We start from the raw sequence: 57,671 nt of genomic DNA on the forward strand, positions 1-57,671 counted from the left end.
AGGAACACCAGCAGAAAATAATGAATCCGCCGCAGAAACAGCGAAAGATAAAACTTAACGTCTGGGATCATTCCGATACGCCTTCACTCCGGACAGGCGCAACATCGCACCAATACTCAACAACATCCAATACAGAACAAAGAACATAAACACATATTCCAAAAAATAAATCACTCAAAAATTCAAGAAAACGGGTAAATACAGTCCCTCACCTTGCCTCGCCCCTGCGTGTAAAAATCGCAGCGCCCCCGTGGATGCCAAAGGCACGGGGGCGCGACACAGTACGATCAGCCGGACTGTCAGAAATGCACGGAAAGCGTATCGAGAGGCTTTTGCGCCGGCGGGGCGAACTTGGTCAGGTCGATACCTTGCACGGCGGTCTTGTATTCGTCGAGCGTGGGCGTGCGGCCCAGGATCGCGGACAGGACAACCACCGGGGTCGAGGCCAGCAGCGATTCGCCGGTCTTGTCCTCGGCGTCCTCGACAACCCGGCCCTTGAACAGGCGTGTGGATGTTGCCAGTACCGTATCGCCCCTTGCCGCCTTTTCCTGGTTCCCCATGCACAGGTTGCAGCCCGGGCGTTCGAGATACAGGATATTCTCGTATTCGGTGCGCGCCGTGACCTTGGGGGCGCTGTCGTCAAACTCGAATCCCGAGTATTTCTGCAACACTTCCCAGTCGCCCTCTTCCTTGAGCTCGTCGATGATGTTGTAGGTCGGCGCCGCAACGACCAGCGGGGCCTTGAACTCGACCTTTTCGCCCGCCTTCTCGAGATTGCGCAGCATCTGTGCGACGATCTTGACGTCGCCCTTGTGCACCATGCACGAGCCGACAAACCCCAGGTCCACCTTCTTTTCCGCCTTGTAATACGAAATCGGGCGGATGGTATCATGGGTATACCGCTTGGAAACATCGGCGTTCTTGACGTCGGGATCGGCGATCATGGGTTCGTTGATCGCATCGAGATCCACCACCACTTCGGCAAAATACTTCGCATTGTCATCCGGGGTCAGCGCAGGTTTTTCGCCGGATTTGATCTCGGCGATGCGCGCGTCGGCGATGGCGATCAGTTTGGCGAGCATGCCGTTTTCATGCTCCATGCCTTTGTCGATCATGATCTGGATACGGTGCTTGGCCAGTTCCAGCGACTCGATCAGCGTTTCGTCGTTTGAAATACAGATCGAGGCCTTGGCCTTCATCTCGGCTGTCCAGTCGGTGAAGGTAAACGCCTGGTCGGCCAGCAGCGTCCCGATATGGACCTCGATGATCCGGCCCTGAAAGACGTTGTCGCCATGCTGTTGCAGCATCTGTTGCTGCGTTGCATGAACAACGTCCCGGAAGTCCATGTGATCGGCCATTTTTCCCTTGAACGTCACCTTGACGGATTCAGGGATGGGCATCGAGGCCTCGCCGGTGGCCAGCGCCAGCGCGACGGTGCCCGAGTCCGCACCGAACGCCACGCCCTTGGACATTCGCGTGTGGCTGTCGCCGCCGATGATGATGGCGTGGTCATCCACCGTGATGTCGTTCAGGACCTTGTGAATCACGTCGGTCATCGCGTGGTACCTGCCCTTGGGGTCGCGCCCGGTGACGAGGCCGAACTTGTTCATGAAGGCCATCAGCTTCGGCGTGTTTGCCTGCGCCTTGGCATCCCAGACGGATGCGGTGTGGCAACCCGACTGGTAAGCGCCGTCTACGGCGGGCGACAGAACGGTGGCGGCCATCGCTTCGAGCTCCTGCGCGGTCATCGGACCGGTGGTGTCCTGCGAGCCGACGATGTTCACCTTGACGCGCACATCCGAACCCGCATGCAGCACCTTGCCCGGGGTCGCGCCCAGGGCATTGGCGTTGAAGATCTTTTCGACCGCGGTCAGGCCCTGACCGTCATGCGATACCTCTTTGGAGGGCGCGAATACCGGTGCAGGCTCGACACCCAGGATCCCGGCGGCGACGGTTTGCAGTTTCTTGCCAAAGACGACGGCATAAGAGCCGCCCGCCTTCATGAACTCCATCTTTTGCGGCGTGAAAGAGGCAGACATATCTGCCAGCTCTTCGCCGCTTTCGCTGTAGAGCTTCTTTTTCCTGGAATTGATCCTGAGAACCGTACCGGTTTCCACCGAGTATTTCTGTTCGAGGATCGGGTTGCCGTCATTGTTGAGGATCGGCTTGCCCTCTTCGTCGAGCTTCTTGACCCAGTTCTTGAGGTCGATGCCGATCCCGCCTGTGACGCCGACCGTGGTCAGGAAAATCGGCGAAATCCCGTTGGTGCCTGCCACGACCGGGGCGATGTTGACGAAGGGCACATAGGGTGACGCCTGCTTGCCGGTCCAGAGCGCCACGTTGTTGACGCCCGACATGCGGCTTGAGCCAACGCCCATCGTGCCCTTTTCCGCGATCAGCATGACCCGCTTGCCGGGATGTTGCAGCTTGAGCTCTTCGATATGTTTCTGTGCGGCTTCGTCAATCATGCACTTCCCGTGCAACTCCCGGTCGGACCGGGAATGGGCCTGGTTGCCGGGCGACAGCAGGTCGGTCGAGATATCGCCCTCGGCAGCAATGAAGGTGACGACCTCGATTTCCTCGTCGACCTCGGGCAGCTTGGTAAAGAACTCTGCCTGCGCATAGCTTTGCAGGATGTCCTTGGCGACGGGATTCCCGCTCTCATATGCAACCTTCAGCCGATCAGTGTCGGCCTCGTAGAGGAACACCTGTGTTTTAAGCACCTCTGCGGCCTGCCCCGCGATGTCGGCATCCTCGCCCAATGCGAGATCCAACAGCACCGCAACAGACGGCCCACCCTTCATGTGCGAGAGGAGCTCCAGAGCAAATTCGCCCGAGATCTCGTTAACCTCTGCTTCGCCCAGCACGATTTCCTTGAGAAACCCGGCCTTTACACCTGCGGCGCTGGTCGTGCCGGGCAGCGTGTTGTAAATGAAGAAATTCAATGCCTCGTCGCGATGCGGATGATCGGCGGTCCTGATGATCGAAATGATCTCGGCGGTCAGGGCTGCGTCGTCAATCGGCTTGGGGTTCAGGCCCTGTGCCTTGCGCGAGTCGATCTCGTTGCGGTATTCGGTGTAGAGGTCCATGGGGTTTCTCCTAGGCGCAGATGGGTGCTGAAATGCGAAAAACCGGCTTGTCCGATGCAGTCGGAGACCCGGATCGCCCTTCGTTGTATACCGCAGTATACAAACTCTCAGAGGGCCACAAGCCCAATCAGAGCGACCAGATGTCTCAGGTGTTTAGGGGCTTTCCCAGTGCAGAAATGGGGGGTAAGCCGATCCGGCACATCCGGGGCACCAAATGCCGTTACAGGACTGTTACACATCCTGAAGTCAGAGCCTGTCAGAGGCGTTCGAGAATGGTACGGCTTTTCGGCATAAGCGCAAGGCTGGCCGACATGCGTTTGCGCCAGGCGGGTCCTTTCTCGCGCGCTTCGGCATAGGCGTCGCTCAGTTCGACCGGCCGTTCATTGGCCAGCACCTCGATCAGAAAGGCCGCTTGTGCGCGATCCTTGCCGGATTTCGCCGAGTCCGGCCCGTCGCGCCGACGGTCTGCCACGATCAGCTTGTGAATGGCGAAACGTTCCGGGCGCGGAACCTGCACGAGCGATCCATAGCGATAGAGGAACGGAACCTGCAGCGGTTCGGCAATGAGATAATTCAGATGATGCAGGCTCTGCGCGCTGACGCCCAGTGACGGCAGCTCTCGCAGGCCTTCCTCGTCGTCAAACGAGGGCGTCAGGAATTCGACCATCGTCTGCCGGTCGGTTTGCCGCCAACGCCAGACATGTTGTCGGTCGAGCGCGGGTACGGGGTCAAACCTGAGGTCGCCGAATACCTCATCCAGCGGAGTCTCGACGCGGTCATTGATGACGATCGAGAGGCGCTCGAAGCTCGCGATGTCGATGTCGTCGGTCTGTGCCGCCGCATCAAATCCGATCCTGACGCCCAGTTCGCCCTCATAGCACAGAAAGGCGTTTGTCCCCACCAGCGTACCGCCCAGCCGAAACACACCGGTGCGGGCCATGGCGGATACGATTTGCCCGGTGTTGATATCCGCCATGCGCAGACCCTCGGCCCGCAGGATGCGCATCAACCGGGCGCGTTCCTTTTCCCGTACCCGGTCCTGCCCGGCAAGCTCCTTGTGGCGGTGCAGCCTGCTCCGCAAATCTGCGCTGTCCTCTCCGATGTAACGGTCGATGGTCTGACGTCCCAGGCGGTAATGGTCGTACCAGTAGATCCTGTTGCCGACCTCTTTACGTTTCGGTGTGCCGATCAGTCCGGACACGGCACCATCCTTGAGATTTCGCAGCAGGTCGATCCAGGCACTGCGCGCGACCGAACTCAGGTATTGCATGGATTTACCCCACAAAGAATTTTACGTGGGGTAAATTATCAGATTTGCGGCTACCCCACAACAATTTTAACGTGGTGTAAAAGTACGGTGGCCCCTTCCGGGATCGGGTGATAGGGCTTGCTCGTTTGACTTGGCGCGGACCCGGCGTCAGAGTCCTGACATGCCGAGGCGCACAGATATCGAAATCCTGCTTCCTGAATTCCGGGCATATGCGCTGGCCATATGCGCGTCGGCCAGTGATGCGGAAGACCTGATACAGGATGCAATCGAACGGGCGTTGCGGACGGATAACAGGCCAGCGCGCATTGACGAGCTTCGGCCCTGGATGTTTCGCGTTATCCGCAACCTGCATTACGACGAACTCCGTAAAAAGCGAGTGCGCAGGGAATATTTGGCCGCCGAGAGACGTCTCTCTGATGAAGCGGGGTCATCGGACGCGGCGCGCGATATTCTGGTCCGTCTTGCCTTTGGCAAGCTACCGCCGGATATGCGCGAGGTTCTGTGCCTTGTGGACATAATGGGGCTGAAATATGCGGAAGCGGCAGAGGTCATGAACGTCGCCAACGGCACAGTGATGAGCCGGGTCAGCCGGGCGCGAAGGGCGCTTCTGAAATTGGTGGATGGCGCCGAGACGCGCGATGTTGCAGAGAAACGCGGAAAATGAACGAATTGAACGACAAGGACTGGGAACTGGTCAATGCATATCATGATGATGAGCTGACCGAGCGCGAGCGCAGCAGGATGGACCTGCGGCTTGCCTCCGAACCGGCCCTTGCCGATGCGCTTCGCGATGTGACGGGTGTGTCCGTCAGCCTCGCGTCGCTGCGCCCTGAAATACCGCAACGGGCTGTATTCCCGACGGAACGGACGGCAAACAGCAACTGGAAGCCGCGCAGGTGGATCGCGGGTGGCGCACTTGCCCTGGCGATCGCGGCCGCCGTCGTTTTCGGCAACGGTAACGGCAACGCCACACCCACGATACAGGGCATTCATGCCGATTTTGCCGCACAAGCGTTCTCGACGGAAGAAGATGATCTTCGGCTGGTCGCCACATTTGCACAAGCCGACACGCCGGATCTGACCGGTGCCAACCTCATGCCTGTGTCCCATCGCACTCTGGATACTGGTGATGTTACCCACTACACCGGTCGGAACGGGTGCCGTCTGACCTATTTCCGGGGCAACTTTGCATTGGATCAGGCGGACGAGACCGGCGGATACCAGATCGCGGAATGGACGACCCCGAACAATCTGCGGCATCTGATCGTTGCGACGGGCATGGACCAATCGCGGTTCGATGCGATCGCGCTTTATCTCAAGCGCATCACGCAGTCAGAGCCGGCCGATCAGGTTATGGCGACGGCGATCCAGGCAACAAACACCCGCCCCTGCATCGGCTGACGCCTGCGCATCTGCACCGGTGGCCACACCAGCCTGAAAAACCGGCGACAGACCCTCTGGCTGCGCCAAAGGGTCTGCGCCGGTTTCCAAGGGCATGGGTTTTCATACCCTCTTGGACTTTACCAAAATCACTCTTTAACAACGAACGCCAGGACGTCGGCAGAGCCGGGCCGCTTTTCCGAACCGGAGTCGCATCACATCTTCCAGAGTGTCGCGCGATTAGCTTGACACCCCGAGCATGACCTGCGCGTTTAAATCATTGATTTCATGAAATTTCAGGTGAGTCAGTTCCATCGCGAGACGCGCTAGTTCAACTTGCGCGGAAAGTTCGGCCGGTCGGTGTTGTAATGCGCCGTCAGATAATCGAGGATCTCGGTGCGGTCGGGCTCTTCAAGCTCGTCCATGCCCTGTTCGTCGACCATCCATTCGAACATCTCTTCCCATTCGTCGCGGGTCAGGCCCTGCTGTGCCACGATCATTTCCGAATGACAGGCGGTGCAGGCGTAATAGGTCGTCTCGACGCCCGGCGCATCGAACAGCACGCCAAATTCGTAGTCTTCTTCTTCGGTGGCCTCGTCTGGCGCGTCCGCCTCTGTGGCGCCAAATGTCAGCGGGGCGTCAGAAAACCCGTTCAGATAGGCGATCAGACTTGCCCGCTCCGAGTCTTTCCTGAGGCCCGCAAAGCTCATCTTTGTCCCTTTGATTGCGTCTTTCGGTTTGGCCAGAAAGGCGTCCAGCCGTTCGACGCTCCAGTCACCGCCAGCCTCGCTCAGGGCCGATGAATAGGCAAATCCGTCAACAGCCGCGACAGGTCCGCCGACGACACCAAAGAGGTTTGGGCCAACCTTGGATTTGCCGCCCTGCTCCACGGTATGGCAGGCGGCACATTTCTTGAACACGCGCGCGCCCTTTTCCGGGTCGGCGGCGGCCAGCGCAGCGTCAAGATCGGCAAGTGCCGGCGATGCTGCGGCCACGGCAATGGCCACAACGGTAAGGGTTCGCAGATTTGCGAATGCCATGGGGTTCTCCATTTCTCGAATCTCTGGCTGGGGTGACGGCATGCGTCACCCCGAACAGTCAGCTGGCGCGCACGCCAACCCTGTGCATGCTGTTGTTGAGATACCCTTTCGGGTTCCAGTCGATGGCAAAGGGCTGCATCACACCTTCGCTGTCCGTCGCGCGGGCCCAGATTTCGTAATACCCCGCCTGCGGAAACGAAACGTCCGCGCGCCAGTTCTGCCAGGCACCGTCATTTACCGGGTCGTCAAGCTCGGCGGTTGACCATGTCGCGCCGAAATCGGTCGAGAGTTCAACCGTGGTGATCGAACGGTCTCCGGACCAGGCATGGCCCCGCACCTGCGTGCTCATCCCGGTTTCCGCACCATTGGCCGGGAACGTCACCAGCGATTTGACCGGCATGCGTTCGATGATGACAAAATCCTCTTCCGGCACATCCTGACCGGGGGCCACCGGATAGCCGGGTACGCGATAAGAGGTGCCGGTCATCTTGGGGCCGTCATGCACCTGGTCGCGCAGCTCGATCCGGGTCAGCCATTTCTGTGCCGTCGACGCCGGCCAGCCGGGCACCACGAGGCGCAGCGGCGCGCCATTCATCGGGTGCAGCGCATCGCCATTCATTTCAAAGGCGATCAGGATGTTGTCGGTCAGGGCCTTGTCAATGGGCAGCCCGCGCGAGATCGGCAGCTTGTCGGCCTTGCCCGAAAGATGCGTGTCCGCGCCATAATGCGCCGTATAGACCACATTGGACTGGACCCCGGCCTTTTCCAGAACGTCCTTGAGCCGCACACCTGTCCATTCGGAACACCCGATTGCGCCATAGGTCCACTGGTTGCCCTTGGCCGGCGGATTGAAGAAACCCCGCCCGTTGCCGCCGCATTCCAGCGTCAGCGCCATCGTCACGACCTCGAACTGCTCGCGCAGGTCGGCGATGCTCAGTTCCATCGGGGTATCCACGAATCCGTCAATGGTCAGCGTCCAGGTCGCGGGGTCGACATCCTGGGGCGGAATACCGTTGTTCCGGATGAAATGCCGGTTTGTCGGCGTGATCGGGTCGTCCAGCAATTCGGGCGGCGTTTCGGCATTGACGGGGCGATCATTTAGGAGCGTCAGGCCGTCCTTGCCCACCAGAACGTCATCCTGCGCCATCGCCGCCGGGACGAACCCGACCGGCATGTTGCGATGAAAGGGGATCGACGTGCCGACCATTGCCGCCATCGTGGCAAGACCGGTTCGTTTCAGGAACCCGCGCCGGTCAGGATTGGCAACACGGCCGAAAAACGCCTTGTCCGCCTTTTCCGGATCTGTCGCGAAAAACTCCTGAACGGTGTGTTTCTTGTCGTCATCAAGCGCCATCTTGTCCTCCCTTGGGTACCGGCTTGGGTGCCTTTGAATGCCTTGGTTCGGAAAAGAGACGTTTCACATGCAAATTTTATTCCGCATGTGATCGATGTTTTTTTGAAGACGGGTCACTACCGCCGGACGCGCGCTTTCAGTTGGCGGATAATTTGGCAAGCGGCGATGTCTCGCCTTCGACCAGATGACAGGCGACGCGATGAGTTGACGTTACCGCGTCCAGGGACGGTGCGCTTTCACGGCATTCTGGCGCGGCGACAGGGCAGCGTGACGCGAACCTGCAGCCCTTGGGCAGGTTCAGCGGATCCGGGGGGTCGCCGGGGATCAGAATGCGCTTCGCGTTCTCTCGCAGCTGGGGGTCAACCGAGGGAACGGCGGACAACAGCGCCTCGGTATAGGGATGCAGGGGGGTGTTGAACAATGACATGCGATCGGCATGTTCGACGATCTTGCCCATATACATGACCGCGACGCTGTCGCACATGTGCTGTACGACACCCAGATCATGGCTGATGAACAGATAGGTCAGCCCGTATTCGGCCTGAAGGCGCCGTAACAGGTTCAGGATTTGCGCCTGCACCGCCACGTCCAGCGCCGATACCGGTTCATCGCAGATGATCACCTCGGGTTGGGTGGAAAGCGCGCGGGCTATGCCGATCCGCTGACGCTGACCGCCGGAGAACTGATGCGGGAACAGTCGTTTCTGTTCCGGGCGCAGACCGACCGCCTTGAACAACTGGTCAACGATCTCTCGCTTTTCGGAGTCGGATTTGTCGGTCAGGCTGTCCAGGGGTTCACGTACGATGTCTTCCGCGCGCTTGCGCGGGTTCAATGAGGAATATGGGTCCTGAAAGATCACCTGAACCTTTTGGCGCATGTCCTTGAGATCATCGCGGTCAAGGGGCAGGATATCGCGGCCTTCCAGCTCTACCTTGCCGCTCGTCACACCGCTCACAAGGCGGGCAATCGCGAGCGCGGCGGTCGTCTTGCCAGAGCCGGACTCGCCAACGATGGCCAGCGTCTCGCCCTTGCGGACGGTGAACGAGATGTCATCCACCGCCGTCAGGTAGGTCTGCCTGGCAAACATTCCGCCCTTGCGGCGAACGCCAAAGCGGACCGTCAGGTTATGAACGTCGAGAAGGTCGGTCATCACAAATCCTCCGCATGCCAGCAGGCAGAGCTGCGCGCGCTGCCGAATGGCACGTCCGGGGGTCTTGCGCTCAGGCATTTGTCGCTGGCGCGCGGGCAGCGCGGCGCGAACAGGCACAGATCCTGGCCGAATTCGGACAGTCCGGGCACGATTCCGGGAACTTCTGTCAGATCATGCCGTTCTTCCGTCAGGTTTGCCATGATGTGCGGCACGCAGCTGATCAGCCCGCTGGTATAGGGGTGACGTGCATGGGTGATGACCTGATCGACCGGGCCTTCTTCGGCCTTGCGCCCCGCATACATCACGATCATCCGTTCGGACATCTCGGCCACCGCCCCCATGTCATGCGTGATCATGATGATCGACGTGCCGGTTTGTGCCCGCAGATCGCGCAACAGATCGAAAATCTGGGCCTGAACCGTGACGTCCAGCGCGGTGGTCGGCTCGTCGGCGATCAGGATCTTGGGCGTGCAGGCCAGGGCGATGGCGATCATCACGCGTTGTCTCTGGCCGCCTGACATCTGGAACGGATAGGCGTCGACCCGGCTTTTGGGGTTTGGGATCTGCACCGCATCCAGGAGTTCGATGGCCTGAGCCCAGGCGGCTTTCTGGCCCAGGCCCTGATGCGCGCGCAAGACCTCGGCGATCTGTTCACCGACGGTGTAGACCGGGTTCAGCGACGTCATCGGTTCCTGGAAGATCATGCTGATTTCGTTGCCACGGATTTGGCGCAGCCGCCGTGGTGACGCGGTGGTCAGCTCTTCGCCATCGAACTGGATGCTGCCCGAGGCGACGCGGCCGATCCCTTCGGGCAAGAGCCCCATGATCGCAAGCGCGGTCATGGATTTGCCGCAGCCGGATTCACCCACGAAGCTGATGCTCTCACCATGCGCCAGTTCGAGATTGAGATTGTCGATGACCGGCGCGACCCCGGCCCGTGTCGCCAGTTCGATGCGCAGGTTTTCAACCTTGAGTAGCGGCGCCATCAGCGTTTCCTCAGCTTTGGGTTCAGCGCATCGTTCAGACCGTCGCCAACCAGGCTGATTGCAAGGACGGTGATGAAGATCGCAAGCCCGGGTATGGTGACGGTAAAACCGGCCTCGAGGATGTATTGCCGGTTCGAGCCGATGATCTGGCCCCAGCTCACCACGTTGGGATCGGTCAGCCCGAGAAAGCTCAGCCCCGCTTCGAACAGGATCGCGGACCCCACCATCAGCGCCGATTGCACGATGATCGGGGGCAGCGCGTTCGGCAGGATCACCTGGAACATGAGCTTGGCATTGGTGGCCCCGGATGCGCGGCTGGCCATGACATATTCAAGCTCGCGGACACGCTGGAACTCGGAACGCGTGATGCGCGCAACGGCGGTCCAGCTGACGATGCCGATGGCAAAGGTGATCATCGGAAGGCTCGCTCCGAAGAGTGCGACAATGACCATCGAAAACAGCAAGGTGGGCAATACCTGGAAAAACTCGGTAAAGCGCATCAGCATCTCTTCGATGATGCCGCCGTAAAACCCGGCCAGCGCCCCGACCGTGACGCCGATCACCACGGTGACGATCGCCGCCGAAAGCCCGATGATCAGCGTCACGCGCGCCCCGTGCAGGATTTGCGACAGCAGATCCCGCCCAAGGTAATCGGTTCCCAGCAGAAAGCCCTCTTCGCCCGGCGGCGAGAACGGTGCCCAGACCATATCGAACGGATCGGTCTGATACAGCATGGGGCCAAAGATCGCGGCAAGCACGATCAGCGACAACAGGGCCAGACCGAGCATGGCGGAATGGTTATGGCGGAACATTTCCCACGCTTCAGAAAGCGGCGAGCGGGCCTTGGCAACCGGGGCGTCAACGGTTTGTTCGCTCATCATGCACGTCCTTTCAGGCGCGGATCCACGAGCCGCAGAACAAAGTCGGTCAACAGGTTGCCCACAATGACCATCAAGGCGGAAAAGAACAGGATGCCCAGAATGGTCGGGGTATCACGCGCGAGAATCGACTGGAATGCGAGTGTCCCGAGACCCGGCCAGGCGAACACTGTCTCCACCAGCACCGCCCCGGAGATCACCGCGCTGAACTGAAGGCCTGCAAGGGTGATGACCGGTGACAGCGCGTTCTTGAGCGCGTGCTTGTATACCACTTCGCGTTCGGTAAGGCCCTTGGCCTTGGCGGTGCGAACATAGTCGGAACCAAGGGTTTCCATCATCGACGCCCGGGACAGTCGTGAATAGAGCGCGAGAAAGATCGAGCCGAGGGTAATGGTCGGCAGCACCATGTGGCGGATAATGTCCAGCGTCTGGACCCAAAAGCCGCCTTCCAGCGTAACGTCGCGCATGCCGGCCACCGGGAACCACTGGATTTTCAGGGAAAACGCGATCAAAAGCAGGATCCCGGTCCAGAAAACCGGTGCGGAATAGCCGAACAGTGAGATGAAGGTGACAAAATGCGAGAGTATGCCATTGGGGCGGCGCGCGGAAATCACCCCCAGCACCACGCCCACAATCATCGCGAAAAGCTGTGCGGTGAAAACCAGCAACAGCGTTGCGGGCAGCCGCTGCAGAATAAGTGTTGTCACCGGCTGATTGTAGTAGAACGAATACCCGAGATCGAACCGGATGACGCGGCCCAGATAACTTCCGAGTTGCACGATGAAAGGCTTGTCCAGGCCGTAATCGGCGCGGATTTGTGCCATGGTCTCCTCGTCCGCCCCGCCCATTGACTGTGCAATGGTGTCGGCGACGTCGCCGGGGGCAAGGTGCATCATCGTGAAATTGAGCACGAGGACCGCCAGCAGCAACAGAACCGCGTAGAAAATCCGTGTCGTCGTAACACGCAATGCGTTCATGGGGATCGCCTTTCAGCCGCTAAACAGGGTCGGATCGCCTGCGACCAGGACAGTCGCAGGCAACCGTATCAGTCTTTCAGATAGATCCGATCCATCGGCGAACTGGAGGCCCAGATACCTTTTGGCGGGTTGCCGACCTTGTTGGAATAGATCGTATGCTGAGGCACGGCATTGACGTAATAGATCGGCACCTCTTCAGCGACGATTTGCTGAAACTCCGCATAGAGCGCCTTGCGTTTTTCGGCGTCCATCTCGGTTGCGGCCTGAGCGAGGATTTCGTCAACGCGTTCGTTCGCATAGCCCTGGGTGTTCGACCAGACGCCCTTGCCGATATTCGAGCTCAGATAGGTCCGGTTCACACCGATCACCGGGTCGCCCCAGTTATAGACGCTGTCAAACGAGAGGTCGAAATCCATGTTGCCCATGACCTGCGCCCAGCTCGGGAAATCGGGATGCGCGCGAACGGTCACGTTGATGCCAACCTTGGATAGCGCGGCCTTGACGTATTCGGTCTGAGCCTTGTAGCCGGGGAAACCGGGCACCTCGATATTCAGGTCGAAGCGTTTGCCGTTCTCCAGCGGATACCCGGCCTCGTCGAGCAGCGCATTCGCCTTGTCCAGGTCGAGTTCATAGGCCTCGACATCGGGCGTATAGAGCGGGCTGTCCGGGTGAATGCCGGTTCGGGCTTCGACGGCGGTGCCGCGCATGAGCGCCTTGAGAATGAAATTCTTGTCGATGGCATAGGCTATGGCCTGACGCACCTTGACCTCCTGCAGGGGGCCACGGGTGGTGTTCATCGCCAGCCAGTCAATTGCGCCGATGCCGCCATATCCTTCCTTGGTCACGATCAGTTCGTCGTCGGATTTCAGCCGATTGATGATGGTGGGCTCGGATTCGAAAGTCGACATGTGAATTTCACCATTCTGCAAGGCGATCGCGCGCGCAGAACTGTCGTTGATGATCCGGGCCACGATCCGGTCGAGATAGGGCAGGCCTTCTTCCCAATAGCCCTCGTAACGTTCGAGGATGACATGCTCGCCGGGTTTGAACTCGACCAGCTTGAACGGACCCGACCCCACGACATCCTCGTTGTTGCGCGGATGGTTATTGGGATCCTGCCCGTCGCCATAGATGTGTTTCGGGATGATCGCCATGAGTTGCCCGGACATGGCCAGCATCAGGGCCGGATGCGGAGTCGTCAGGTTTAGAACGGCCGTGTGTTCATCCGGGGTATCGACGCTTTCGACCGGGGCGAACATGGATTTGAACGGATGATATTGCTTGATCACATCCACCGAAAACGCGACGTCTTCGGACGTGATCGGCGTGCCGTCGTGGAAGGTGGCGTTTTCCTGCAAATATAGCGTTACCTTCAGCCCGTCGTCGCTGACCTCCCAGCTCTTGGCGAGATAGGGTTGCGGCGTCCAGTCGTCGTCATAACGCAACGGCGAGGCAAAGAGCTGGGTGCCCGGCATCCCCGTGGCCGTTCCCGATTGCACTGCGGGGTTCAGCACCCGCGGGGTGCCGCCCGGGAGGGAAACCACCAGCGTGCCGCCTGCCTTTGGCGTGTCTTGCGCCACAGCCGCCCCGGCAGAAAACGCCGCGATCAAGCTGGCCGCCAAGAGATTTTTGGTTCGTAGTTTCATGAATGTTCGGTCTCCCTGATTATGACCCGTCGCATGTGCCGCTGTTTTTCACAGTCGATCAATTCGCATCAGCCTAGCGCAGGCTTCTTCCATCAAAAAACTGATAAATTAGACAGCTATCCCCCAAAAAACCGGTGAAAGCACTTCATGACACAACCAGATGATCGAACGCACCATCCCTGCTCAGTTCAAGGCAGTTCTCGATAAACGCCCTGATCATTTTCGGGACTCCGGTGGTGTTGCCGATTGCGATGCCGAAAGGGGTGGCCGGAGCGCCGTCCAGAATCGGCACGATCCGATAGCCGGACTCGGCCTCGCGATAGTCGAGCGGACGTATGTTGAGCATCGCGACCCCGAACCCGCCGGCGACGAGCGCGCGCAGGATCTCGGATGATCGCGTGGTATGGGCGATTTCCGGGTCCAGTCCGGCCCGTTGGAACATGTCGTTGTAATAATCGCGTGCACCCGGCAGATCGAGCATGACAAGCGGTCTTTCGGAAAGCTCGGCGAGCGACGTCTTGCCCGCATTGGCAATCGGATCGTCATTCGACACAATCGCAAATGGCGGTGGGGAAAACAGGGGGTAAAAGCGGTGCTTGGCATCTTTGAAAATATCATATGTGAATGCCAGGTCCGCCTCGCCCTCGTTGACGAAATCCACAATCGCCGAAAGCGATCCTTCCAGAACGGTGATAGACAGGCCGGGAAAGCGCTCGGTGACGCTGCGCAGGATGATCGGCAGAAAGGACGGTGCAGCGGTCACGTAGCATGCAATTCGCAGCGTCCCGCGCGCCGTGCCGGCGACAGACTGGATCTCGGTCTGAAAATTTCTTGCCTGCTGCAGGAACCGGCGGATCAGGACCAGGGATTGGGTGCCCTGCGGGGTAGGTCGAATGCCCTTGGACGGGGTGCGGATAAAAAGATCGTATCCCAAGCCTACCTCCAGCGCCTCGATTGCAGCGGTAATCGAGCTCTGAGAAATCGAAAGCTCGCAGGCTGCGCTCGCTATTGATCCGAGCCGACCGGCGGCCTCGACATATCGGAGTTGTTTCAGGGTAAAGTTCTGCAATTCGCCATTCCACCAGAAATTAGTCTTTTTCCCCTGATTATATCCATTTTTCTGACGAATTAAATCTTTCTAGGCTCGCGTCAGCATATGCGTGATGAACAGGATGAAAAAATGAAAACCACGATCTATTCCGCCCGAAAAATCATCACCATGAACCCGAACCGGCCCGAAACAAGCCATGTCGCGGTGCGCGACGGCCGGATACTGGGCACCGGAACGCTTGATGAACTCGCCGGATGGGGGCCTTACGACCTGGATGACCGTTTTGCTGACAAGGTGCTGATGCCGGGGCTGATTGAAGGTCACGCCCACAGCATGGAAGGCGCCCTCTGGAGCTTTACCTATGTCGGATGGTTCGACCGGATGGATCCCGACGGCAAGGTCTGGGGCGGGGTGAAATCCGTTGACGATGTGGTCGCGCGGCTCAAGGAGGCCGAAGCCGCCCTGGGTGGCGGGGATGAACCCCTGTTGGGATGGGGACTCGATCCGATCTATATGGACAATGTGCGCATGACCCGCGCGGATCTCGACCGGGTATCGGAAACGCGGCCTGTGGGTGTGATGCACGCGTCGGGGCATATTCTGAACGTCAATACCAAGGGGCTTGAACTGGCGGGTCTGCTGAAGCAAGGCCAGAACCATCCGGGAATTCCGGTGGGCGATGACGGTTTGCCCACGGGCGAGCTCAAGAGTCCGGAAGTCATGATGCCCGCGGGAAAACACGTGGGCCTGGACCGCTCGTTCCTGGCATCGGATCCCGGCGCCCTGCGCAATTATGCTCGCCTGTGCGTGCGGGCGGGAGTCACGACGTCGTCCGATCTGGGTCAGCAACTGGACGATGATCTGCTCAAGATGTTTCAGGATGTGACCAGTGCCAACGATTACCCTGTCTGCATGGTCGCCTTTCGGATCAACTTCGGCATGTCGCCCAAGGACCTGGTGGATTACACCGCATCTTTGCGCGAGCACAGCACCGAGCGGCTTGAACTCGGTCGCATCAAGGTGGTTGCCGACGGATCGATTCAGGGGTTCTCCGCCCGGATCCGCTGGCCGGGTTATTACAATGGCGCGGAAAACGGTCTCTGGTACATCGCGCCGGATCAATTGGCCGAGATCTACGAACGCGCACTTGCGGCGGGCGTGCAGGTTCACACGCACACCAATGGTGACGAGGCGACGCAACTGGCTATCGAAACGCTGGAAACGGCATTGCGCAAGGCGCCGGACGCCGACCATCGTTTCACCCTGCAACATTGCCAACTCGCTTCGGCGGCGCAATTCCGCAAGATGGCAAGGCTCGGGATGTGCGTGAACCTGTTTGCCAATCACCACTTCTTTTGGGGGGATGAGCACTATAACCTGACCGTAGGACCCGAGCGTGCGCTGCGGATGAATGCGTGCAATACCGCATTGTCGGAAGGGGTGCCAATGACAATCCATTCTGACGCGCCGGTCACGCCGCTGGGGCCGCTGTTCACCGCCTGGGCCGCTGTCAACCGGCGGACGGCTTCTGGGCGGATACAAGGCGCGCATGAATGCATATCGGTCGAACAGGCATTGCATGCCATCACGATCGGTGCGGCGGTGACGATGAAAATGGACGATGTGATCGGTTCGATCGAAGTCGGGAAACGCGCGGATTTTGCGGTGCTGGAGGAGGACCCGATGGAGGTCGCACCCGAAGCGCTCAAGGATATTCCCGTGTGGGGCACGGTTCAGGGTGGCCGCATCTTCGAGGCGGCAACCATATGATGGATTTGCCGGTGTCGGTCATTGCCGGCTACCTCGGTGCGGGCAAGACAACGCTGGTCAATCATCTGCTCCGACATAACGAAGGCCAGCGTCTCGCGGTTCTCGTCAACGAATTCGGCGAATTGCCGATTGACGCCGATCTGATCGAATCCTCGGATGACGGGCTGATTTCCATCGCGGGCGGGTGCGTGTGCTGCGCATTCGGCAGTGACCTGATCGGCGCGCTGACGGATATCCAGAACATGTCGCCAAGACCGGATCACGTGTTGATCGAGGCCTCAGGCGTCGCCCTGCCGGCATCGATCGCAGCCAGCGTCCGACTGATCGACGGTCTGCGGTCCGATGCGGTGCTGGTCCTGGCCGATGCCGAACAGATCCGTCGGAACGCCAGGAACACCTATCTGGCCGATACCATCGAGCGCCAATTGTCCCAGGCGGACATTCTATTACTGACCAAGGCCGATCTCGTGTCGGAACAACAACTCGATGAGGTACGCGACTGGCTGAGGAGCACTCATCCGGGCAAGCGCATCCTTCCCGTGGTGTCCGGGCAAATCCCGATTTCCGCGGCATTGGGTGCCCTGCCCTTCCCCGCGCGCCACACATCCGCAGCGGACACCGTGCATAGCCAATTTGAAAGTATCGTGTTGCGGCCTGACGGTATCGTGGATGCCGACGCGCTCGGGGCCGCGCTCGCCAATGATCCGGGCGTGGATCGGGCCAAGGGTTTTGTTGCGGGTGATGACGGTAAGGTGCTGCTCCATGTTGTCGGCAACCGCCACAATATAGAGGCTGCGAGCGGGGATCACGACATCGGCGTGATTTGCATCGGCCTCAAAGGCCAGCTTGATCCGGCCCGGATCCGGAGCCTCCCCGACACAGTTCGCGCCGGTCGCGCGGTGGAGTGAACCCTGCCTCTGACCACGTGATCAGACCGGCGGCGGAAACCTGTCACGGATTTGTCAAACCGCGAGGCTAGACCTGTGTCAACACGGGCAATCTCGGGCAGGCACGTTGAAGTACCGGACCATATTTCTCTCTGACATCCATCTTGGCACGCCGGGATGCCAGGCCGATCTGTTGCTGGATTTTCTCAACGGTCATGACGCGGACAGCTATTATCTTGTGGGCGACATCGTTGATGCCTGGCGCATTCGCCGCAAGGGATTCCTTTGGCCGCAGGCGCATAACGACGTCGTCCAGGCGATCCTTGCAAAGGCGCAGAACGGTGCGCAGATTTTCCTGATTCCCGGCAATCACGACGAATTCCTGCGATCGTATCCGGGGACGCATTTCGGAGGTATCGAGGTCCTGCGCACCGCCGATTTCACGTCGCATGACGGCAAACGTTATCTCGTGACCCACGGCGATCAATTCGACGCGGTCGTGACCAACGCCAGATGGCTTGCCCATCTTGGGGACCGGGCCTATGAATTCATGCTCTGGCTGAACACATGGGTCAACCGGGTGCGGCATGTCTGGGGGGGCCAGTACTGGTCACTGTCGAAATGGGCCAAGCACCAGGTGAAACAGGCGGTCAACTTCATCAGCGAATACGAGAATGTCCTGTCGGCGGAAGCCCGGCGCGGCGGTTATGACGGTGTGATCTGCGGCCATATCCACAGCGCAGCGATCCGCGAGATCAACGGGATCAGCTATGTGAATACCGGCGACTGGGTGGAAAGCTGTACGGCGGTTGCCGAACGCGATGACGGCCGCCTCGTGTTGCTCGACTGGGAGCGTTCGACCCGCGAAAGGCGCCACAGGTTGCGACGGATCCGGCGTGCCAGATCCAAGACGCTCGAAAACGTATAAGAGGCCCAAACCATGAGTCAGTCCGCACAGATCCAACTGGATGCCGCCATCCTACAGAATGGCGATGCTGCAACGGGATGGCTGGAACGCCTCTTTTCGCGGCTGTTTCTCGGCCTGGTCTATCCGCAAATCTGGGAAGACCCGGTCGTCGACATGGATGCACTCGAAATTGCGCCGGAGGACAACCTCGTTTGCATCGCATCCGGAAGCTGCAATCTTCTGTCCTACCTGACCGCTGGCCCGGCCTCGGTCACCGCGGTCGATCTGTCGCCGGCTCATGTCGCGCTTGGCCGTCTGAAGCTCGCCGCGGCCCGCAGCCTGCCTGACCATGCCGCGTTCTACCAGTTCTTTGGACGTGCGGACATGGCCAGCAACATGACCCTTTATGACAGCTATATCCGTCCTTCTCTCGATCCCGAAACACGGGCGTTCTGGGATGGGCGGTGCATGTTCAGCCGCCGGATTTCGGTGTTCCGGTCGGGGTTCTACCGGCACGGCGCGCTTGGCCGCTTTCTGGGGGCGGTGCATCTGGTCGCGCGGCTGGGGCGGGTCGAATTATCGCCCCTCCTGACCGCCCGATCCCTCTCAGAACAGCAGGCCTTTTTCGAATCGAGGGTCGCACCGCTGTTCGATATGTGGCTGGTCAGAAGGCTGGCGGGATTTCGCGCCGCCCTGTTCGGCCTTGGAATACCGCCGGCGCAATATGACAAACTGGCAGCCGATGGGGGCGGTGACGTGTTGCCGGTGCTGCGCGAGAGGGTGCGCAAGCTGATGTGCGCCTTCCCGATCCGCGAAAACTATTTCGCGTGGCAGGCCTTTGCACGCAGTTACGACCCCGCACCCGACGCGGCTTTGCCGCCCTATTTGCAGGAACGCAACTATCGGGCTCTGCGCGACCATGCCAGCCGGGGGCGTATCGTGAACCGGTCGCTGACAGATCAACTCGCGCTGGAACCCGACCGTTCGAAACAGGGTTATGTGTTGCTGGATGCGCAGGACTGGATGAACGATGCACAGCTCAATGCGCTGTGGCGGGAAATCACGCGTACGGCGACACCGGGCGCGCGTGTCATCTTTCGCACCGGCAGCTGCGACGACATTCTGCCGGGCCGGGTCGCGCCAGACATTCTTGAGCGCTGGCGCTATGACCCGGAGCGGTCGGCGCGCGGCACCGCGCGCGACCGTTCGGCGATCTATGGCGCCTTTCACCTCTATCGGTTTGCGGGGTAACTGCCGTGCTCGATTTCACCACGACATCCCATGCGGAACTGATGGACCGCACCTATCGTCACCAGCGACTGTTCTATGACCTGACCCGGAAATACTACCTGTTCGGGCGTGACAGGTTGATCGCCGGGCTTGATCCGAAACCCGGTGCGCACGTGCTGGAAATTGCCTGCGGCACCGGGCGAAACCTGCAGGTTGCGATCCGCAGGTATCCGGATACTGCTTTCTATGGTCTCGATATTTCGTCAGAAATGCTCACCACGGCGCGGGCCACTCTCAGGCAGAGCGCCAATCTGGCTCAGGGGGATGCCTGCACCTTTGAGGGGGCGCATCTGTTCCGGCGGGCAAAGTTCGACCGCATTTTCATCTCTTATGGCATTTCGATGATCCCCGACTGGCACATCGCTCTGACCAACGCCAGCGCGCATCTTGCGCCCGGCGGTGAGTTGCATGTGGTGGATTTTCACGACCAGAACGGCCTGCCAAAATGGTTCAGGTCCGCGCTCTACCGATGGCTCGAAAGGTTCCACGTGACCCCGAGGCGCGATCTGAAATCCACGCTTGACAGGCTCGCTTCGGGCATCGGGGGCACGACGCGGTTTCAAGATCTCTACCGGGGTTACGCGCAATACGCTGTGCTGCGCAGGCCACGTTAAGACTGTCGCTCCTGACGGACGGCGGCATCCGACACCGTCGGTGTCAGAACCCGACGTCTGCGCCGCCTTTCAGCGCCAGGGTTTCGCGGGCTTCGTCGGGGGTGGCCACGTCGAGACTCAGCCCCTCGAGAATATGGCGCAGCTTGCGGACCTGATCGGCATTGCTTTCGGCGCGCTGGCCGGGCGAGATCCAGAGCGAGTCTTCCAGCCCGACCCGAACATTGCCCCCCTGCGCCGCTGCCTGTGCGGCCACGTTCATCTGGTTGCGGCCCGCGCCGAGAACGGACCACACATAGGCATCGCCGAACAGGCGATCGGCGGTGCGCTTCATATGCATCACGTCCTCAGGATGCGCGCCGATACCCCCCAGCAATCCGAACACGGTCTGAACGAGAAACGGTCCCTCGACGAGCCCGCGATCAACGAAATGGGCAAGGTTGTAGAGGTGGCTGGTGTCATAACACTCGAATTCGAACCGCGTGCCAGTGTCATGTCCGGTCCGCAGGATGTGTTCGATGTCACTGAACGTGTTCTTGAACACCAGATCGCGGCTGTTTTCCAGATGCTCGCGTTCCCAGTCGTGCTGGAATTCCTTGAACCGATCAAGCATCGGATAGAGCCCGAAGTTCATCGACCCCATGTTGAGCGATGCAAGCTCGGGCCTGAGTTCGGCTGCCGGGCGCATGCGTTCGGCCACGCTCATATGCGGACTGCCGCCGGTGGTCAGGTTGAGGACCGCCGAGGTCGCCTGCTTGATCTGTGGCAGAAAGGCACGAAAGGCGTCGGGATCCTGCGTTGGACGCCCATTGCCGGGATCGCGGGCATGCAGATGCAGGATCGTTGCCCCCGCCTCGGCGGCCGCGACAGAGTCGGCGATGATTTCTTCGGGTGTTACCGGCAGGTGGGGTGACATTGACGGTGTGTGGATTGCGCCGGTTACGGCGCAGCTGATGATGACTTTCCGACTTGATTTGGCCATTGCCTGTCCTCTGATTGTCTGGTGTCGTTTCGGTGCGCGTTGTCGCACCGACATTTCACAAGGGTGGCGCACCGGTGCCTTCGCTCTGCGGCTTGTGTGCACGCCCGATCAATCGCTCGCCGATGATCACAATGCCTCGACATTTCCACAAACGCTCAGGGCCTGACCCGAGATGTTGCCACCGCCGGGGGCGCAGAGAAACAGACAGGTTGCCGCGATATCTTCCGGCTCGACCATCCGGCGCAGCGATACCTTGGCCAGATTCTGTTCCTTCATCTCGTCAAACGAAATGCCAAGCTCTTTTGCCCGGGCCGAGATCACCCGATCGATCCGCGGCCCCCTGACGATGCCGGGCAGGATCGCGTTCGCGCGCACGCCCTGCGGCCCCAACTCGGACGCCAGACTCTTGACGAGGCCAATGATTCCCCATTTCGCCGCAGAATACGGGGTGCGATATGCAAATCCGTGTCGTCCGGCGACCGAGGACATGGCAATGAACGCACCCTTGTTCTCGATCAGGTAGGGCGCGCCGAACCGCGCCGCCAGATAGGCGCTGCGCAGGTTGACATCCAGTGTCCCGTCCCACTCGCGGGCCGAGATGTCCGCCACCGTGGCCGTCGGCCCCGCCACCCCGGCATTGGCAACCACCACGTCAATCCCGCCCATCGCCTCGCGCGCGTCATCGAACAGACGCCGCGTATCCTCTTCGTCACCGGCATCCGCGACGCTGCCAGTGACGGCGCCGCCGACAGCGGCGTTCACCGCCTCCGGATTCACGTCGGAAATGTGAACCCTGGCTTGGGCCTCGACGAACCCGGCCGTGATTTTCTCGCCGATGCCGCCGGCCCCTGCCGTCACCAGCACCCGCAAGCCCTTTGGCGGAATGAGCGATTGAAGAATGGACATGCCATGTGTCTCCTGTCGGATTTGTACGGGGCAGAGCGCCCCGGATCATCCAGTCTGATCTGATCGTCTTACGCTTTCGTCATTTGCATGCAATTCACGCAACAGCGCGACCGATTGGCGAAATTTACGGCAATTTTTCAGTAACATACACCCTCGATGGAAAACTGTTGACAGAAAAAGCGAACCATTTTCTAATTGGTTCACGCTTCAGGAGGTTCGAATCGGATGCCGCAGAACCGATTGCACGATAACGATCCATTGTTGGAGATCCGGGACTTCGAGCTGCGATTTCGCGGGCACGAAAAGCCCGTCGTTTCCGGTGTGAACCTCCGTGTCAGCGCCGGAGAAACCCTTTGCATCGTCGGAGAATCCGGGTGCGGCAAGAGCGTGACCTCGATGGCGATCATGGGATTGCTGCCCAAGGGGGCGGCCCGGATCGACAGCGGTCACATGCGGTTTGACGGGCGTGACTATGATCTGCGCCGCGAGGTTCTTGCACCATCCGCGCGTGGCAATCGCATGGCCATGATCTTTCAGGAACCGATGACATCCCTGAACCCGGCGTTCCGTATTGGCGACCAGATCGCCGAAGCGGTGCAATGCCACGAGGACGTGACCCGGGCGGAAGCGCTCGATCGTGCCGCCGCGATGCTGGCGCGCGTCGGCATTCCCTCTCCGCGCGCGCGGCTGCGCGATTATCCGCACCAGTTGTCCGGCGGGATGCGTCAGCGGGTGATGATCGCGATGGCGCTGGTCAACAACCCTGCCCTGCTGATCGCGGACGAACCGACCACGGCGCTGGACGTCACGATCCAGGCGCAGATTCTCGACCTGATCCGCGAGCTTCAGGACCAGTCGCAGATGGGAACCATCATGATTACCCACGATCTGGGCGTGGTTGCCGAAATCGCCACATCGGTCGCGGTCATGTATGGCGGCCAGATCGTCGAACGTGGCCCCGTGGGACAGATTTTCGACGATCCGCAGCATCCCTATACAATCGGCCTGATGGCCTCGATGCCCGCCCTTACCGGAGCGCGCGGGCGGTTGGCGACGGTGCCGGGCACGGTGCCCGGTATCAACGCGATGCCATCGGGCTGCCGGTTCCGCACACGCTGTCCCTTTGCCGCCGGCATCTGCGCCGAAACGCCCGAGATGCACGACATGAGCGAAGGTCACGGTGCGGCCTGTCACTTCGTTCCGCTGGACCAGCACCTGATGGTAAGCGCATGACCGATACGATCCTGCAAGCGCGCAATCTGGTCAAACATTTCAAGGCCAACGCCGGCTTCCTGCGTCCGGGCGACACGGTGCATGCGGTCGATGGGGTATCGCTCGACATTCGCCGGGGCGAGACCTTTGCCATTGTCGGTGAATCCGGATGCGGCAAATCTACGTTGGCCCGATTGCTGATGCGCCTGCTGACCCCCACCGCGGGCGAGGTGGAATTTGACGGCAGCCCGATCAGCGGTATCAAGGGCGCCGACCTGCGCCAGCTGCGGCGCGATCTGCAATTCATCTTTCAGGATCCGTTTTCATCGCTGAACCCGCGCCTCACCGTGGGCAAGCTGATCGGGGAGCCGCTGGAGTTGCATGTGCCCGATCTGACAGCGGCACAGCGGCAAGAGCGCGTGGCGGATATCCTGTCCAAGGTCGGGCTGATGCCGGAACACGCGGACCGGTATCCGCACGAGTTTTCCGGCGGCCAGCGCCAGCGCATCGGCATTGCCCGCGCGCTGGCCTCGGGACCCAAGGTGATCATCGGTGACGAACCCGTTTCGGCGCTTGACGTGTCGGTGCAGGCGCAGGTGATCAACCTGCTGGGGGACCTGGGGCGAGATCTGGATCTGACACTGGTTATTATTGCCCATGATCTTGCCGTGATCCGCCATATGAGTGACCGGGTTGCCGTGATGTATCTGGGCCAGATCGTCGAGACCGGACCGACCGATGCCGTGTACGAGACCGCCCGGCACCCGTATACCCGGCTATTGCTGGATTCGATCCCGGTGGCGGAACATGGGGCGACACGCACGGCAAAACCCATTGCCGGCGAAACACCCAGCCCGCTGAACCCGCCGACGGGCTGCCGGTTCCATCCCCGTTGCCCCCATGCACAGGACCTTTGCAAGACCGAGACACCGGTTCTGAGTGAAGATGCGCATGGCGTGGCCTGCCATTTCTGGCGCGAGATTGCCGAAACTCCGGCCCGCGCCGCCCCCAAACCCCGCAGCCGTGGGGCACAAACGCGGTTCGATCTATACCGCGCCGCCTCGGAAGGCGAAATGATCACCAAAAGAAACCAACAGGGAAACTCCGAATGACACACATGAAAACCACCCTTCTTGCCAGCCTGCTGAGCGCGACAGCCATCGGACTTGCCGCACCGGCGATGGCCGCCGACCTGCGCATCGCGCTGCAATCGGATGCAGACGTTCTCGACCCGGACCAGTCGCGCACCTTTGTCGGACGCATCGTCTACACCGCGTTGTGTGACAAGCTGGTCGACATCACGCCCGATCTGGAATTCGTGCCGCAACTGGCGACCGAATGGTCCTGGTCCGATGACGGCACTGCGCTGACCATGAAGCTGCGCGAGGGTGTAACCTTTCACGATGGCACCCCGTTTGACGCGCAGGCCGTGGCCGACAACATCACCCGCAGCCAGACAATGGAAGAGAGCCGCCGCAAGTCGGAGCTGAAATCCATTGCCAGCACCGAGGTTCTGGGCAGCCACGAGATCAGGTTCAATCTGACCGGACCGGACGCGACCCTGCTTGCGCAGTTCGCCGATCGTGCGGGGATGATGGTATCTCCGACGGCTGCGGCCGAAGCCGGTGCCGATTTCGGTCTGAACCCGGTCTGCTCGGGTCCGTTTTCTTTTGGCGAGCGGGTGGCGCAGGACCGGATCGTTCTGAACAGGTTCGCCGACTACTGGAACGCGGACGAGATCAATTTCGACAGCGTGACCTACCTGCCGATCCCCGACACGACCGTGCGTCTTGCCAACCTGCAATCGGGCGATATCGACATGCTGGAACGTCTGGCGGCGACCGACCTGGCACAGGCGAAATCGGACCCGGGCATTCAGGTCGCAAGCGCGGTGTCGCTGGGTTATCAGGGCATCACCTTCAACATCAACAACGGTGAAAAGGGTGACAATCCCTGGGGCAACGACAAACGTCTGCGCCAGGCGCTGAGCTATGCCATCGACCGCGAGGCGATCAACCAGGTCGTGTTCGAGGGGGCCTTTGCCGCCGGTAATCAGCCGGTGCCACCCAACTCTCCCTGGTACAATGCCAACCACCCGGTACCGGCCCGCGATATTGAGAAAGCCAGGGCGCTGCTGGCAGAGGCCGGATATGCCGACGGCATAGATCTTGAAGTGCAAGTGCCGAACACCACCGTGCCGCTCCAGTTGATGCAGGTGGTGCAGGCGATGGCCGCCGAGGCGGGGATCAACATCACGATCACCTCCAAGGAATTTGCCACCCTGCTGTCGGACCAATCCGCCGGTGACTATCAGGCCAGCCAGGTCGGATGGTCGGGTCGCGTCGATCCCGACGGCAACAACCACCAGTTCGTCACCACGAACGGCGGCATCAACGACAGCAAATATTCCAATGAAGAGGTCGATCGCCTGTTGAACGCGGCGCGTATCAGCAATGATCCTGCGGAACGCAAGGCCAGCTATGATGCGGCGCGCGATATCCTGAACGAGGATCTGCCACGCATGATCATGTATCACGAGACCTGGATCTGGGCGCTGGACGACTCGATCAAGGGCTTCATCCCCTACCCTGACGGCATGATCCGTCTCGAGGGCATGTCCAAGGTCGAATAATCCCTTCCGGCCCGCGCGATGCGCGCGGGCCACCGCTCCGAAAGATAGCTCATCATGTTGCCCTTTATCCTGCGCCGCATCGTGATCGCGATACCGACGATCATCTTGATCTCGATCTTCGTCTTTGCCTTGCAAAAGCTGCTGCCCGGCGATCCGGTGCTGGCCATGGCCGGCGAAGAGCGCGATCCCGAGGTGCTGGAATTCCTGCGCGAGAAATACCGCCTGAACGATCCCATTCCGGTGCAATACCTGACATGGGTCGGCAATGCCTTGTCGGGTGATCTGGGGGTTTCGCTGCGTACCAATCAGCCGGTGACCGAACTGATCGCACAGAAACTGCCGGTGACGATCCAGCTCGCTTTGATGGCGATTTGCTTTGCGCTGCTGATCGGCATCCCTGCGGGCATCCTGTCGGCGGTGAAAAAGGGCACCATCACCGATTATATCGCCAATGTGGTGGCGCTGTCGGGTCTGTCGATCCCGAACTTCTGGCTGGGGATCATGCTGATCCTGCTGGTATCGGTGAAATGGCAGTTGCTGCCGGCGTCCGGCTATGTGCCATTTTCAGAGGATCCGCTGAAATCCATCACCACGATGATCATGCCGGCCTTTGTTCTGGGAACGGCATTGGCCGCGACGCTGATGCGGCATACGCGCTCGGCAATGCTCGAAGTGCTGACCGCGGATTATATCCGCACCGCCCGCGCCAAGGGGGTGCTGGAAAAACGCGTGGTTCTCAAACATGCGTTTCGCAATGCGCTGACCCCGATTGTCACCCTGACCGCGTTGCTGTTTGGCGAACTGATCGCGGGTGCGGTGCTGACCGAACAGATCTTTACCATCCCCGGCTTTGGCAAAATGGTGGTCGATGCCGTATTCAACCGCGATTACGCGGTGGTGCAGGGCATTGTTCTGGTGACGGCCATCGGCTTCATCGTGATGAACCTGCTGGCGGATGTTCTTTATGTTCTGCTGAACCCGCGTCTGAGGGGACAATGACATGAGTGCGCAAGCCGATCCCGTCCTGGCGACCAAATCGCAGAGCCGCGTATGGAAAAAATTCCGCAGCCATCGCAGCGCGATGCTGGGCGGCATACTCGTCACCTTTTTTATCCTGGTTGCACTGGCCGCCCCGATCCTGCCGATCCCCGACCCGGCCGCAACCGATTGGGGGGCGGTGCGCAAGCCGCCAAGCGCGGCGCATTGGCTGGGCACCGACGAGATCGGCCGCGATGTGCTGGCCCGGATGGTCTGGGGCGCACAGGCGTCCTTGCTGGCGGGTGTGGTGTCGGTCGGTATCGCGCTGTTGCTGGGCGTGCCGCTGGGCATTCTGGCGGGTTATTTCGGCGGCTGGACAGATGCGATCATCTCGCGCTGTACCGAGGCGCTGCTGGCCGCGCCGTTCCTGATCCTCGCGATTGCGCTGGCGGCGTTTCTCGGGCCATCGCTGACCAACGCGATGATTGCCATCGGCATTTCCGCCATGCCGATCTTCGTGCGGCTGACCCGCGGGCAGGTTCTCAACATCAAGACCGCGGATTACGTGGAATCCGCCCATGCCATCGGGCTGCCCAATTATCGCATCCTGTCGCGATACATCTTTCCCAACGTGCTGCCCCCTATTCTCGTTCAGGCGACATTGACCATTGCCACCGCGATCATCGCCGAGGCGTCGCTGTCGTTCCTGGGCCTGGGCCAGCAACCGCCTGCCCCAAGCTGGGGTTCGATGCTGAACACGGCCAAGAATTTCCTGAACCAGGCCCCTTGGATGGCGATGTGGCCGGGGATCGCGATCTTTCTTGTTGTGCTGGGTTTCAACCTTTTGGGCGACGGGCTGCGCGATGCGCTGGACCCGCGCGAACACTGAGTATCGGAGAATTCATGTCTGACTTTACCACCCGCCCCGAAATTCGCGGTACTTTCGGGGTCGTCACATCGACACACTGGCTTGCGTCCTCTGTCGGGTTCGGCATTCTGGAAAAGGGTGGCAACGCTTTTGATGCCGCCGTGGCCACTGCCTTCGTGCTGCAAGTCGTCGAGCCGCACCTGAACGGGCCTGCGGGCGATATGCCGGCAATCCTGCATTCCGCTGAGACCGGGGAAACCACCGTGCTTTGTGCGCAGGGTGTCAGCCCGGCAGCGGCGACGATCGAGGCACATACCGAACAGGGGCTCAAGCTGGTGCCCGGCTCGGGATTGCTGGCGACGGTTGTGCCCGGCGCGTTCGACGGCTGGCTGATGATGCTGCGCGATCACGGAACGATGAGCTTGCGGGAGGTGCTGCAACCGGCCATCGACTATGCCCGCGACGGCCATCCGGTCCTGCCACGCGTCGCCGCGACCATTGCGGATCTGCGTGAGTTCTTCGAGACCGAATGGCCCAGCTCTGCCGCTGTCTGGACACCGGGTGGGCAGGCACCCGAGGCCAATACGCTGTTCAGGAATCCCGATCTGGCTGACACCTATGACCGGCTGGCGCGTGTGGCCGACATGACCGGGGGCGACCGCGTGGCGCAGATCGACGCCGCCCGTGCCGAATGGCGCGAGGGGTTCGTCGCCGAGGCGATCTTCGACTACCTCAAGGACGCCCGTGTGATGGATGTGTCCGAGGAAAAGCACAGCGCCATTCTGGCCCCCTCGGACATGGCCGACTGGCGCGCCACCTATGAAGAGACGCTGACGCTCGATTATCACGGCTGGACGGTTCACAAGACCCACGCCTGGAGCCAGGGGCCGGTGATGTTGCAGGCCCTGTCGATTCTCAAGCATTTTGACCTGGGCGCGATGGACCCCAACGGCGCGGAATTCGTGCACACGGTGATCGAGGCCATGAAGCTCGCCTATGCCGACCGCGAGGCCTATTACGGCGATCCGGATTTCAGCGAGATCCCGATAGATCACCTGCTGTCCGATAGCTACGGTGCCGAACGGGCCCGGCTGATCGATGCGACCGCTTCGATGGAGCAGCGCCCGGGGCGCGTGCCCGGATTCGAGCATCTGGCGGATGCCTATATCGCCCGCGCGCAACAGGATTTCGGGGTGGCCGGCGTCGCCGCGCAGGAGCCGACCATGGCGCACCTGACCGAGAAGCGGGGCGATACCGTGCATCTGGACGTGATCGACCGCTGGGGCAACATGGTGGCCTCTACCCCATCGGGCGGGTGGTTGCAGAGCTCGCCCGTCATTCCGGGGCTTGGCTTTCCACTGAACTCGCGCGCACAGATGTTCTGGCTGATCGACGGTCTGCCCAGTTCGATGGCCCCCAAACGCCGCCCGCGTACCACGCTGACGCCCTCTTTCGCGGAAAAGGATGGTGCGCGTCTGGTGTTCGGGACACCCGGAGGGGACCAGCAGGATCAGTGGAACCTGATCTGGTTCCTGCGCTTTGTCCATCACGGGCTGGGTCTGCAACAGGGGATGGACGCGCCGCTGTTCCATACCATGCATTTCCAGGGTTCGTTCTTTCCGCGGGAAGTGAAACCGGGCGAAATGATGATGGAGCCCGCATTCGACGGGCAGGTCATAGAGGCGCTGCGCGCGCGCGGCCACATCGTCACGGTGTCCGAGCCGTGGGCCGTGGGCCGGCTCACCGCCGCGATGCGCGAGGCGGACGGAATGCTGCGCGCCGCTGCCACCCCGCGTCTGATGCAAGCCTATGCGGTCGGGCGATGACCTGGTCGATCATCGCACACGATCCGTCGGACGGGGCCATTGGCATAGCCGTGGCCAGCCGGTTCTTTGCCTGCGGTGCGATGGTGCCCTATGTCGGCGCGAAAACGGCGGTCGCAAGCCAGGCGTTCTGCAACCCGGTCTGGGGCACCGAGGGTCGCGACCGGCTGCAGGCAGGCGAAGCGGCGCGCGACGTGCTGGCCGATTTCGTCAAACGCGATGCGGGTCAGGCGATCCGCCAATGTCACATGATGGATGCGCAGGGCGATTTCGTCGCCCATACCGGTGCGGATTGCACGGACTGGGCCGGTCATCTGATCGGTGACGGTTTTTCCGTCGCTGGCAACATGCTGGCGGGCTCGCAAGTGATCGAAGCCACAGCCGATGCGCTGGTTCAATCTCGCGATCTGCCTCTGCCTCAAAGGCTCCTCGCAGCGATGCGGGCGGGGGAAAAGGCCGGTGGTGACAAGCGCGGAAAACAGGCCGCGGGTCTGGTCATTCACCATGGCGAAGCGCATCCCTGGCTGGATCTGCGCGTGGATGATCACGGCGATCCGCTGGCGGAACTTGACCGGCTGCTGGATGTGGCGGGCGAACGCTATCTCTTTTTCGCCGACGCGATGCCCGGAGCACAACGGTTCTCGGGTCTTCCGACGCGCGAGGCGCTGGACGCGCGCATCGAGGCCGAGTACGATCGGCGGCTACGTGCTGGCCATGTCAGCCGTTCCCTGGCAACCGACCCCTGATACGAACAGATGGACACGCACCAGCAGCACACGAACCCGGACCAACACGCCAAATCCCAGATCCTGTCGCTGTTGTCCTCCGGCACGCTGGGTAGCAGTGGCCGTCTTCCCAGCGAACGGGCGCTTTCCGAACGGTTCCGGATCGGGCGGCGGCGGGTGCGCGAAGCCCTTGCACAGCTTGAGGCCGAAGGGCTGATCTGGCGCAAGCAGGGCTCGGGCACCTATGCGGGCAAGCCGGCGGATCCGACCGGTGAACTCGCCGCGCGCATCGCCGGTGAAACCAACGCGATCCAGATCATGGAGGCCCGCCTGTGCATCGAGCCCGAACTTGCGGCACTTTGCGCCGAAAGGATCAAGCCACCCGCCGTCGAACAGTTGCGCCGATTGGCGGCCCGGATCGTGCGTTCGCTGCCCAACAGCGAGAATGAGATCTGGGACGGCGCATTGCACAGGATGATTGCCGAAGAAGCCCGCAACAAGCCTCTCCTGACCTGTTTCGCCATGCTGGACGAAATCCGCGTCAGCGCCGATTGGCTGATCTTTCGCGCGCGGGCCCGTCCGCCGGGGTCTTTCGAACGCAGTCTGCGCCAGCACGACCGCATCATCGACGCGATCGCGGCGGGCGATCCCGAGGCCGCGCGCGCGGCGATGCATACGCACCTGAATGAACGGTTCACTGCCCTGCGCGCAGAGGTGACCGACCGCTGACGATCCGGAAGATTTGCCCCGGTCCATTCCTGCAGTCATCGGGGCTTCGAAGCGTTCAAATCCTGTAGGATCCCGGCGTCCGATTGGTCCATTTTCGAAAGGCGCGATGAAAATTCGCAGGCGCGGAAAACCCGGTTTCAAAGGCGATGTGTTCGATGCTGTCCTGTCCGTTTTGCAGGGCACGAATGGCCATGTCCCGGCGCAGCGCATCCTTGATCTCCTGAAACGAGGTCCCTTCCTCCTTGAGCCGCCGATTCAACGTGCGTGGTGTCATTTTCAGCGCGCTGGCCGCTTCGGGAAGCTGGCAGCTCTGCCACGCAGCACCATAGAGAAAGGCGCGCACCCGTAGCGAGCAGGTATGCGCCCGTGATCCGGTGAACATCCAGTCAAGCGGTGCCCGTTGCAGGAATGCGGTCGCCTCGGCCGGGCCGCGTGCTACGGGGCGCGTAAATTCGCGCGGGTCGAAACGGATGCTGGTCCGGGGCGCCGAGAACCGCACCGGGCATGGAAAAACCACCGCGTAATCGGCGGCGAAATCCGGGCGCGCAAAGGCAAAGCGCACCTCTGTGACCGGCAGTTCGAACCCGCCAAGCCAGGACAGCAACCCATGCGCCAGCTTGAGCAGCAGCATGTGACCGAAACGCTGTGGCCGAACCCCCTTCTCACAGGGGCTCAGCGCAAGGTCGATCGCGTCTTGGTTGCGCTGCAAATCCAGATGGAAATCGTCCAGCAACAGGTTCCAATAGGTCGAAAACCGGTAAAGCGCCGAGGTCATGCTGCTTGCCTCGCGCTGCACCGTGACGAGGTGTTGCAGGGCGCGTGGCCGGATGGGACGGCTCCACAGTCCCATCATTTCGTCGCCGGTTTCTGGCGCGGCAAGCTGATAGAGGCGCGCGATCTCGTTCAGTGTGATCCGCTGCTGCGGCATCATCGGTCCGACCTGAAGGCCCGAGCGCCGCAGCAGCGCATCCATCACCTCTTGGGTACAACGCGACCGGAGCGCATCGAGCCAATCCTGGATGAATGCGGCCGATACCGTGGTCAGGGATATCGGATCGTGATTGGTCATCTGCGGGCCCTTGGCGTAATCCGATACATTTTTGGCAAATTATGAGATTATCGGCAAGAGAAGCGCCCTTTAGATGACGTAAAACCATAGCCGCAGGACAGGAGGCCCGCATGTCATATCATCCCCCCTTTGAGGATTTGATGTTTTGTATCGAACACCTGTCACACTGGGATACGGTGTCGGCGATGGAGGCATATTCCGACCTGGACCTGACGGATATCGCCGCCGCGCTCGAAGGCTATGCCCGCTTTTGCAGTGAACAGATCGCGCCGCTGTCATCTGTCGGGGACGAGTCGGGCGCGCAGTTCCGGGACGGGCGCGTGACAATGCCCGAGGGCCATGCAAGTGCCTATGCGCAATTCGTGGAGATGGGCTGGCAGGCGCTGACCCATCCTGCGGAATATGGCGGCATGGGATTGCCGCGCGTGGCCGGTGCCGCCGGGGTCGAGATGCTGAACGCTGCGGATATGAGCTTTGGGCTCTGCCCGCTGTTGACGGATGGCGCAATCGAGGCGTTGTTGCTGACCGGTTCGGACGAACAGAAGGCAACCTATCTTGAGCCGCTGATCTCGGGCCGCTGGTCGGGGACGATGAACCTGACCGAACCACAGGCGGGGAGCGATCTGGGGCGCGTGGCGACCAGGGCGCAGCGGCGCGATGATGGCACTTATGGAGTCTCGGGGACCAAGATATTCATCACGTTCGGCGCGCATGACCTGACAGGGAACATCATCCATCTCGTCCTTGCCCGCACGCCCGAGGCCCCGGCAGGCCCGAAAGGGTTGAGCCTGTTTATCGTGCCGCAGAAACTGGTGGACGCGGATGGCGCGCCCGGTGCCGCCAACGCAGTGACCTGCGTGAGCATCGAGCACAAGCTGGGCGTGCGCGCGAGTCCGACGGCGGTGCTGGAATATGACGATGCGACAGGGTTCCTGATCGGCGAGGAGAACCGCGGACTGGAATACATGTTCATCATGATGAACGCCGCGCGGTTTGCGGTGGGTGTGCAGGGCATTGCCGTTTCGGAGCGGGCGTATCAGCGGGCGCTGGCCTATGCGCGCGAACGCGTGCAAAGCCGCCCTGTCAACGGCTCGGCCAAAGATGCCGTGGCAATCATCGAGCATCCGGATGTCCGCCGGATGTTGTTGCGCATGCGCAGCCTGACCGAGGGTGGCCGCGCCATGGCGGCGGCGACCGCCGGGCTGCTGGATATGGCGCATCACGGCGCGGATAGGCAAGCCGGCGCATTGGCCGAATTCATGGTGCCGCTGGTCAAGGGGTTCTGTTCGGAACGCGCGGTCGAGGTTGCTTCGCTTGGCGTGCAGATCCACGGCGGGATGGGCTTCATCGAAGAGACCGGAGCGGCGCAGCATTACCGCGATGCCCGCATTCTGCCGATCTACGAGGGCACCACAGCCATTCAGGCCAATGATCTGCTGGGCCGCAAGGTGATGCGCGACGGGGGCGAAACCGCACGGCGTTTCGCGGCGCGGATTGCCGATACCGAGGCCGCCCTGTCCGGGGGCGACGACACCGCGCAGACCATCGGCAGGGCGCTTGCAGAAGCGCGCGGCGCGTTCGAAACCGCGCTGGACTGGCTGATGGACCACACGCGGAGCGACGTTGACGCGGCCTATGCCGGGGCGGTTCCCTTTCTGACGTTGTCGGGCACCCTGGCCGCCGGATGGAAGCTGACCCAGGGGGCGCTGGCAGCGCAGGCTGCGCTGGACGCAGGCCAGAACCCGGAGTTCATGAGCCGGAAAATCGCCACCGCCCTGTTCTTTGCCCAGCATATCCTGCCGGAATGCCAGATCGAACGCTCTCGCATCGTCAACGGCGCGGCCAGTGTTCTGGCCACCGACTTCCCTGACTGACCCCTTCTGAAAGGACCCGAGCCATGAACGACGTCGTGAACCCCGACACCTATGAAAGTCTTGCCATTTCCGAACGCGACAATGGCCTTTACGTGGTGGCGCTGAATCGTCCGACCAAGCGCAACGCGCTGGACGTGGCCACCATCGAAGAACTGATCCGCTTCTTTTCCGGTGCCCGTATGGCGGGCGTCAAGGCGGTGGTTCTCGCGGGCGAAGGCGATCATTTCTGCGCCGGTCTGGATCTGATCGAACACTGGAAGGCAGACCGCAGCCCGGACGATTTCATGCATGTGTGCCTGCGCTGGCACGAGGCATTCAACAAGATGGAATATGGCGGCGTGCCCATCGTTGCCGCGCTCAAGGGCGCGGTTGTCGGCGGCGGTCTGGAACTGGCCAGTGCGGCGCATATCCGGGTGATCGACCCCGGCACCTACTTCGCCCTTCCCGAGGGCCAGCGTGGCATCTTTACCGGGGGCGGGGCCACGATCCGCGTGTCGGACATGATTGGCAAATACCGCATGATCGATATGATCCTCACCGGTCGTGTCTATCAGGGTCAGGAGGCCGTTGATCTCGGCCTGGCGCAATACATCGTCGAAGATGGCCGCAGCTTTGACAAGGCAATGGAGATTGCCGACAAGGTGGCGCAGAACCTGCCGCTGACCAACTTTGCGATCTGTTCGGCGATCAGCCACCTGAACAACATGTCCGGTATGGACGCAGCCTATGCGGAGGCCGTTGTCGGCGGCGTGGTCAACACGCAGCCCGCGGCCCGCGCCCGGCTCGAAGCCTTTGCCAACAAAACTGCCGACCGCGTGCGTCCCAAGAGCTGACATCGCGGCAACCGGAACCGGGATTGGCCATGACAGGCCGGTAGAATGCACCGGTCAGTGTCGATATCATTGCACGACTTCGGTTTCCGAGGCGTGCCGGCGCTGCCGGGCGCGCGACGAATGGATCGGTGGCGAATCTGAACGGGGGCAGAGCGTGAGCAGATGAAACGATGGATCGCCTTCGCCCTTCTGGCCTGTGCTCTGTTCCTGATCGCCGCCGAGATCGCATTGCGCCGTATCGGATTGGGTGACCCGCCGATCGCGGTGCGCGACGCGGAACTCGAATACCGCCTGGTTCCGAACGCCCGCTACGAGAGATGGGGGAACCGTATTGACATCAACCGTCACGGGTTTCGGGCGCCGGATCATTCGACCGGCGTGCCGGATGGCGAAACCAGGCTTCTTCTGATCGGAGACAGCGTGGTCTATGGCAACCACTTTCTCGATCAGGAGGAAACCATCGCCCTGCGGCTGTCTGCGGCGTTGTCCTTGCCGGATTGCACCGTGCGCGTGATCCCGATGGCGGTCTCCAGTTGGGGTCCGGTCAACCAGGCGGCGGCACTTGCCCGCCATGGAACCTTTGGCGCAACTGAAATCGCCATCGTGCTTTCGGCCCATGATCTTGTCGATACGCCCACCTATAATGGCGCATTGATCCCTTACCGCTTGTCAAAGCCCAAAGGCGCAATCGGAGACGCCGTGGAAGCGATATTGGAAAGACGGTTTCCCGCCGCGCCCAAGGAAACTGCCGAACCGTTCGAGACACGCGCCAAGGCAAGCCTGAATGCACTGAATTCGATACGCGAGCGGGCGCTGGCGGAAAATGCAAATCTGACCGTCATCTATCATCCCACCACGGATGAGCGCATATCCGGTATGTCCGATCAGGGGCGTCGTCTTGTCGATTGGGCAAGGCAGCAAGGGATCGGGGTGTTGGATCTGGGCGCGACACCCGACATCACCTATCGCGACAATATCCACCCGGACGCCGCTGGCGCCGCCGGGATCGCCAATGCGCTTGCCGACGAGTACCGGAGCAAGCTGGTCTGCGATACCAAGGGCTGACGGAGCTGCCCGATCCCTCAGCGCCGTGTCGGCGCATCACCCATGGCGACGCGCACCGCTTTTGATTTTCCTTTCGGTTTCAACCTTCCAGCGTCTGGTCTTTTCCGGATCCTCGGGTGTAAGAAACCGCATCGCCTGCATGATCCATTCCAGCAGAATGAGCTGTGGATGCGGGCGCAGAAAAAGACCATGCAAGGGATCGGGGACATGAAAGACTGGAGCGCGGCGGCAACGGCTCTCTACGATGGCGGATTGCGCCGGATGTTCATAGGCGGACAGTGGTGCGATGCGCGCTCGGGCGAGGTTATCGACGCGCGCAACCCGGCCGACGGGGCCCTGCTGGCAACCGTACCCAGGGCCGGCGCAGCCGATATCGATGCCGCAGTGACGGCCGCTCGCCAGGCATTCGAAGGCCCCTGGTCGAAATGGACGCCGTTCGAGCGGCAGGCGCTGCTCTTGCGCATCGCGGATCGGTTCGAGGCAGAATGGGAAGACCTCTGCCTGTCCGACACGCTGGACATGGGTATGCCGATCCAGCGCACACTGGCCAACAGTCGCAGGGTTCTGGGCATGCTGCGCTTTTACGCCGGGCAGGCGGTGGCCATCCACGGCGCCACGATCCCCAATTCGTTTCCGGGCGAAATCTATTCCCAGACCGTGCGCGAACCGATCGGCGTGGTTGGTGCGATCATTCCGTGGAATGCCCCGATTGCCGGATCGATCTGGAAAATCGCACCCGCCATCGCAACCGGCTGTACCGTGGTTCTGAAACCGTCGGAAGAGGCGTCGCTGACCGTCTTGATGATTGCCCGCATCATGCAGGAGGCAGGCCTGCCCGACGGGGTTCTGAATATCGTCACCGGGCTTGGTGCCGAGGCGGGGGCCGCGTTGGCCGAACATCCGGGCGTCGACAAGATCGTCTTTACCGGATCGACGGCGACGGGTCAGGCGATCGCACGTGCGGCGACCGGCAATCTCAAGCGGGTCTCGCTGGAACTGGGCGGGAAGTCTCCGGTGGTGGTCTGTCGCGACGCCGATATCGAAAAGGCCGTACCGGTGGCGGCCATGGCAGTCTTTGCCAATTCAGGCCAGATTTGCATCGCCGGGTCGCGGCTGTTCGTTGCTCGCGAAATCCATGATGAATTTGTCCGCCGCGTCGCCGATTATGCCGCCGCCCTGAAAATCGGGCACGGGATCAACGAGGATACGGATATCGGACCGATCATCACCTCACGACAGGCCGAACGTATCGCCGGTTACCTTGCGGCCGGCCCGCGCGAGGGTGCAGAGGTGCTGACCGGTGGGGCGCGTGCAAGAGGACCGGGTCTCGACGGCGGGCATTTCTTTCAACCCACTGTGCTCGGCGACGTCACCGACGAGATGAGCGTTGCGCGGGAAGAGATTTTCGGCCCGGTGATTTCGGCGCTGCCCTTTGATACCATCGACGAGGTCGTCGCGCGGGCCAACGCTACGCCCTATGGGCTGGCAGCCGGGGTGTTTTCCACTCATCTCGGCACCGCACACAAGCTGGCGCGTCGTCTCAAGGCGGGGTCGGTCTGGGTCAACATGTATCACGCCATTGATCCGGCGGTGCCTTTTGGCGGTGTCAAGATGTCCGGTTATGGTCGCGAAGGCGGGACTGAGCATATGGAAGAATATCTCGACACCAAGGCGATCTGGATCAATGCCGACTGATGTCCGCGTTGAACCGGAACGGTCGCGACGACAGAGGGAGTATTGACATGCATGTCGGCATCATCGGTGTTGGTCTCATGGGGCACGGGATCGCGCGCAACATTCTGTTGAAGGGCGGTTTCAGACTGAGTTTTCTCGATCATCCGGGCAACCAACCCACAGGCGATCTCGTCGCATTGGGGGCCGACGCCTGCACGACACCGGCGGACATCGCTCAAACGACTGATGTCGTGATCCTCTGTGTGACCGGGTCGCCGCAGGTCGAAGCGATCATCGCGGGCGATAAAGGCGTCGCGTCGGCGCTCAGGGCGGGCACGATCGTGGTCGATTGTTCGACCGCGCTGCCCGACTCGACCTTGCGCATGGCCGAGGTGGTCCGGCAGGCGGGGGGTGATTATCTCGACGCGCCGATGACACGCACCGCCAGACATGCGCATGAGGGCACGCTGAACCTGCTGGCAGGGGGCGAGGCAACGGTGCTGGACAGGGTCCGCCCGGTGCTCGCCGCGTTTACCGAAAAGGTCGAGCATGTCGGTCCCCTGGGACATGGCCATCGCCTGAAACTTTTGCATAACTATGTCTCGGTCGGCTTCATGACGCTGCTTGCCGAGGCCGCCGCGCAGGCCGCCGATTCCGGGATTGATCCGCAGGTTTTTGTCGACGTGCTCGCCAATGGCGGCGGCGCCAGCGCCGCGCTCGACCGGCTGGCCCCCTACATCATCGAGCAGGACCGGGACAGCCTACCCTTCTTTGTCTCCAACGCTCTGAAAGATATTGATTATTATCGCGACATGTCAAAAGCCGCCGGAGCCGCGACAACCGTTGCCGACGGGGTTTCGGACGCGCTGTCGATACCGGTCGATGCCGGACATGGCGAGGCTTATGTCCCCGAACTCGTACGTCTTTTCCGTCACGCCCGGGAGACCTGAAAACACCCGCCCCATGCACGTTCCAGGGGTTGCCACCGATAGTTGCCTTGTATAGCAACATGACACCTTAATTGGGAGGATTTCCATGACATTCGCATATCGCGGTCTGGCATCTGCCAGCCTTCTCCTTGCAATGGGCTTGCCCGCTCTCGCGCAGACAGATGTGAAGATCGGCTATGCCCTTGCACCCGACAGTCACTACGGCGTTGCCGCCGCCAGGTTCGAAGAGGTCGTGACGGCCGAAACCGGCGATGAATTCGCCTTCAAGCATTTTCCGTCATCCGGGCTGGGCGGCGAGCGTGACGTGATCGAAGGTCTGCAACTGGGGACCATCGAGGCGACCATCGTTTCATCCGGCACGCTTGCGAATTTCGTACCCGATACCGGCGTCTTTGATATTCCGTTCCTGTTCCGTGATCTCGATCATGCGCGCGCCGTGCTTGACGGACCGGTCGGGCAGGGAATTCTCGCGAAATTCGACGACATCGGCTTGCACGCGCTGGCATGGGGCGAACAGGGGTTCCGCCACATCACAAACAACCGCAACGCCATCGAAACCCCGGCGGATGTCGAGGGTCTGAAGCTGCGCACGATGGAGAACCCCGTTCACCTCGCCGCGTTCAACGCGATGGGCGCCGCTCCGACACCGATGGCGTGGCCCGAAGTCATTTCGTCGCTTCAGCAAGGGGTGATCGACGGGCAGGAAAACCCGCTCTCGGTCATCGTTTCGGTCAAGCTCGACGAGGTGCAGAAATATCTCACCCTCTCGGGCCATGTGTATTCACCTGCCGTATTGCTGGTGTCCGGGCCATTCTGGGCCGGGCTGGATGACGACCAGAAGGCCGTATTCGAAAAGGCCGCGGCCGAAGCCGTCGCCGCGATGCGCGACTATGTCGATAATGTGGAAACCACAGGTGTGGAAACGCTCAGGGAGCGGGGGATGGAAGTCAACGCCTTGTCCCCCGAGCAGAAAGCGGCATTCCAATCGTCGATCGCGAGCGCCTATGAAGGCTACTACCAGACCTATGGCAAGGATCTCGTCGACTCGATCGTGAATTTCGAGTGAGACCTTGGCGCCGGCATCAACGCGATGCCGGTGCAATTGCGGGAGCACGCGGTGAAACGGCTCGAACATACCTTCGTCCTGCTGAACGGCTGGGCATTGATCCTGATGTTGTCGGGAATGGCGATCATTGTCGGAGCCAATATCTCGCTGCGTTATGTGACCTCGCATTCGCTGCCCTGGGCCGATGAGGCTGCGCGCTATCTGATGATCTGGCTGACATTTACCGGCGCCGGACTGATCCTCCGGATCGGCGGCCATGTCGCGATCACCAATCTTCAGGACAGCCTGCCCGAAACCGGACAGAAAATTCTCAGAGCGGCCATTGTCCTGACCCTGCTGGCCTTTTTCTGCTTCATGGTTCAGGTCGGTGTGCAATATGCACAACGTATGCAGTACCAGGTCACCCCTGCCCTGCGGCTTCCGTTCAGCTATGTCTATGCCGCGATGCCGGTCGGGTTTTCCCTGCTGATCATCCATCTGCTGCTGATTGCCCCTCGCTTCATTCTTGCAGGCAGATACAAGCCACTCGATACCGACGCCTCGGACGGGGGCACATTGCCGGGCGGCGCAAATGGCTGAGGTCCTGTTTCCCGCCCTGTTTCTTCTGCTGGCCCTTGGCTTGCCCGTCGCCTTTGCGATGGCGATCTCCGTCTTTCTCGCGATCAGCCTCGCGTCGTCCTACCCACATCTCGTCGTGGTAAAGGAAATGTTCGCGGGCCTTGACAGCTTTCCGTTGCTGGCGGTGCCATTCTTCATCCTCGCCTCCGAAATCATGACCGGCGGTGCAGTCACCCATGCGATCCTGCGGCTGGCACAGTCCTTTGTCGGCCATATGCGCGGCGGTCTTGGCCATGCAAACGTCATCAGTTCGGCGATGTTCGCGGGCATTTCCGGCAGCGCCCTCGCCGATGCCGCCGGCCCCGGCACGATGATGATCCGGATGATGGAAAAAGGCGGATATGACCGCCCCTATGCCGGCGCCCTGACGATTGCCAGTTCCGTCGTCGGCCCGATCATTCCGCCCTCCATCACCATGATCATCTACGCCATGCAGGATCAGAATGTCTCGGTCGGTTCGCTCTTCATGGCCGGTGTTCTGCCCGGATTGCTGATCACGGTGATGATCCTGCTGGCCAACGGGCGTGTCAGCAAGAAACGCAACTATGCGTCCGGAGAGCCGATGCCGTCCCTCGCCGAGATTGCGTCCATCGCGCTCTATGCGGTTCCGGCCCTTCTGCTGATCCTGCTGATCGTGGGCGGTATCCGGTTCGGAGTCTTCACCCCGACCGAAGCGTCGGTGATCGCGGTGTTCTACGCGCTGATCGTCGGCATGTTCGTCTATCGCTCGCTCCGGCTGCGCGATCTGCCCGGTATCGTGCTGCGGGCGGCGCTGACCTCGGGCGCCGTGCTGTTGATCCTTGGTGCGGCCCGTGCGTTTGCCTGGGTGCTGATCATCGAAGGCGTGCCGCAATTCCTCGCCGAGACCATCATTTCGTGGAACCTGTCACCGATCGTCTTTCTGCTGGCGGTGAACCTGCTGCTGATCGTGTTCGGATTGTTCATGGACCCCCTGCCCGGGGTGATGATCCTCGTGCCGATCCTTGCCCCGATCAGCTATGCGCTCGGAATTGATCCCGACCATTTCGCGATCATCGTCATCGTCAATCTGACCCTTGGTCTCGCGACTCCGCCGGTGGGCAGCCTGATCTTCGTTGTCTCATCGACGGTCGATCTGAAACCCTCGACACTGATCCGCGAAATGCCGCCCTTCTTTCTGGCGCTGGCGGTGGCATTGCTGCTCATCACCTTCGTGCCGTTCCTGTCGACATGGCTGCCCACGGTCAGCGGCTTCTGACTCCGGTTCGATGGGCTGCGGGGTTTCAGCGACCGGGCGCGCTGCTCGGTCGCATTTCCGTACTGACCCGAAAAACCGGCGTTAAAGGCGTCAGCAGGTATAGTTGAGGCCAAGTCGTCCGCCATCGACATAGATGGTTTCACCGGTGATATAGCTGGCCTTTTTCGAGCAGAGAAACGCCACGACGTCGCCGATCTCACGCGCGGTTCCGGCGCGGCCCAGAGGTGTGCGCGACATCGCGACCCTGAACGCTTCGGGATTGGCATTCACACCGGCCATCATCTCGGTATCGATCGAACCCGGCCCCACGGCATTGACGCGGATATTGTGCTTGGCCAGCGCCAGAGCCGCCGCCTTGGTCAACTGCATCACCCCGCCTTTTGACGCGCAATAGGCCGGGATGGCCGGGATCGCCACCTGCGCATTGATCGACGACATGTTGACGATGGCCCCTTCGATCTTGTCCCCGATCATGGCCCGCGCGGCCATCTGGGTGGCCAGGAAAACACCGCGCAGGTTGATGTCGATCACCCGCTCCCAACTGGCAAGGTCGTAGTCCAGGAAATCACCGGGCATCGCCACGCCGGCGTTGTTGACAAGCGCGTGCAGCGGGCCGTGATCCCCGGCGATCCGGGCGAACAGGCTTTCGATCTGGCTGACGTCGCCCATGTCGCAGGCGATGGCGGCGACGGCCCCCAACCTGTCGCCTGCCTCGGCCACGCCCTCGGCGTTGATATCGGCCAGGATGAGATCAAAGCCGTCTTCCTTCAGGGCCTCGGCACAGGCATAGCCGATGCCCTGAGCGCCGCCGGTGATCAGTGCGAGTGGTTTTTGTGTCATCGTTCTATCCTTTGTAGCCATAGTCCTGCTCTGCCTGCTCCGGTGTGATGAACCCGGCGCGCAGGTCTTCCGCCACCCGGTCGGCGGCGCGATCTGCGGGTGTACCATAGCCGCCCCCGCCAGGCAGGCTCAGGCGCAGGCGCTGACCGTTCCGGACCAGTTGCCGACCCTTGCTGCGCAGGGCTGTCCCATCTGCGAGCTCGACCCGGCCCGGCGCACCTGTGCCACCGCCGTCACGGCCGCGCGCAGGATTGTCGACCCGATCGAACATCGCGTTGAAATAGAAATCGTATCCCGCGCGTGGTTCGATCTCGATGACCTGTCCCAACCCGCCACGCCATGTCCCCGCGCCACCCGACCCTTCACGGAGATCCTTGCGCCAGACAGTGATCGGGCCGACATGTTCGGTCGCTTCGACGCTCATCGTCGAAACACCCGAGGGAAAGGCCGTGGCCGAAAGCCCGTCAAGCGCGGGGCGTGCGCCGGTGCCGCCCGAGTTGAACATCAACACCTCGCGGTTGGGCAGTCCGCTATCCGGGTCGCTGGGCCGCGCGGAAATCTGGATATTCCACAGCGCGCTGGCCCCTTCGGCGGGAACGGTCGCGGGCAGTGCCTGATGCAACGCGCCCAGCACCACGTCGGGCACCAGGTGGCCAAGGACGTGACGCACCGACACCGGTGCCGGTCGCCTCGCGGCCAGAATGCAGCCCTCGGGCGCGGTGATCTCGAACGGTTCGAGCGAACCGGTATTATTGGGCACCTCCGGTGCGATTGCGCATTTCAGACCGTAACAGGCATAGGCGCGGGTGTAGACTTCGGGACAGTTCACACCGAAACGGCTCATCCCCGACGTGCCCGTGAAATCCGCCCGCAGCGTATCGCCGTTCACGTCGAGCCGGACCACCATCTGTACCGGTGCGTCATAGCCATCGACCTGCATCTGGTGGCTGAAACTGCCGTCCGGAACCCCGGCAATGGCCTCGCGTGTGGCCTTGCGGCTGGCGTCGATGATGAAATCGGCGAGACCGTCCAGATCCGCAATTCCGAATTCGCCCATCATCGCCTGCAACCGCCGGTCGCCGGCCTCGTTACAGGCGGCGAGCGAATACATGTCGCCCACAACCTGATCGGGTTCGCGCACATTGGCGCGCACCAGTCGGATCAGGTCGCGCGCAACCTCGCCACGCTCGGCGAATTTCATGATCGGGATCAGCAGGCCCTCTTCGAACACCTCGTTGCCGTCCGGACCGAAACCGCGCCCGCCGATGTCGACCACATGGGCAGTACAGGCAAAGAAACCGATATGCCGGCCATCCCGGAACGACGGCGAAACAACGGTGATGTCGTGCAGATGGCCGGTACCCATCCAGGGATCGTTGGTGATGAAAACATCGCCTTCGAAAATGTTCTGAGGACCGATTTCGCGCACGAAATGCGTGACACTCTCGGCCATGGCGTTCACATGCCCCGGTGTGCCGGTCACCGCCTGCGCCATCATGCGCCCCTGACGGTCGAACAGCCCGGCAGACAGATCCCCCGCCTCGCGAACCGAGGTGGAAAAGGCGGTGCGGATCAGCGTCGTCGCCTGCTCCTCGACAACCGCGATCAGGCGGTTCCACATGATCTGATAGTCGATGGCGGTGGGGGTCATGGCCGGTCTCCCTTGCGGATCAGGCGCAGGCTGCCGTCGCCCTGCCCGATGCAGCGATAGCCCGAGGTGACAATGGTTGTGGTCTCGCTCTCGACGATGATGGCGGGGCCTTCGACGGCGCGGCCGGGCGTCATGCTCGCGCGCTCGACCTCCTGCGCCCTGACAGTCTGGCGCAAGGCCGCGTCATAGAATTCACGCTGGCGCAGCGGCGCGACCGCCGTACCGCTGTCGTGGCGGGTTACCGGTGGCGTTTCGGGAAGGTGCGACGCAACCACAAGAGACCAGTTGGTGATTTCGACGCTGAGCCCGTCAATTATCCGACCGAACAATGTGCGATAGGCCGTCTCGAACGCGTTCAGTATCTCGGTCCGGTCACCGTCTGCAAAGATCTTGTGGGGCAAAGGCACCGGAATTTCCCAGCCCTGCCCGGCATAGCGCATGAACGCCGTCAGCCGTGTTGTGGTCTCGGCTTCCTTCGCGCCGTCCCTGACAAAGGTGGTGGCCTCTTCCTCAAGCTCAACCAATGCGGCATTGACACTGCTCGCGTCAAAGGCGTCGAGCCGCTGAAACAGCCCGCGCGTGGCCTCGTAGCTGAAGGGTGCCTTGAGAAAACCGATGGCCGATCCGACCCCCGCGCCGGGCGGAATGATCAGTTCGCGAATGCCAAGTTTCTCGCACAGCCGACAGGCGTGCAAAGGGGCGCCGCCGCCAAAGCCGATCATGGTGAAATGTTCGATATCTCGGCCGTTTTCCACGGTGTGCACGCGCGCGGCATTGGCCATGTTCTCATCCACCATTTCGGTGACGCCAAAGGCCGCGTCCGGGGCCGACATGCCCAGCTTTTGGGCCAGTTTGCCGCTCACGGCGGTGTCCGACGCGGCGACCGACAGCGGGATCGCCCCCCCGGCGAAATTGTCGGGATCAAGCCGACCCAGCAACAGGTTTGCATCGGTCACCGTCGGCTCTTCGCCGCCGCGCCCGTAGCAGGCCGGCCCGGGCTCTGAGCCGGCCGAGCGCGGGCCGACCTGGATACGGCCCAGCGTGTCGATCGACGCAATCGATCCGCCTCCCGCTCCGATCTCGACCATCTCGACCACCGGGGTGGACACCGTCATGCCCGATCCTTTCTTGAAGCGATAGGTCCGGGCGACCTCGAAGGTGTTCGCGGTCTTGGGCATCCCGTCCTCGATCAGGCAAATCTTGGCGGTGGTGCCGCCCATGTCAAATGACAGGACCGCGTCGCGCCCGTGCCCGCGGGCATAATCTGCGGCAAAGATGGCCCCGCCCGCCGGCCCGGATTCGAGCAATCGAACCGGCTGTTCCGCCGCGGTTTCGACCGAGATCAGCCCGCCGCCGGAATGCAGCATGAAGACGGGCGCGGTCACCCCCGCTTCGTCGAGTCGCCGCACCAGCCGGCCAAGATAGGCGGCCACCTGTGGCTGCACATAGGCATTGGCGATGACCGTGTTGAACCGGGGCAGTTCACGCATCTGCGGCGAGATCACGGAAGACAATGAAATCGACAGCTCCGGCGCTGCCTCGCGCAGGGCTTCGGCCATCTGGCGTTCATGGGCATCGTTGGCATAGGCATGCATCAGGCCGATCGCCACCGCCTCGTATCCACCCGCCAGAACGCGCCGGACCATCTCGGCGACCTCGGATTTGTCCAGTGCCAGCAGAACCTCGCCGGACGGGCCGATGCGCTCGGACAGCGTGAAACGATGCTCGCGCGCAACCAGCGGTTTGGGCAGCGAGAGATTCAGGTCATATTGTTCGAACCGGTTTTCCGACCGCATTTCGATGACGTCGCGAAACCCCTCGGTGGTGATGAACGCCAGCCTCGCCCCCCGCCGCTCGATCAGCGCATTGGTCACCAGCGTGGTGCCATGGATCACCTGCCCGATCTCGGTCATGGCAATCCCGGCCTTGTCAGCGGCAAGCCCGATCCCGTCCAGAATTGCCTGTTCGGGTTGTGCGTAATTGGTCAGCACCTTGCTGGTGGCCAGCCCGCCGGGATGGGACAGTGCGGCATCGGTGAAAGTGCCGCCGATATCAACTCCGACGCGGATCATTGGTTTGGTCATCGGTCAGATCGCCCTGATTATCTGGTTGGCGGTGAACGCGGACTGATACAGTCGCGACTTGAGCGGCGCGGCGGGCACCGTCGACATTTCACTCATCGGCAGCGGCAGGTCGGCAGGGTCCATGCCGGTCAGCAGATCGGACATGGTTTTCCCGAAGATGGTGCCGGTGGTGATACCCCTGCCGTTATAGCCGATCGGGGTATAAAGGTTTGGCGCGAGCTGATGAATGCGCGGCAGATGATCTGGCGTCATCGCGATCTGGCCGTCCCAGGCCTCTTCGAATTCGACCGGGCCAAGGTCGGGAAACAGGCGGGCGATCCGTTTCCGGGCCCAGCGATGCGTCAGCCCGCCATCCTTGTGCCCCATCACCTTGCCCATCGAACCGATCAGCAGGCGATCATGGGCATCGCGGCGCAGGTTGAACATGATCTGTCCGGTGTCCCAGACGCCTTGTCGCCCCGGCAGGATATACCCGGCTTCCGGGCCGAGCGGCTTGGTGGCAAGCTGAAAATAATTGATGACCGTAAAGATGCGTTTCAGCCCCGGCCACAGGTCGTCGGAATAGGCGTTCGTGCCCAGCACCACCGATCTTGCCGTCACCACGCCACCCGTTGTCTCAACCCTCCACAAGGGGCCGTCCTGGCGCAGTTTCATGGCACGCAGCCCGGTGCTGATCCTTGCGCCGGCCCCGAGTGCGGCACGGGCAAGTCCGCGACAATAGCCCATCGGGTTGATCGTGCCACAACGATGATCGACCAGCCCGCCGTGAAAATGGTCAGTGCCGATCAGTTCGGAGATCTCTTCCCGGCACAGCAGATCGACAGGCTCGCCCAGCTGTTGCCAGTCCTTGTGGCGGGCTTTAAGATCCGCGAAACCGCTGGGGCCGTGCGCTGCGTGAATCGTACCGCTGCGGGTAACTTCGCACCGGATCTGGTGTTTCTCGATCAGCGAAAAGACGATTTCCGGCCCCTTGCCAAACAACTTGATAAAGCGCGGGCCGTAGCTATCGCCCAGCACTTCACGCACCTTGCGTGGCGGCAACCAGACCCCTGCGTTGACCAGACCGACATTGCGGCCCGACCCGCCATAGCCAATCTGCTCGGCCTCGATCACATGCGCCGACAGACCCTTTTCCGCACAATGCAATGCTGTCGACAGGCCCGTGAAACCTCCGCCCACGATGGCGACATCCACGGTGGTGTCCTGGTCCAGAGATGCGCGAAAATCCGGCTCCTGCGCCGACACATCCCAAAGCGATATGGCATCATGTGCGCTCATGGCTTGATTCTCCTACGCCGAGACGGCTCTCATCTCCAGACAAAACGTTGCACGGCGATTCTCTCCGTGTCAATATACGCAATAGTTGTTCTTTATATCAGCACAGGAAGCAGGATGTCACAGCTCAAGACCTCTTCGGCACAGATGGTGGCCGATGCACGCGCGCGCATTAACGAGATTGAAACCGAGGATCTCATGGCCATGCTCGATGATCCGAACGTGGTGGTGGTCGATATAAGGGACGTGCGCGAACGTCAGCGCAGCGGTTATATCCCGGGCAGCTTTCATGCGCCGCGCGGCATGATCGAATTCTGGGTCGACCCCGAAAGCCCCTATTTCAAGGATATCTTTGGCCAGCGGGACAAGACCTTTGTCTTTCATTGTGCCTCGGGCTGGCGCTCGGCGCTGACAACGGCGACGCTGCAGGACATGGGGTTTGAGGCCTCGCATCTCAGGGAAGGTTTCTCGTCCTGGGAGAAACAGGGCGGACCGGTGGAGTTCCCCGGAGCCAAATCCTGAGCCGTGGCGAAGCGTTTCGCGACAAACCCGGCTCAGCTGACACTCTAAATGGCGCGCAGCTTGTCCGACACGCTGCGCGCCGCATGCACAACCAGCGTGCCATAGCGCTCTTCTCCGTTTTCGGGCAGGTTTATATCCGGCAGCGAGATGCCCAATGCCCCGACAGGCTCGCCCCTGGGCAAGGTGATGGCCGCTCCAAAGCTCAGGATACGGTCGCGGAACTCACCGGTATCGAACGCATAGCCACGCTTGAGCGTAAGTTGCATGTCCTTTTCCAGCGTCGCAGGGTCGGTGATCGTGCGGTCGGTATAGGATTCCATCGCGACGCCGATCTGTTTGCGCAGGTTTTCGAAATCCGCCGCAAGGATCGCCTTACCTGTGCCCACGCAATGCAACGGCGCCGTGCCGCCGATGGCGTTCCAGGAACTGATCGGCTTTTGACTGTCGACCTTGTCGATATAGACAACCGACAGGTTCTCGCGCACCGCCAGGTAAACGGTTTCACCGGTTTCCCGCGACAGAAAGCTCAACTCGGGGGCGGCCAATTCCCGCAGTTTCAGGTTCTCGACCCGTGCACGCCCCACGCGCCACGCCTTGAGCGTCGCCGCATAGGTCTTGTCGGGAAGGTGCTGAACATAGCCCAGCGTCGTCAGCGTCTGCAACAACCGGAACGTGTTCGACTTGGTCAGCCCCAATTCCCTTGACAGATCGGTGACCCCCTTGCCCTCCTGTGCCTCGGCGAGGTTTTCAAGGATCGACAGCCCCTTGGACAGGGTGGAATCCACCCTGGGTTCTTTCCGCTCGCCTGAAGTCATCTGGGCCCGTTCCTGTTTTGCGCAGGGTAGCAGCTTGGCCGGCGGTTCGGAAGATGGCGGATCATGGCTTCGTATCGGCCGGCGACCGATGTGCCATTCCGGGCACCCGGTCGTGTATCCGCCTGATGGCGAGTGGCATGTCATGTGAATGTCACCCGCCATCAGGACAGTAGATACATTGATGTCCTTTGCATCCGGCATTGTGGCAACGAGTTTGAGAGAGGCCAGCCGCGCAGCAATCGGAAGCAGCTTGCAATGCGCAAGGAACAAAAATAGAACTGCGCCTAGTTGAAGGAATCCCCGATATGTCCATGTTTCGTACCGCTCTCATTCTGGGGCTGCTGTCGGCAGTGGGACCCTTTGCAATCGACATGTACCTGCCCGCGATGCCAGCCATTTCCGCAGGGCTTGGGGCGGAGGTTGCGGAAGTTCAGTACACCTTGATTGCCTATTTCGTAGCTTTCGGCGTTGCGCAACTCGTCTATGGACCCTGGGCCGATCAGGCGGGACGCAAGGCGCCCATGTATGTCGGAATCACCGTGTTCCTCCTCGCCACAGTCGGCTGCGCATTGGCTCCGTCGATTGATTGGCTGATTGCGTTCCGCGCGTTACAGGGTGTGGGCAGCGCGGCCCTGATGGTGGTGCCCCGCGCGGTGATCCGCGATCTGCACACCGGAGCGGCCGCGACGCGCTTGATGGCGATGGTCATGCTGGTGATCTCGGTATCGCCGATGCTTGCGCCCCTTGCCGGTAGCGCGCTTATCATAATGGGCGACTGGCGGCTTATCTTCTGGGCGCTCGCCTGTGCCGCGCTGATCAGTCTTCTGTTGACGGCAACCGTGCTGCCAGAAACCCTGGCCCCGGAAAACCGCATACCGATCAACCTGAGCAACCTTGCGAAAGGGGCCGGAATATTGCTGCGCGATCCGGTGTTCATGGGGCTGACATTTGTCGGAGCCTGCGGCTTTGCCAGCTTCATGGTCTTCATTGCCAGTGCCTCTTTCGTGTATACAGAGCAATTCGGACTTGGTCCGACCCAGTTCAGCCTTGCCTTTGCGGTCAACGCGATCGGGTTTTTCGCGGCATCGCAGGCCGCCGCGCCACTTGGCGAACGCTGGGGCGCGCTTACGGTCATTCGATGGGCGTCAATCGGTTTCGCCCTGTCTGCCACCCTGCTTTTCGCAGTGCTGTCACTTGGTTTCGTCAGTCTTGGAATCGTTATGACGGGTCTGTTTGCGGCCAATGCCTGCCTGGGCCTGATCATCCCGACGACGATGGTCATGGCGCTTGATCCGCATGGTGAAATTGCCGGGCTGGCCTCTTCTCTGGGTGGCACATTGCAGATGGTGACGGGCGGGTTGATCGTCGTTCTAAGCGGAGGGTTTTTTGACGGAACGGCGATTCCGATGGTGGGTGCGATTGCGTTCTGCGCGCTGGCATCCCTCGTTCTGGCCCTGCTGACCTTGCGCAGCATGGCGCGCGTGGACGTATCGACACCGACCTGACCCGCCGACCACGTGGCCCGAACCGGATATCGGTTTCAGACAGCCGAAGCCACACTGCCGGACGCCCCCTGAAGATACCAAGGCACAAGAAAGCTGCGGGAGCCTGCGCCCCGGATTCGGCGCCCAAGAGCATGGGTCGTTGACTGGAACCCGCGTTTGGGCGGGATTTTCATCGCCGATGAGACCAATTGCGCACCCTGGTCAGGCACACCTGGGCCCTCCGCGCCGCTGATCGCCTCTGGAATAAGCACGGTAGCGCAAAACACTGAAAACGCGCCGATAATACGGAACAGCGCGGATGTTCCGGACAAGAAAACGATCTCAAGAAAATCCCTTGGTTCAAATAATTTTCCTATTGAGAAGAAAATGTTTTGGAAAATTGGCATTTTCCCTGCATCATAGAAAAGGTCGTTCGACCAATCCGTCTGAATTGGTCCATGCGGCGCGGGCATTGGTCTTCTGAGGGACGACCCTGAGTCCGCCAACGGCGTCCGGGGCGAACCCGGCGTTAGAACAAAACCAAGAGGGAAGACAAAATATGTCACTGGACATAAGTAACATCTATGCGGAACAGGTGACGCTCAACTCACTTGTGCAAAACCTGCTATATGCATCGGGCACGGTGGGCGCGATCCTCGTCGTGGTCGGGCTTCTGATGATTGACGCCGGTACCGCACGTCGCAAGAGCCTGTTCAATTCCACCATCGAAAAGACCCTGGGATTTTTCCTGGGATTTGCCACCTACTACGTCATCGGCTTCGGGTTCTGGGCCGCGCAATATTACATCATGGTTGACGGCACCCTGATGGATTCGATCAAGGACTGGTGGATTGGTGGCGCGATGACCAACAGCCTGGCGCACCAGGTCGATCCAGCCGTGTTCCCCGGCCTCAACACCTTTCAGATTTTCGTCTTTTTCCTGGCCGTCTTTGCCGGGATCATCAATATCCTGCTGCACTTTTCGGTTGCGGAACGGATGAAGCCCGCCGCGTATTACATTACCTGCGTGGTGGCGACCGTGGTGTCGTCGGCCCTGAGCCTCGCGACCTGGGGTTCGGTCGGACCGCTGACCAATCTGGGTTTCCACGACTTCTTTGGCGTGGGCTTTGTCTACATGTTCCCGGCCGGGATGGTCCTGGTCTTTGCACCGATGCTGGGCGCACGCCCCGGCATGATGGAACCGCATCCGCGCGTCTCGGCCTATCTCGCACCCAGCATCGGGCTTTGCGCTCCGGGTCTGCTGTTGATCTTTGCCGGTTTGCCGACGGTCATCCTGTCCTGCCTGTTCTTTTTCGACCCCGAAGCGATGGCGGTCAGCGTGACCATGGCGGAAACCAGTGTCGGCGTGGCACTCAACAACTATGCCCTGGTTTGGGCAGGCGGCGCGATCACCGGGCTGATCCTGGCGTATTATTCCAGGAACTATGCCTACACGCTGCTGGGTCCGCTCGCGGGTTATGTGGCCGGTGCGTCCGGATTTGACGTCTACCTGCCCTGGCAGGCCCTGATCCTCGGCCTCATCGCCCCGCTGGCGGCATATGCTGTGTATGAGTTCACCCTCAAGCGCGGGATTGACGAACACAAACTGTTCCCGCTCTTTCTGGGGGCCGGGACGCTGGGCATGGTCTTTCTCGGCATCTTCAAGGCCGGCACGCCGCGCGGCGGATATCTGGGCATCGAAGAAGGCGCTTATGCCTTCCAACATGGCGAGATATCACTGCTGATGCAATTGGTGGGCATTGTCGTCTGCGTCGGCACCGGCGTCGTGACCGCCCTGATCCTGTCGGTGATCCTCAAGGCTACGGTTGGTCTCCGGGTTGACGAAGACGATCAGATCGACGGGCTGGATATGCTCTACTGGGAGCTTGAGCCTGACGTCATCACCCATGCGGACAATGTGCCGAACCCGCGCACTGCCGCGCGCTCGGGCAGCACAGCCGGAATGCCCCCGTCGGCCGACGCCGTCGCGCGCAGCTAGGCAACCCGTAAAATCACAAAGGCCCCGGCAATGCACCGGGGCCTTTCGCGTTTGTGAACGACTGTCAAAGACGCATCCGGCTTGCTGCCCGCCGACCTACCGGGATCCGGTTGAGGGGCATTTCTCCTGAATTTCCCGCGTCTTGACCGTTTTTTGGAAAGTTGGCGCTTGCACTATTCCCGCATCATCAGCATTCACCGCACCATCGCGCAGATTGGTACGTTTTATATCCAACTCCGCTTGTCGCCTATCGGGTCGATGTTCTACGATGGCACAGGCCAGCGCCACCACCGCCGCGACGGAAACACGTATGAATCAAAACAGAAATACCGCTTTCTCCAACGATCAGAGCGTCGGAAAGACGGTTCGCATCGTCGTGGACAAGTTGCTGGTTCGCATCCAGTCGGGAGAATACCCGCCGGATTCCCGCCTGCCGAGCGAGCGGGCCCTTGCCGCCGAACTCGGCGTGTCACGCAACACCGTGCGCGAAGCTCTGGATGTGCTGGAGAGTCGTGACATGGTAAGACGCAGACAGGGCAGCGGCAGCTTTGTCACCTTTGAATCCTATCGCACCGAGGCACCGTTGCCCGGCTCGGTCGGGGAACGCACCAGTCCGCTGGATCACCTGATCGTCCGGTCGATCATCGAACCCGAAATGATACGGCTGGCGGTCATGAACATGACACCGCGCGATCTGGAAGAATTGGCGCAGGTGGTGGCGCAGATCGAAGCCGTGCGCACGGACCTGAATGAATTCATCCGCTGCGAAGAGGCGTTCTATCGCTCGATCGCGCATGCCACGCGCAATCCGCTGCTCGAAGCGTGTTATGATCTGACGATCGAGGTTTGCCGCCAGAGTTTTCGCACCGCACTGATGCGCAAGCATCTGACACCGGACCGGATTCAGAGCTATCAGGTGCGGTTCAATTCGCTTTTTAACGCAATCGCGACCCGCGATGTCGAGGCGGCGGTGGAAATCACCAAGCTTCATCTGATCGAGGAACAACGTCTGTTCCTGCACGACACGTAGCCCTGGGAGGATCAGATCATTGCGTCACGGGCCAAAAGGCTGGCGGGTGATGCACCGGTCTCGATGCGCTGCTGCCAAAGCTGGCCCAGCCGTTTCATATGATCGCGCAGGCGCGGCTCGTGCCGGTCCAGCCAGTCCGGAACCGAGCGGAACTCGGCGATCCGTGCTCTGCCCTCTTCGATCCGAACCACGGGCCAATCGCCGATCAGCGCATTGTTGATGCCGAACATCTGCTCGCCCCACCATCGCGCCGGGCCAAAAGCATGCGTGACCGGCTCCATCTGTTTCATCGTGGTCAGCACCGAAACCGGCGAGACAGAGGCGACCTTTTCGACGGCGGCATGCCAGATTTCGAGAATTGCGACGAATTCCCAACTCACAGCGCTCCAGCTTCCGGGATACCGGGCGTTGTACTCCTTGAAGAACTCGCTGGGCCGATTGAAGAAAAAGGCCTTGCGCGCCAGCTTGGGATCGTCGAAGTCGGGGAACTGGAAAATCGTACCTTCCATGAAATCCTGCGATGTCCGCTCAACGACGCGCTGATAGTGATCCAGTGTGCAGGACAGAATGCGACCCTTGAAGCCCGCCGAATAAGCGTATTCGGTCATCGCGTGCACCATTGGCGTATAACTCGTGCACCAGCAGAGCACATCCGGACGCTCGGCCAGCATGGGGTCGACGATGGCGGCTACATCGGTCTGTTGCGGATCGTAAAGGATGTCCTTGACCACGGGCAGGTTCGCGGTCTCGAAAGCGGCGCGATAGGTCGCCGTCGACGGCAAGCCCAATGCGTCCTTCTGGCTGCACATGGCGACGCGACGCCGTTGGGGCTCATTCTCGGCCAGCCATTCGACCCCGGTGACGTTGAACACCGGATGCACCTCGGACGGCGCGATCAGGTAGCGCGTGTCCGGCGACAGATCACTCGGCAGCAGGGTCGAGGTCAGAACGCGGTTCCGTGTCAGGAAAGACCTGAGCGGCGTAAAGGTATCGCCCCCAAGCATCATCAGCAAACGCACCTGTTCGGTCAGGACCAGATGGCGCGCGCCCTCCATGGCGCGTTCCGGGTCATAGCCACAGTCATAGGATACGATTCGCAACGGATAGCGCCGACCCCCGATCAGGATACCCCCGGCGCGGTTCAGCCATTCGGCCCAGAGCTGACACCCGTTCAGACCCGGCAACCCCCAAGAGCTTACCGGGCCGGTCAGCGGCGCGAGAAATCCGATACTGACAGGTTCGTTCATGCCCACCCGATCATTGGGAAAGAGCGACGAAACAGCGATGTTATGGGCGAAACTTGAACCTAGCATACCAATTTCTACCACTGGCCAGCCCAAATTCAAGCGGGCATCCACTTTACCCTAAGAGAAATAAGTTACCTGATGTGAAAAAGTCATTGACATAAAGGGACCACAGAGGCGAGATTTGGTTCAACCAATAGTACCAATTCACGCATGCTCAGCACGGGAGAGAGACATGACACAGAAACGGATAGCGATCATCGGTGCGGGACCATCCGGCCTGGCACAGCTTCGCGCATTCCAGTCGGCGGCGGAAAAGGGAGAGGAAATCCCCGAAATCGTCTGCTTCGAAAAACAGGACAACTGGGGTGGGCTCTGGAACTACACATGGCGCACCGGCCTGGATGAAAACGGCGAACCGGTACATTGCTCGATGTATCGTTACCTGTGGTCGAACGGCCCCAAGGAAGGTCTGGAGTTCGCCGACTATTCCTTTGAGGAGCATTTCGGAAAACAGATCGCGTCCTACCCGCCGCGCGCCGTTCTGTTCGATTATATCGAAGGCCGGGTCCTCAAGGCCGGCGTGCGCGACCTCATCCGTTTCAACACCGCTGTCCGCTGGATCACCTATGACGAGACTTCGGGCAAATTCACGGTGACGGTTCACGATCACAACACCGATCATGTCTATTCCGAAGAGTTCGACCACGTGATCTGCGCCTCCGGGCATTTTTCCACGCCGAACGTCCCTTATTACGAAGGCTTCGAGAGCTTTAACGGTCGACTGGTCCATGCGCATGATTTCCGCGATGCCCGGGAGTTCGCCGGCAAGGACATCCTCGTTGTCGGTGCCTCCTACTCGGCGGAAGACATCGGCTCGCAATGCTGGAAATACGGAGCCAAGTCGATCACGTCCAGCTATCGCAGCGCGCCCATGGGCTTCAACTGGCCCGACAACTGGGAAGAAAAGCCCGCCATGCAGAAGGTCAGCGGCAACACCGTGTATTTCGCCGACGGCACCACCAAGGACGTCGACGCCATCATCCTGTGCACCGGCTACAAGCATTTCTTCAACTTCCTGCCCGACGACCTGCGCCTGAAAACCACAAACCGGCTGGCCACAGCCGATCTCTACAAGGGCGTCGTTTTCGTGAACAATCCCAAGCTCTTCTATCTGGGCATGCAGGACCAGTGGTTCACGTTCAACATGTTCGATGCGCAGGCCTGGTGGGTGCGTGACGCGATCATGGGCAAGATCGATATTTCGGGGATCTCGCGGGAGGAAATGCTGGCGGACGTCAAAGAGCGCGAAGAACGCGAAGAGGCCAGCGACGACGTGAAATATGCGATCCGTTATCAGGCCGATTATATCGAGGAACTGGTCGCCGAGACCGATTATCCCAGCTTTGACATCGACGGTGCCTGCCAGGCATTCTACGAATGGAAAAAGCACAAGGCCGAAGACATCATGGGCTTCCGCAACAACCGCTACAAATCGGTGATGACCGGAACCATGGCCCCTGTGCACCACACCCCGTGGAAAGACGCGCTGGACGACAGCATGGCGGCCTATCTGGCCAATTGAGCACCGTATCCCGCGACGGCACGTGCCGCCGCGGGATACATCTGCCGTCGGCGACCAACCTGGCTGAAGAGGTCATTCGTATGCCTGTGGTCCTGGCCGCGGGCTTTTTCATTTTGAGCTATTTCCCGCCGCAAAAAATCACGACATGTCCGATCCTGACCCATTCCTGTCTGAATGTGACAGCGACTCTGCGCTGGTTCTGGCGGAATATGGGTCAAAGGAGTCCGAATCTATGCACTACTCAGGGTTCAAGGTCATCAAGGAGGCGCTGACCGGTCATCGTGGCTGGGGCCCGGCCTGGCGCGACGCCACGCCCAAGGCGCAATATGACTATGTCATCATCGGCGGCGGCGGGCACGGATTGGCGACGGCCTATTATCTCGCGAAGGAATTCAAGCAGGCGCGCATCGCGGTCGTCGAAAAAGGCTGGATCGGCGGCGGCAACGTCGGGCGCAATACCACGATCATCCGCTCAAACTACCTGCTCGACGGAAATGAACCGTTTTATGAATTCTCGCTTCAACTCTGGGAAAACCTGGAACAAGAGTTGAACTATAACGCGATGGTCAGCCAGCGCGGCATTCTGAATCTGATCCATTCGGATGCGCAACGCGACGCGTTCATCCGGCGCGGCAACGCGATGATCCTGAACGGGGCCGATGCGGAACTGCTCAGCACCGAGCAGATCGTGGCGCGCTATCCTTTCCTGAACGTCAACAACGCCCGTTTCCCGATCAAGGGCGGGTTGGCGCAGCATCGTGGCGGCACCGTGCGCCATGACGCGGTTGCCTGGGGTTATGCCCGCGCCGCAGACAGTCACGGCGTCGATATCATCCAGAATTGCGAAGTCACCGGTTTCCGGATCGAGAATGGCGCCTGTACCGGTGTCGAGACTTCGCGTGGCTTCATCGGCGCAAAGAAGGTCGCGGCCTGCGTCGCCGGGTCTTCCTCGCGGCTGATGGAGAAAGCGGGCATGCGGCTGCCGATCGAGAGCCATGTCCTGCAAGCGTTCGTGTCCGAAGGTCTGAAACCTCTTCTCCCCGGGGTGATTACCTTCGGCGCGGGCCACTTCTATTGCAGCCAGTCCGACAAGGGCGGGCTGGTCTTTGGCGGCGATATCGACGGCTACAATTCCTATGCCCAACGGGGCAATCTGCCGGTGGTCGAAGATGTCTGCGAAGGCGGCATGGCGATTTTCCCCAACCTTGGGCGCGCACGCCTTCTGCGCATGTGGGGCGGTATCATGGACATGTCGATGGACGGCTCGCCGATCATCGACCGAACCCATGTGGACGGGCTCTATTTCAACGGCGGCTGGTGCTACGGCGGGTTCAAGGCAACCCCGGCTTCGGGCTTTGCCTATGCGCATCTGCTGGCCACCGACACGCCGCACAAGACTGCTACCGCCTATCGTTTCGACCGTTTCGCCACCGGGCACATGATCGACGAAAAAGGCATGGGCAACCAGCCCAACCTGCACTGAGCGAGGACAGGACATGCTGATCAATCACCCCATTCTCGGCCCGCGCGACGCCGGCGAGTTTGTCTACAAGGGCGACGCGTCGCTGATCCAGCGTCCGGACTGGCAGGCCGATGATGCGGTCGCGCAATTCAT

The 57,671-nt window shown here is 61.0% G+C and carries 50 protein-coding genes (1 of these 50 running past the window's edge); 30 read left to right on the top strand and 20 right to left on the bottom strand.

What is annotated here, in order from left to right:
• Window positions 1–299 precede the first annotated feature (299 nt).
• Together AB9K34_RS14765 and AB9K34_RS14770 are read right to left on the bottom strand one after the other, a co-directional pair.
• Window positions 300–3,089, bottom strand: coding sequence for a bifunctional aconitate hydratase 2/2-methylisocitrate dehydratase (locus tag AB9K34_RS14765; RefSeq protein ID WP_369955191.1), 2,790 nt, complete (start codon window positions 3,087–3,089; stop codon window positions 300–302).
• A gap of 256 nt (window positions 3,090–3,345) precedes the next feature.
• Window positions 3,346–4,359 (bottom strand): GSU2403 family nucleotidyltransferase fold protein, encoded by a 1,014-nt coding sequence (locus AB9K34_RS14770; RefSeq protein ID WP_369955192.1) that lies wholly within the window; start codon window positions 4,357–4,359, stop codon window positions 3,346–3,348.
• Between the two features lie 160 nt (window positions 4,360–4,519).
• On the opposite strand from AB9K34_RS14770, the gene AB9K34_RS14775 reads away from it, so the two are divergent.
• The gene (locus tag AB9K34_RS14775) at window positions 4,520–5,023 is read left to right on the top strand and encodes an RNA polymerase sigma factor (RefSeq protein WP_369955193.1); all 504 of its coding nucleotides are present in this window, start codon (window positions 4,520–4,522) and stop codon (window positions 5,021–5,023) included.
• Window positions 5,020–5,760, top strand: a complete 741-nt coding sequence (locus AB9K34_RS14780; protein WP_369955194.1) for a hypothetical protein — start codon at window positions 5,020–5,022, stop codon at window positions 5,758–5,760. The genes AB9K34_RS14775 and AB9K34_RS14780 overlap by 4 nt, the downstream gene beginning before the upstream one ends.
• Window positions 5,761–6,065: 305 nt before the next feature.
• Here AB9K34_RS14780 and AB9K34_RS14785 read toward each other — a convergent pair whose 3' ends face one another.
• The 8 genes from AB9K34_RS14785 to AB9K34_RS14820 form a co-directional block, all read right to left on the bottom strand.
• Window positions 6,066–6,779, bottom strand: coding sequence for a cytochrome c family protein (locus AB9K34_RS14785; RefSeq protein WP_369955195.1), 714 nt, complete (start codon window positions 6,777–6,779; stop codon window positions 6,066–6,068).
• A 58-nt stretch (window positions 6,780–6,837) separates the two neighbouring features.
• Window positions 6,838–8,133 (bottom strand): sulfite oxidase, encoded by a 1,296-nt coding sequence (locus tag AB9K34_RS14790; RefSeq protein ID WP_369955196.1) that lies wholly within the window; start codon window positions 8,131–8,133, stop codon window positions 6,838–6,840.
• A gap of 136 nt (window positions 8,134–8,269) precedes the next feature.
• A complete protein-coding gene (locus tag AB9K34_RS14795; RefSeq protein ID WP_369955197.1) occupies window positions 8,270–9,283 on the bottom strand; it encodes an ABC transporter ATP-binding protein in 1,014 nt (337 codons plus the stop codon).
• Window positions 9,283–10,269, bottom strand: a complete 987-nt coding sequence (locus AB9K34_RS14800; RefSeq protein WP_369955198.1) for an ABC transporter ATP-binding protein — start codon at window positions 10,267–10,269, stop codon at window positions 9,283–9,285. Before AB9K34_RS14800 ends, AB9K34_RS14795 begins: the two co-directional genes overlap by 1 nt.
• A complete protein-coding gene (locus AB9K34_RS14805) occupies window positions 10,269–11,147 on the bottom strand; it encodes an ABC transporter permease (protein WP_369955199.1) in 879 nt (292 codons plus the stop codon). Before AB9K34_RS14805 ends, AB9K34_RS14800 begins: the two co-directional genes overlap by 1 nt.
• Complete coding sequence (locus tag AB9K34_RS14810) at window positions 11,147–12,124, bottom strand: ABC transporter permease (RefSeq protein ID WP_369955200.1); 978 nt, start codon at window positions 12,122–12,124, stop codon at window positions 11,147–11,149. Before AB9K34_RS14810 ends, AB9K34_RS14805 begins: the two co-directional genes overlap by 1 nt.
• A 68-nt stretch (window positions 12,125–12,192) precedes the next feature.
• Window positions 12,193–13,770, bottom strand: a complete 1,578-nt coding sequence (locus AB9K34_RS14815; RefSeq protein WP_369955201.1) for an ABC transporter substrate-binding protein — start codon at window positions 13,768–13,770, stop codon at window positions 12,193–12,195.
• A gap of 145 nt (window positions 13,771–13,915) precedes the next feature.
• On the bottom strand, window positions 13,916–14,839 hold the full coding sequence (locus AB9K34_RS14820; RefSeq protein ID WP_369955202.1) for a LysR family transcriptional regulator: 924 nt from the start codon (window positions 14,837–14,839) through the stop codon (window positions 13,916–13,918).
• Between the two features lie 111 nt (window positions 14,840–14,950).
• Between AB9K34_RS14820 and AB9K34_RS14825 the strand changes: the two genes are divergently transcribed.
• The 5 genes from AB9K34_RS14825 to AB9K34_RS14845 all read left to right on the top strand — a co-directional run bounded on the left by AB9K34_RS14825 (window position 14,951) and on the right by AB9K34_RS14845 (window position 20,289).
• Window positions 14,951–16,591 carry an amidohydrolase gene (locus tag AB9K34_RS14825; RefSeq protein ID WP_369955203.1) on the top strand — a complete coding sequence of 547 codons (1,641 nt, stop codon included), beginning with the start codon at window positions 14,951–14,953 and terminating at the stop codon, window positions 16,589–16,591.
• Complete coding sequence (locus AB9K34_RS14830; RefSeq protein WP_369955204.1) at window positions 16,588–17,499, top strand: GTP-binding protein; 912 nt, start codon at window positions 16,588–16,590, stop codon at window positions 17,497–17,499. The genes AB9K34_RS14825 and AB9K34_RS14830 overlap by 4 nt, the downstream gene beginning before the upstream one ends.
• Window positions 17,500–17,605: 106 nt before the next feature.
• Window positions 17,606–18,406, top strand: coding sequence for a UDP-2,3-diacylglucosamine diphosphatase (locus AB9K34_RS14835; protein WP_369955205.1), 801 nt, complete (start codon window positions 17,606–17,608; stop codon window positions 18,404–18,406).
• 12 nt (window positions 18,407–18,418) lie between these two features.
• A complete protein-coding gene (locus tag AB9K34_RS14840) occupies window positions 18,419–19,636 on the top strand; it encodes a DUF3419 family protein (protein WP_369955206.1) in 1,218 nt (405 codons plus the stop codon).
• A 41-nt stretch (window positions 19,637–19,677) separates the two neighbouring features.
• Complete coding sequence (locus AB9K34_RS14845) at window positions 19,678–20,289, top strand: class I SAM-dependent methyltransferase (RefSeq protein WP_369955247.1); 612 nt, start codon at window positions 19,678–19,680, stop codon at window positions 20,287–20,289.
• Window positions 20,290–20,332: 43 nt separating this feature from the next.
• On the opposite strand, the gene AB9K34_RS14850 is transcribed toward AB9K34_RS14845, so the two are convergent.
• Window positions 20,333–21,268: a 3-keto-5-aminohexanoate cleavage protein gene (locus tag AB9K34_RS14850; protein WP_369955207.1), complete on the bottom strand. Its 936-nt coding sequence runs from the start codon at window positions 21,266–21,268 to the stop codon at window positions 20,333–20,335.
• 126 nt (window positions 21,269–21,394) lie between these two features.
• A complete protein-coding gene (locus tag AB9K34_RS14855) occupies window positions 21,395–22,174 on the bottom strand; it encodes an SDR family oxidoreductase (RefSeq protein WP_369955208.1) in 780 nt (259 codons plus the stop codon).
• Between the two features lie 225 nt (window positions 22,175–22,399).
• Between AB9K34_RS14855 and AB9K34_RS14860 the strand changes: the two genes are divergently transcribed.
• The 8 genes from AB9K34_RS14860 to AB9K34_RS14895 are packed head-to-tail and all read left to right on the top strand — an operon-like array spanning window position 22,400 to window position 31,141.
• Entirely contained in the window at window positions 22,400–23,407 is a 1,008-nt protein-coding gene (locus AB9K34_RS14860; RefSeq protein WP_369955209.1) for an ABC transporter ATP-binding protein, read from the top strand.
• Window positions 23,404–24,498, top strand: coding sequence for an ABC transporter ATP-binding protein (locus AB9K34_RS14865; protein WP_369955210.1), 1,095 nt, complete (start codon window positions 23,404–23,406; stop codon window positions 24,496–24,498). Before AB9K34_RS14860 ends, AB9K34_RS14865 begins: the two co-directional genes overlap by 4 nt.
• Window positions 24,495–26,018: an ABC transporter substrate-binding protein gene (locus tag AB9K34_RS14870; protein ID WP_369955211.1), complete on the top strand. Its 1,524-nt coding sequence runs from the start codon at window positions 24,495–24,497 to the stop codon at window positions 26,016–26,018. Before AB9K34_RS14865 ends, AB9K34_RS14870 begins: the two co-directional genes overlap by 4 nt.
• Before the next feature lie 54 nt (window positions 26,019–26,072).
• Window positions 26,073–27,017 (top strand): ABC transporter permease, encoded by a 945-nt coding sequence (locus tag AB9K34_RS14875; RefSeq protein WP_369955212.1) that lies wholly within the window; start codon window positions 26,073–26,075, stop codon window positions 27,015–27,017.
• A gap of 1 nt (window position 27,018) precedes the next feature.
• Window positions 27,019–27,885 carry an ABC transporter permease gene (locus AB9K34_RS14880; RefSeq protein WP_369955213.1) on the top strand — a complete coding sequence of 289 codons (867 nt, stop codon included), beginning with the start codon at window positions 27,019–27,021 and terminating at the stop codon, window positions 27,883–27,885.
• Between the two features lie 14 nt (window positions 27,886–27,899).
• Complete coding sequence (locus tag AB9K34_RS14885; protein WP_369955214.1) at window positions 27,900–29,690, top strand: gamma-glutamyltransferase family protein; 1,791 nt, start codon at window positions 27,900–27,902, stop codon at window positions 29,688–29,690.
• Window positions 29,687–30,433: a DUF1028 domain-containing protein gene (locus tag AB9K34_RS14890; RefSeq protein ID WP_369955215.1), complete on the top strand. Its 747-nt coding sequence runs from the start codon at window positions 29,687–29,689 to the stop codon at window positions 30,431–30,433. The genes AB9K34_RS14885 and AB9K34_RS14890 overlap by 4 nt, the downstream gene beginning before the upstream one ends.
• 9 nt (window positions 30,434–30,442) lie before the next feature.
• On the top strand, window positions 30,443–31,141 hold the full coding sequence (locus AB9K34_RS14895; protein ID WP_369955216.1) for a FadR/GntR family transcriptional regulator: 699 nt from the start codon (window positions 30,443–30,445) through the stop codon (window positions 31,139–31,141).
• Window positions 31,142–31,196: 55 nt separating this feature from the next.
• Here AB9K34_RS14895 and AB9K34_RS14900 read toward each other — a convergent pair whose 3' ends face one another.
• Window positions 31,197–32,210, bottom strand: a complete 1,014-nt coding sequence (locus AB9K34_RS14900) for an AraC family transcriptional regulator ligand-binding domain-containing protein (RefSeq protein WP_369955217.1) — start codon at window positions 32,208–32,210, stop codon at window positions 31,197–31,199.
• Between the two features lie 110 nt (window positions 32,211–32,320).
• Here AB9K34_RS14900 and AB9K34_RS14905 point away from each other — a divergent pair, with 110 nt between their 5' ends.
• The 8 genes from AB9K34_RS14905 (at window position 32,321) to AB9K34_RS14940 (ending at window position 41,527) form a co-directional block, all read left to right on the top strand.
• Window positions 32,321–34,084: an acyl-CoA dehydrogenase gene (locus tag AB9K34_RS14905; RefSeq protein WP_369955218.1), complete on the top strand. Its 1,764-nt coding sequence runs from the start codon at window positions 32,321–32,323 to the stop codon at window positions 34,082–34,084.
• A 23-nt stretch (window positions 34,085–34,107) separates the two neighbouring features.
• Window positions 34,108–34,917: a methylthioacryloyl-CoA hydratase gene (gene dmdD, locus AB9K34_RS14910; protein ID WP_369955219.1), complete on the top strand. Its 810-nt coding sequence runs from the start codon at window positions 34,108–34,110 to the stop codon at window positions 34,915–34,917.
• 162 nt (window positions 34,918–35,079) lie between these two features.
• The gene (locus tag AB9K34_RS14915; RefSeq protein WP_369955220.1) at window positions 35,080–35,982 is read left to right on the top strand and encodes a hypothetical protein; all 903 of its coding nucleotides are present in this window, start codon (window positions 35,080–35,082) and stop codon (window positions 35,980–35,982) included.
• Between the two features lie 207 nt (window positions 35,983–36,189).
• Entirely contained in the window at window positions 36,190–37,677 is a 1,488-nt protein-coding gene (locus AB9K34_RS14920) for an aldehyde dehydrogenase (protein ID WP_369955221.1), read from the top strand.
• Between the two features lie 47 nt (window positions 37,678–37,724).
• Complete coding sequence (locus AB9K34_RS14925) at window positions 37,725–38,606, top strand: NAD(P)-dependent oxidoreductase (RefSeq protein WP_369955222.1); 882 nt, start codon at window positions 37,725–37,727, stop codon at window positions 38,604–38,606.
• Between the two features lie 85 nt (window positions 38,607–38,691).
• A complete protein-coding gene (locus AB9K34_RS14930) occupies window positions 38,692–39,672 on the top strand; it encodes a TRAP transporter substrate-binding protein (protein ID WP_369955223.1) in 981 nt (326 codons plus the stop codon).
• Between the two features lie 51 nt (window positions 39,673–39,723).
• Window positions 39,724–40,251: a TRAP transporter small permease gene (locus tag AB9K34_RS14935; protein ID WP_369955224.1), complete on the top strand. Its 528-nt coding sequence runs from the start codon at window positions 39,724–39,726 to the stop codon at window positions 40,249–40,251.
• Window positions 40,244–41,527, top strand: a complete 1,284-nt coding sequence (locus AB9K34_RS14940; protein ID WP_369955225.1) for a TRAP transporter large permease — start codon at window positions 40,244–40,246, stop codon at window positions 41,525–41,527. The genes AB9K34_RS14935 and AB9K34_RS14940 overlap by 8 nt, the downstream gene beginning before the upstream one ends.
• A gap of 90 nt (window positions 41,528–41,617) precedes the next feature.
• Here the strand turns inward: AB9K34_RS14940 and AB9K34_RS14945 are convergent, their stop codons facing one another.
• Genes AB9K34_RS14945 through AB9K34_RS14960 form a run of 4 tightly spaced genes read right to left on the bottom strand, consistent with a single transcriptional unit; the run spans window position 41,618 to window position 47,380 of the window.
• On the bottom strand, window positions 41,618–42,367 hold the full coding sequence (locus tag AB9K34_RS14945; protein ID WP_369955226.1) for an SDR family NAD(P)-dependent oxidoreductase: 750 nt from the start codon (window positions 42,365–42,367) through the stop codon (window positions 41,618–41,620).
• A 4-nt stretch (window positions 42,368–42,371) separates the two neighbouring features.
• The gene (locus AB9K34_RS14950; RefSeq protein WP_369955227.1) at window positions 42,372–44,018 is read right to left on the bottom strand and encodes a hydantoinase B/oxoprolinase family protein; all 1,647 of its coding nucleotides are present in this window, start codon (window positions 44,016–44,018) and stop codon (window positions 42,372–42,374) included.
• On the bottom strand, window positions 44,015–46,102 hold the full coding sequence (locus AB9K34_RS14955) for a hydantoinase/oxoprolinase family protein (RefSeq protein WP_369955228.1): 2,088 nt from the start codon (window positions 46,100–46,102) through the stop codon (window positions 44,015–44,017). The genes AB9K34_RS14950 and AB9K34_RS14955 overlap by 4 nt, the downstream gene beginning before the upstream one ends.
• A 3-nt stretch (window positions 46,103–46,105) precedes the next feature.
• Window positions 46,106–47,380, bottom strand: a complete 1,275-nt coding sequence (locus AB9K34_RS14960; RefSeq protein WP_369955229.1) for an NAD(P)/FAD-dependent oxidoreductase — start codon at window positions 47,378–47,380, stop codon at window positions 46,106–46,108.
• A 114-nt stretch (window positions 47,381–47,494) separates the two neighbouring features.
• Between AB9K34_RS14960 and AB9K34_RS14965 the strand changes: the two genes are divergently transcribed.
• Complete coding sequence (locus AB9K34_RS14965) at window positions 47,495–47,899, top strand: rhodanese-like domain-containing protein (RefSeq protein WP_369955230.1); 405 nt, start codon at window positions 47,495–47,497, stop codon at window positions 47,897–47,899.
• A gap of 44 nt (window positions 47,900–47,943) precedes the next feature.
• Here AB9K34_RS14965 and AB9K34_RS14970 read toward each other — a convergent pair whose 3' ends face one another.
• Entirely contained in the window at window positions 47,944–48,714 is a 771-nt protein-coding gene (locus AB9K34_RS14970) for an IclR family transcriptional regulator (protein ID WP_369955231.1), read from the bottom strand.
• Between the two features lie 311 nt (window positions 48,715–49,025).
• On the opposite strand from AB9K34_RS14970, the gene AB9K34_RS14975 reads away from it, so the two are divergent.
• A complete protein-coding gene (locus tag AB9K34_RS14975) occupies window positions 49,026–50,219 on the top strand; it encodes a multidrug effflux MFS transporter (RefSeq protein WP_369955248.1) in 1,194 nt (397 codons plus the stop codon).
• Between the two features lie 35 nt (window positions 50,220–50,254).
• On the opposite strand, the gene AB9K34_RS14980 is transcribed toward AB9K34_RS14975, so the two are convergent.
• Window positions 50,255–50,671: a hypothetical protein gene (locus AB9K34_RS14980; RefSeq protein WP_369955232.1), complete on the bottom strand. Its 417-nt coding sequence runs from the start codon at window positions 50,669–50,671 to the stop codon at window positions 50,255–50,257.
• Between the two features lie 86 nt (window positions 50,672–50,757).
• Here AB9K34_RS14980 and AB9K34_RS14985 point away from each other — a divergent pair, with 86 nt between their 5' ends.
• A complete protein-coding gene (locus AB9K34_RS14985; RefSeq protein WP_369955233.1) occupies window positions 50,758–52,197 on the top strand; it encodes an ammonium transporter in 1,440 nt (479 codons plus the stop codon).
• 310 nt (window positions 52,198–52,507) lie between these two features.
• Complete coding sequence (locus AB9K34_RS14990) at window positions 52,508–53,227, top strand: FadR/GntR family transcriptional regulator (protein WP_369955234.1); 720 nt, start codon at window positions 52,508–52,510, stop codon at window positions 53,225–53,227.
• 11 nt (window positions 53,228–53,238) lie between these two features.
• Here AB9K34_RS14990 and AB9K34_RS14995 read toward each other — a convergent pair whose 3' ends face one another.
• Window positions 53,239–54,540, bottom strand: coding sequence for an ABC transporter substrate-binding protein (locus tag AB9K34_RS14995; protein ID WP_369955235.1), 1,302 nt, complete (start codon window positions 54,538–54,540; stop codon window positions 53,239–53,241).
• 166 nt (window positions 54,541–54,706) lie between these two features.
• Between AB9K34_RS14995 and AB9K34_RS15000 the strand changes: the two genes are divergently transcribed.
• From AB9K34_RS15000 to AB9K34_RS15010, 3 genes are all read left to right on the top strand, one after another.
• Window positions 54,707–56,056 carry a flavin-containing monooxygenase gene (locus AB9K34_RS15000; protein ID WP_369955236.1) on the top strand — a complete coding sequence of 450 codons (1,350 nt, stop codon included), beginning with the start codon at window positions 54,707–54,709 and terminating at the stop codon, window positions 56,054–56,056.
• A gap of 232 nt (window positions 56,057–56,288) precedes the next feature.
• Window positions 56,289–57,539 (top strand): sarcosine oxidase subunit beta family protein, encoded by a 1,251-nt coding sequence (locus AB9K34_RS15005; RefSeq protein ID WP_369955249.1) that lies wholly within the window; start codon window positions 56,289–56,291, stop codon window positions 57,537–57,539.
• Between the two features lie 13 nt (window positions 57,540–57,552).
• On the top strand, window positions 57,553–57,671 hold the beginning of the coding sequence (locus AB9K34_RS15010; protein ID WP_369955237.1) for a sarcosine oxidase subunit delta. It continues 169 nt past the right edge of the window; only the first 119 of its 288 coding nucleotides appear in the window; it begins with the start codon at window positions 57,553–57,555; the stop codon falls past the right edge of the window.

The organism is Sedimentitalea sp. XS_ASV28, from assembly GCF_041224545.1.
In the GTDB taxonomy this organism is placed as follows: Bacteria; Pseudomonadota; Alphaproteobacteria; order Rhodobacterales; family Rhodobacteraceae; genus Sedimentitalea.

Bases quoted from the DNA above. Each gene is read 5' to 3' on its own strand.
- AB9K34_RS14830 (WP_369955204.1), top strand. From the start codon at position 16,588: ATGATGGATTTGCCGGTGTCGGTCATTGCCGGCTACCTCGGTGCGGGC.
- AB9K34_RS14805 (WP_369955199.1), bottom strand. From the start codon at position 11,147: ATGAGCGAACAAACCGTTGACGCCCCGGTTGCCAAGGCCCGCTCGCCG.
- AB9K34_RS14930 (WP_369955223.1), top strand. From the start codon at position 38,692: ATGACATTCGCATATCGCGGTCTGGCATCTGCCAGCCTTCTCCTTGCA.
- AB9K34_RS14800 (WP_369955198.1), bottom strand. From the start codon at position 10,269: ATGGCGCCGCTACTCAAGGTTGAAAACCTGCGCATCGAACTGGCGACA.
- AB9K34_RS14785 (WP_369955195.1), bottom strand. From the start codon at position 6,779: ATGGCATTCGCAAATCTGCGAACCCTTACCGTTGTGGCCATTGCCGTG.
- AB9K34_RS14880 (WP_369955213.1), top strand. From the start codon at position 27,019: ATGAGTGCGCAAGCCGATCCCGTCCTGGCGACCAAATCGCAGAGCCGC.
- AB9K34_RS14895 (WP_369955216.1), top strand. From the start codon at position 30,443: ATGGACACGCACCAGCAGCACACGAACCCGGACCAACACGCCAAATCC.
- AB9K34_RS14845 (WP_369955247.1), top strand. From the start codon at position 19,678: ATGGACCGCACCTATCGTCACCAGCGACTGTTCTATGACCTGACCCGG.
- AB9K34_RS14900 (WP_369955217.1), bottom strand. From the start codon at position 32,210: ATGACCAATCACGATCCGATATCCCTGACCACGGTATCGGCCGCATTC.
- AB9K34_RS14980 (WP_369955232.1), bottom strand. From the start codon at position 50,671: ATGCCCGCGCCGCATGGACCAATTCAGACGGATTGGTCGAACGACCTT.
- AB9K34_RS14795 (WP_369955197.1), bottom strand. From the start codon at position 9,283: ATGACCGACCTTCTCGACGTTCATAACCTGACGGTCCGCTTTGGCGTT.
- AB9K34_RS14925 (WP_369955222.1), top strand. From the start codon at position 37,725: ATGCATGTCGGCATCATCGGTGTTGGTCTCATGGGGCACGGGATCGCG.
- AB9K34_RS14965 (WP_369955230.1), top strand. From the start codon at position 47,495: ATGTCACAGCTCAAGACCTCTTCGGCACAGATGGTGGCCGATGCACGC.
- AB9K34_RS14945 (WP_369955226.1), bottom strand. From the start codon at position 42,367: ATGACACAAAAACCACTCGCACTGATCACCGGCGGCGCTCAGGGCATC.
- AB9K34_RS14850 (WP_369955207.1), bottom strand. From the start codon at position 21,268: ATGGCCAAATCAAGTCGGAAAGTCATCATCAGCTGCGCCGTAACCGGC.
- AB9K34_RS14840 (WP_369955206.1), top strand. From the start codon at position 18,419: ATGAGTCAGTCCGCACAGATCCAACTGGATGCCGCCATCCTACAGAAT.
- AB9K34_RS14915 (WP_369955220.1), top strand. From the start codon at position 35,080: ATGAAACGATGGATCGCCTTCGCCCTTCTGGCCTGTGCTCTGTTCCTG.
- dmdD (WP_369955219.1), top strand. From the start codon at position 34,108: ATGAACGACGTCGTGAACCCCGACACCTATGAAAGTCTTGCCATTTCC.
- AB9K34_RS14975 (WP_369955248.1), top strand. From the start codon at position 49,026: ATGTTTCGTACCGCTCTCATTCTGGGGCTGCTGTCGGCAGTGGGACCC.
- AB9K34_RS14905 (WP_369955218.1), top strand. From the start codon at position 32,321: ATGTCATATCATCCCCCCTTTGAGGATTTGATGTTTTGTATCGAACAC.
- AB9K34_RS14985 (WP_369955233.1), top strand. From the start codon at position 50,758: ATGTCACTGGACATAAGTAACATCTATGCGGAACAGGTGACGCTCAAC.
- AB9K34_RS14875 (WP_369955212.1), top strand. From the start codon at position 26,073: ATGTTGCCCTTTATCCTGCGCCGCATCGTGATCGCGATACCGACGATC.
- AB9K34_RS14920 (WP_369955221.1), top strand. From the start codon at position 36,190: ATGAAAGACTGGAGCGCGGCGGCAACGGCTCTCTACGATGGCGGATTG.
- AB9K34_RS14810 (WP_369955200.1), bottom strand. From the start codon at position 12,124: ATGAACGCATTGCGTGTTACGACGACACGGATTTTCTACGCGGTTCTG.
- AB9K34_RS14990 (WP_369955234.1), top strand. From the start codon at position 52,508: ATGAATCAAAACAGAAATACCGCTTTCTCCAACGATCAGAGCGTCGGA.
- AB9K34_RS14825 (WP_369955203.1), top strand. From the start codon at position 14,951: ATGAAAACCACGATCTATTCCGCCCGAAAAATCATCACCATGAACCCG.
- AB9K34_RS14950 (WP_369955227.1), bottom strand. From the start codon at position 44,018: ATGACCCCCACCGCCATCGACTATCAGATCATGTGGAACCGCCTGATC.
- AB9K34_RS14885 (WP_369955214.1), top strand. From the start codon at position 27,900: ATGTCTGACTTTACCACCCGCCCCGAAATTCGCGGTACTTTCGGGGTC.
- AB9K34_RS14940 (WP_369955225.1), top strand. From the start codon at position 40,244: ATGGCTGAGGTCCTGTTTCCCGCCCTGTTTCTTCTGCTGGCCCTTGGC.
- AB9K34_RS14970 (WP_369955231.1), bottom strand. From the start codon at position 48,714: ATGACTTCAGGCGAGCGGAAAGAACCCAGGGTGGATTCCACCCTGTCC.
- AB9K34_RS14765 (WP_369955191.1), bottom strand. From the start codon at position 3,089: ATGGACCTCTACACCGAATACCGCAACGAGATCGACTCGCGCAAGGCA.
- AB9K34_RS14960 (WP_369955229.1), bottom strand. From the start codon at position 47,380: ATGAGCGCACATGATGCCATATCGCTTTGGGATGTGTCGGCGCAGGAG.
- AB9K34_RS15000 (WP_369955236.1), top strand. From the start codon at position 54,707: ATGACACAGAAACGGATAGCGATCATCGGTGCGGGACCATCCGGCCTG.
- AB9K34_RS14890 (WP_369955215.1), top strand. From the start codon at position 29,687: ATGACCTGGTCGATCATCGCACACGATCCGTCGGACGGGGCCATTGGC.
- AB9K34_RS14770 (WP_369955192.1), bottom strand. From the start codon at position 4,359: ATGCAATACCTGAGTTCGGTCGCGCGCAGTGCCTGGATCGACCTGCTG.
- AB9K34_RS14865 (WP_369955210.1), top strand. From the start codon at position 23,404: ATGACCGATACGATCCTGCAAGCGCGCAATCTGGTCAAACATTTCAAG.
- AB9K34_RS14870 (WP_369955211.1), top strand. From the start codon at position 24,495: ATGACACACATGAAAACCACCCTTCTTGCCAGCCTGCTGAGCGCGACA.
- AB9K34_RS14860 (WP_369955209.1), top strand. From the start codon at position 22,400: ATGCCGCAGAACCGATTGCACGATAACGATCCATTGTTGGAGATCCGG.
- AB9K34_RS14855 (WP_369955208.1), bottom strand. From the start codon at position 22,174: ATGTCCATTCTTCAATCGCTCATTCCGCCAAAGGGCTTGCGGGTGCTG.
- AB9K34_RS14775 (WP_369955193.1), top strand. From the start codon at position 4,520: ATGCCGAGGCGCACAGATATCGAAATCCTGCTTCCTGAATTCCGGGCA.
- AB9K34_RS14955 (WP_369955228.1), bottom strand. From the start codon at position 46,102: ATGACCAAACCAATGATCCGCGTCGGAGTTGATATCGGCGGCACTTTC.
- AB9K34_RS14780 (WP_369955194.1), top strand. From the start codon at position 5,020: ATGAACGAATTGAACGACAAGGACTGGGAACTGGTCAATGCATATCAT.
- AB9K34_RS15005 (WP_369955249.1), top strand. From the start codon at position 56,289: ATGCACTACTCAGGGTTCAAGGTCATCAAGGAGGCGCTGACCGGTCAT.
- AB9K34_RS14995 (WP_369955235.1), bottom strand. From the start codon at position 54,540: ATGCTAGGTTCAAGTTTCGCCCATAACATCGCTGTTTCGTCGCTCTTT.
- AB9K34_RS14790 (WP_369955196.1), bottom strand. From the start codon at position 8,133: ATGGCGCTTGATGACGACAAGAAACACACCGTTCAGGAGTTTTTCGCG.
- AB9K34_RS14815 (WP_369955201.1), bottom strand. From the start codon at position 13,770: ATGAAACTACGAACCAAAAATCTCTTGGCGGCCAGCTTGATCGCGGCG.